Here is a 55,191-nt window from a genome sequence, read left to right as displayed (position 1 = left end):
GGCGGTGAGTACGGTACGACCGCCACCTACATGAGCGAAGTCGCCCTCAAGGGCCAGCGTGGATTCTTCGCCTCCTTCCAGTACGTGACATTGATTGGCGGGCAATTGCTGGCGGTACTGTTGGTCGTCATTTTGCAGCAGTTTCTCACCGAGGATGACCTGCGTGCCTACGGCTGGCGGATTCCATTCGTGGTCGGTGCGATGGCGGCGCTGATTTCGCTGTTCCTGCGGCGTTCGCTGAAAGAAACCACCAGCAAGGAAATGCGTGCAAACAAGGATGCCGGCAGTATCGGTGCGTTGTTTCGCGACCATAAGGCGGCGTTCATCACCGTGCTTGGCTACACCGCCGGTGGCTCGCTGATTTTCTACACCTTCACCACCTACATGCAGAAATACCTGGTGAACACGGCCGGGATGAATGCCAAGACCGCCAGTTACATCATGACCGGTGCGCTCTTTCTTTATATGTGCATGCAGCCGCTGTTCGGCATGCTCGCCGACAAGATCGGCCGGCGTAACTCGATGTTGTGGTTCGGTGCCCTCGGGACCTTGTGCACCGTGCCGATTCTGTTGAGCCTCAAAAGTGTCGGCAGTCCATTCATGGCCTTCGTGCTGATCACCCTGGCCCTGGCCATCGTCAGTTTCTACACCTCGATCAGCGGACTGGTGAAAGCCGAAATGTTCCCGCCGGAGGTGCGTGCACTGGGTGTCGGCCTGGCTTATGCGGTGGCGAACGCGATTTTCGGCGGTTCGGCGGAATACGTTGCCTTGAGCCTCAAGGCCGTGGGCATGGAAAACTCCTTCTACTGGTACGTGACGGTCATGATGGCCGTGGCGTTCCTGTTCAGCCTGCGTCTGCCGAAACAGGCCGCGTACTTGCACCACGACCTTTGATCTTTGCGCGGGCCGCAGCGGCCCGCGCCTCCAGGGACTGTTTATGAACCAGCGACCGGGCAATCAATTGTTCGATGCCTATTTCACTGCCCGCGATATGCGCGATGTGTTCTGCGATCAGGGCAGGGTGCAGGCCATGCTCGATTTCGAGTCGGCACTGGCCCGGGCCGAAGCGCGGGTCGGTCTGATACCGCAAAGTGCAGTGGCGCCGATTGAAGCGGCGTGCCAGGCCGGGCTTTATGACTTCGGCACTCTGGGTGAAGCGATTGCCACCGCCGGCAATTCGGCGATCCCGTTGGTCAAGGCGTTGGGCAGGCATATTGCCGTGAACGATGCACAAGCCGAGCGCTATGTGCATCTGGGCGCCACGAGCCAGGATGTGATGGACAGCGGACTGGTGCTGCAACTGCGCCGGGCCCTGGAACTGATCGAGCAAGATCTGGCGCAACTGGGGCAAGCCCTTGCCGACCAGGCGCAACGTCATGCCGCCACGCCGTTGGCAGGGCGCACCTGGCTGCAACACGCAACGCCGGTCACGCTGGGTATGAAAATCGCCGGTTGGCTGGGGGCGGCGACCCGCAGTCGTCAGCGCCTGCTGGAACTCAGGCCGCGCCTGCTGGTGCTGCAGTTCGGTGGCGCCTCCGGCACGTTGGCGGCCCTGGGTGAGAACGCCATGCCGATTGCCCGGGCGCTGGCCGAAGAACTGCAGTTGAGCCTGCCTGAGCAGCCCTGGCATACCCAGCGCGATCGTGTGGTGGAGTTCGGCTCCGTACTGGGGCTGATCGCCGGCAGCCTTGGCAAACTCGGGCGCGACATCAGCCTCTTGATGCAGACCGAGGCCGCTGAGGTGTTCGAGCCGTCGGCCCCCGGCAAGGGCGGTTCTTCGACCATGCCGCACAAGCGCAACCCGGTGGGCGCGGCCGTGCTGATCGGCGCGGCGACCCGCGTTCCCGGTCTGCTTTCGACACTCTTCAGCGCGATGCCGCAGGAACACGAGCGCAGCCTGGGGTTGTGGCATGCCGAATGGGAAACACTGCCGGAAATTTGCTGCCTGGTGTCCGGCAGCCTGAAACAGGCACTGCTGGTCATTCAGGGGTTGGAAGTGGATGCCGGGCGCATGTCCCGCAACCTTGAATTGACCCAGGGCCTGGTGCTTGCCGAGGCGGTGAGTATTGTCCTGGCGCAGCGGGTCGGGCGTGACACCGCCCATCACCTGTTGGAGCAATGCTGCAAACGCGCGGTGTCCGAACAGCGCCATTTGCGCGCGGTACTCGGTGACGAACCGCAAGTGACTGCCCAACTGAGTCCTGCTGAACTGGATCATCTGCTGAACCCCGCCCATTACCTCGGCCAGGCGACAACCTGGGTCGAGCGAGCGGTGGCCGAACACAACGCATTGACTGTCTGAAGGAGAGAGCCGTGGCTTTCGTACAACTCGCCGATGGCGAACTGCACTACCAAATCGAGGGGCCGGTCGATGCGCCGGTGCTGGTGCTGTCCAACTCGCTGGGCACGGATCTGCACATGTGGGATGCGCAGATGCCGGCGTTCACCAAGCATTTTCGCGTGCTGCGTTTTGACACCCGTGGTCATGGCCAATCCCTGGTGACGCCGGGGCCGTACAGCATCGAGCAACTGGGCCGTGATGTCCTGGCGCTGCTGGATGGCCTGGGCATCGAGCGGGCGCATTTCTGCGGGCTGTCCATGGGCGGCTTGATTGGCCAGTGGCTGGGGATCAATGCCGGCCAGCGCCTGAACAAGCTGATCGTCTGCAACACCGCGGCGAAAATCGGCGATCCGTCGATCTGGAACCCGCGCATCGAAACCGTTCTGCGCGACGGCCCGGCGGCCATGGTCGCCTTGCGCGATGCGTCGATTGCCCGCTGGTTCACCCCGGACTTTTCCGAAGCCAACCCGGCCGCGGCCAAGCAGATTACCGACATGCTGGCGGCCACCTCGCCTGAGGGCTACGCAGCCAATTGCGCGGCCGTTCGCGATGCCGATTTCCGTGATCAGTTGTCCTCGATCAAGGCGCCGCTGCTGGTGGTCGCCGGCACCCAGGATGCGGTCACGCCGCCGTCCGGCGGGCACTTCATTCAAGAGCATGTGGCGGGCGCCGAGTACGCCGAGTTTTATGCCGCGCACCTGTCCAACGTTCAGGCCGGCAGTGCGTTCAGCGAGCGTGTTCTGGCGTTTCTGTTGGCTCGCTGAATAACGAATTCAAGGTGATTTTGTGGACGAGAAACAACGTTACGATGAGGGCATGCAAGTGCGCCGCGCGGTGCTGGGCGATGCCCATGTCGACCGCAGCCTCACGGCCCTGACCGAGTTCAACTCGGAGTTCCAGGAAATGATCACCCGCCACGCCTGGGGTGACATCTGGACCCGCCCGGGCCTGCCACGCCATACCCGCAGCCTGATCACCATCGCCATGCTGATCGGCATGAACCGTGAAGGTGAACTCAAGTTGCACCTGCGTGCCGCCGCCAACAATGGCGTCAGCCGTGGCGAGATCAAGGAAGTGATCATGCAGAGCGCGATCTACTGCGGCATCCCGGCCGCCAACGCGACGTTCCACCTGGCGGAGTCGGTGTGGGATGAGCTGGGGGTTGAATCGCGGGAGTGATCCCGGTGATTTTTGGTGGCTGATCTGGCGCCTTCGCGGGCAAGCCTCGCTCCTACAGGTTTTATGTGTGCCGCATGATTTGGGGCAAGACACAACACCCTGTAGGAGCGAGGCTTGCCCGCGAAGGCGTATCTGAGATTTACAACAAGCTGATCGGGTAGCTGATGATCAGGCGGTTTTCGTCGAACTCGTTGTTGCTGTAGTCACGGCGCATGGTGGAGTTGCGCCATTTCACGTTCAGGTCTTTCAGCGCGCCGCTCTGCACGGTGTAGCCCAGTTCACTCTCGCGACCCCATTCCTTGCCGTCGGTGATGGTGCCGGTGTGTACGTTGTCGCCGCTGATGTAGCGGTTCATCAGGGTCAGGCCCGGTATGCCGAGGGCGACGAAGTTGTAGTCGTGGCGCACTTGCCAGGACTTCTCCCGCGCATTGTCGTAGCTGGAGTTGTAGCTGTCGTTGGCCAGGGTGCCGCCGCTGGTGCCATTGACCCGCATCCAGGCGCTGTCACCGGTGAGTTTTTGCAGACCGATGTAGAAGGTGTTGCCACCGTATTTGGCCGAGAACAGGCCGTACATGGTCTTGTTGTCCAGTTCGCCAGCACGGGCGCTGCCGTCATCCTTGCCGTAGAAGAAACCGAGGTTGGCGCCCAGGGTCCAGTCGCCCAGCGGCTGACTGTGCACCAGGTTGATGAACTGTTGGCTGTAGATGTCCTTGAGTTCGGCGTTCCACACACCAATCTGCGTGCGCTTGTCGTTGAACAGGTACTCGGCGCCCTGGAAGTTGAAACGGTCGGAGGTAAACGCCGCTTTGCCGGTCATCGACATGTCGCTCATGCTGCTGTCGTCGCGGGGGCTGTTCTGGCGGAACTGGCCGCCGTAGAGCGTCAGGCCATCGATTTCCTTCGAGGTGATCTGGCCGCCGCGGAAGGTTTGCGGCAGCGAGCGGCCATCGTCCGAGCGCAGGATCGGCAACACCGGCATCCATTCACCGACCTTCGCTTCGGTTTGCGAAAGTTTGGCCTTGAACGCCACGTTGGTACGGCCGTAGTTGTCTGCCGGGCGGCCATCGTGATCCAGCGGTAGCAGTTGTGTGCCACCGGTGCCTTTACCGCCGTCGAGCTTTACCGAGTACAGCCCCAGCACATCCATGCCGAAGCCGACGGTGCCTTGGGTGAAACCGGACTTGGCGTCGAGGATGAAACTCTGTGTCCATTCCTCGGCCTTGCCCTGTGCCTTGGTCGGGTTGGTGAAGTTGCGGTTGATATAGAAATTGCGCAGGTTCAGGTTGACCTTGGCGCCTTCGACAAAGCCTGATTCCTCGGCTTGTGCCGGCAGAATCGCGCTGGTCAGGGCAACGGCGATCAGGCCGGGAAGGAAATGCTGGGGAGTGGAAGGCGTCATGTGCTCGGGTCTCTCTGATTCTTGGGGATGAAGCCGGGTGATGCCGCAAACGGGAGAGTGCGGACAGGCAGTCGAGTGGTTGGCGATAAAACCTGGGGATCAGCCGGACAGGGCAGGGCGCGGGGGCATGGTGTAGAACCTGTTGTTATTGGTCTTGTGCGCCGAATGGTGAAGTGAATGTACTAGATGGTTCAATCTGTGAATGCGGGTTTTGGGCGATTATCGAACGTAAGATGAACGCTGGTTTTGTGGTGCTTGTTCTGGCCCTTTCGCGGGCAAGCCTCGCTCCTACAGAAAGTGCGAGACCTTTGTAGGAGCGAGGCTTGCCCGCGAAAGGGCCATCGCTGACGGAATAGCTTTCCCGCAGACAACAAAAAGCCCACCAAAAGGTGGGCTTCGTGTGTTCAAGGCGCTATCAGAAATACTTCATCTTCGGCGCTTCTTCTTTCAACGGCTCGTTCTTTGCCGTTTGTTCGTTCCAGCCACCACCGAGTGCCTTGTACAGATTGACCTGGCTGATCAACTGCGCCAGACGGTCGGTGATCAGCGACTGTTGCGAGGCGAACAGTTGGCGCTGGGCATCGAGGAACGTCAGGTTGCTGTCGACGCCAATGCGATAACGACGCTCGGCCAGACGGTAGTAGTCCTGGTTGGCGCTGACCAGATTGCGTTGTGCCTGTACCTGATCGGTATAGGTTCCGCGCGAGGCCAGGCCATCGGCGACTTCCTGGAAGGCCGTTTGAATGGACTTCTCGTAGTTCGCCACGCCAATGTCTTTCTGGATTTTCGAGTAATCCAGGCTGGCGCGCAGGCTGCCGGCGTTGAAGATCGGCAGGTTGATCTGCGGCTGGAACAGCCAGGTGCCCGAACCGCCCTTGAACAGCCCGGACAGGTCCGGGCTCAGGGTGCCGGCATTGGCGGTCAGGCTGATGCTCGGGAAGAACGCAGCCCGTGCCGCACCGATGTTGGCGTTGGCGGCCTTGAGGTTGTATTCGGCCTGAAGGATGTCCGGGCGACGTTGCAGCAGGTCCGACGGCAAGCCGGCCGGTACTTCAGCCAGCAAATCGTCGTTCAGCGGTCTGGCTGCCGGCAAGCCGCTCGGGACGCCAGTGCCGAGCAGCAGCACCAGGCTGTTTTCGTCCTGGGCAACCAGGCGGGTGTAGCGGGCCAGTTGTGCGCGGGCGTTCTCCACCGAGGTACGCGATTGCGCCAGGTCCAGCGCCGAGGCCACGCCGACTTCGTTGCTGCGTGCGGTCAGCTTGTAGCTTTCCTCGAACGCTGCAAGGGTGTCCTGGGTGACCTTCAGCAGTTCCTTGTCGGCCTGCCAGGTCAGGTAGGCGTTGGCCACGCTGGCCACCAGGCTGAGCTGGGTGCTGCGGCGTGCCTCTTCCGTGGCGAAGTACTTCTGCAACGCTTCTTCGTTCAGGCTGCGAATCCGGCCGAACAGGTCGAGTTCATAAGCGTTGACGCCGACGGTGGCCGAGTAGGAACTGGTAATGCCCGACTTGCCGGTCTGCGATGCATCGGCCGGAAGATGCTGACGAGTGCCGGTGCCATTGGCCGAGACGGCCGGGAACAGATCGGCGCGGGAGATGCGGTACTGGGCCGCGAACGCGTCGATGTTCAGGGCCGCGACACGCAGGTCACGGTTGTTTTCCAAAGCCACCTTAATCAGCTGTTGCAGTGCCGGGTCATGGAAAAACTGCCTCCAGCCTTGCTCGGCAGCCGCTTGCGCCGGTGCCTGTTCCGGCGAATACGCCGGCCCTTGCGGGTACTGGCCCGCCACCGGTGCTTCGGGTTGCTGATAGTCAGGTATCAGCGAGCAGCCACCGAGCACAAAGGCGGCGACTGCCAGGGAGAGTAGCGACTTGCTCATTAGCCAGCCTCTTTAGAAGGTTCAATGGCAGCGTCCTGGTCGGCGATTTTGCGCTGGCCCATGGACGATACGGTGACAAAGAACAGCGGGACCCAGAAGATCGCCAGTACGGTGGCGGTGATCATACCGCCAATTACACCGGTACCGATGGCGTGCTGGCTACCGGAACCTGCGCCCGTGGATATCGCCAGTGGTACCACACCAAGGACGAACGCAAGCGAGGTCATGATGATCGGTCGCAGACGCATGCGACAGGCTTCGATCGCCGCATCGCGCAGGCTGCGCCCGTGCTCGTGCAGTTCCTTGGCGAACTCGACGATCAGGATGGCGTTTTTCGCCGCCAGACCGATGGTCGTCAACAGGCCCACCTGGAAATACACGTCGTTGGACAGGCCACGAAGACTGGTCGCCATCAACGCACCAATGATCCCCAGCGGCACCACCAGCATCACCGCAATCGGGATCGACCAGCTTTCATACAGCGCCGCCAGGCACAGGAACACCATTAGCAGCGACAGGGCGTACAGCGCCGGTGCCTGGGAGCCGGACAGACGTTCCTCGTAGGACAGACCGGTCCAGGAAATGCCCACGCCCGCCGGCAGTTTCTTGGCCAGGGCTTCCACCTCGGCCATGGCCTCGCCGGTGGAGTAGCCCGGTGCCGGGGCACCCAGGATTTCCATCGCTTCCACGCCGTTGTAACGGGCCAGCTTCGGCGAGCCGTAAATCCACTCACCCTTGGCGAAGGCCGAGAACGGAACCATGGTGCCTTCGCGGTTGCGCACGTACCACTTCTGCAGATCTTCAGGGCTCATGCGCGCGCCTGGCTTGCCCTGGATGTAGACCTTCTTGACCCGACCACGGTCGATGAAGTCGTTGACATAGCTACTGCCCAGGGCAATCGACAGGGTGTTGTTGATGTCGGCGATGGTGATGCCCAGGGCACTGGCCTTCTCGTCATCGATTTCCAGTTGGTACTGCGGCTCGTCGTTCAGACCGTTCGGACGGACCTGAGCCAGCACCTTGCTTTGCGCGGCCATGCCCAGGAACTGGTTACGGGCTGCCATCAGCTTGTCGTGACCGATACCGGCACGGTCTTGCAGGAACACGTCGAAACCGGTGGCGTTACCCAGTTCCAGTACCGCCGGAGGCGCGAAGGCAAACACCATGGCGTCACGGAAGGTGAAGAAGTGCTGCTGGGCACGGGCTGCGACCTTGAACACGCTGTTGTCGGCGTTACGCTCGTCCCACGGCCTGAGCATGATGAATGCCATACCCGAGCTCTGGCCACGACCGGCGAAGTTGAAGCCGGTCACGGTAAACACCGAGTTCACCGCATCGCCTTCACCGCCGTCCTTGCCCGGACGCAGCAAAAATTCACGCATCTCGTCGACGACCACCTGGGTGCGCTGAGATGTCGAGCCGGCCGGGGTCTGTACCTGGGCGAACAGTACGCCCTGGTCTTCTTCCGGCAGGAACGCCGTCGGAATGCGGGTGAACAGCCAGATCATGCCGACCACGATGATGACGTACGCCAGCAGGTACGGCGCCTTGCGCGCGAGAATGTTGCCCACGCCGCGCTCGTAGTTTTTGACGCCACGGTCGAAGGTGCGGTTGAACCAGCCGAAGAAGCCGCGCTTGGGAGTGCCGTGTTCACCTTTTGGAATGGCCTTGAGCATGGTGGCGCACAGGGCCGGGGTGAAGATCAGGGCTACCAGTACCGACAGGGCCATGGCCGAGACGATGGTGATGGAGAACTGCTTGTAGATCACACCCGTCGAACCGCCGAAGAACGCCATCGGCAGCAGTACCGCCGACAGCACCAGGGCGATACCGACCAGCGCGCCCTGGATCTGCCCCATGGATTTCTTGGTGGCTTCCTTGGGTGACAGGCCTTCTTCGCTCATGACCCGTTCGACGTTTTCCACCACGACGATGGCATCGTCCACCAGCAAGCCGATGGCCAGTACCATGCCGAACATGGTCAGGGTGTTGATGCTGAAACCGGCTGCGGCAAGGATGCCGAACGTACCGAGCAGCACCACCGGCACGGTCATGGTGGTGATGACGGTGGCGCGGAAGTTCTGCAGGAACAGGAACATCACCAGGAACACCAGCACGATCGCCTCGACCAGGGTTTCAACCACACCCTTGATCGACTCGGTCACCACCGGGGTGGTGTCGTACGGGAACACCACTTCCATCCCTTCCGGGAAGAATGGCTTGAGGTTGTCGATGGTCTTGCGCAGCGCCTTGGCGGTGTCCAGGGCGTTGGCGCCTGTGGCCAGTTTCACGGCCAGGCCGGATGCCGGTGCACCGTTGAACTGGGCGTTGATGCTGTAGTTTTCACCGCCCAGACCCACTTCGGCGACATCTCGCAGGCGCACCTGGGAGCCGTCCTTGTTGACCTTGAGCAGGATCTTGTCGAACTGCTCGGCGGTTTGCAGACGGGTCTTGCCGATGATCGTCGCGTTCAGTTGTGTACCCGGCAGGGCAGGCAGGCCGCCGAGCTGACCGGAAGAAACCTGGACGTTCTGCGCCGCCACGGCGGTTTTGACGTCGACCGGGGTCAGGTTGTACTTGTTCAACTTGGCCGGATCGATCCAGATGCGCATCGCATACTGGGAGCCGAACACCTGGAAGTCACCGACACCGGCAGTCCGCGAGATCGGGTCCTGCATGTTCGACACGATGTAGTTGGACAGGTCGTCCTTGGTCATGCTGCCGTCACGCGATACCACGCCGATCACCAGCAGGAAGTTTTTCACTGCCTTGGTCACGCGGATGCCCTGCTGCTGTACTTCTTGCGGCAGCAACGGGGTGGCCAGGTTCAATTTGTTCTGAACCTGAACCTGGGCGGTGTCGGAGTTGGTGCCTTGCTCGAAGGTCGCGGTAATGGTCATGGTGCCGTCGGAGTTACTTTCCGACGAGACATAACGCAGGTTATCGATACCGTTGAGCTGCTGCTCGATCACCTGCACCACCGTGTCCTGCACGGTTTGTGCAGACGCGCCTGGGTAGGTCACCTGAATCGCGATGGCCGGAGGAGCGATGCTCGGGTATTGGTTGATCGGCAGTTTGAGAATCGAGAGTGCGCCGACCAGCATGATCACCAGGGCGATTACCCAGGCGAAAATCGGACGGTCGATAAAAAATTTCGACATGGTTTATTCCCCTTTGCCGCTGGAAGCCTGCTCAGCGGACTTGGCGGGGGCCGGGTTCTTTACTGCAACGTTGGTCGCCTCACTGGCCTTGACTTCGATGCCGGGTTTGACGAATTGCAGTCCTTCGGTGATCAGGCGATCACCAGCCTTCAGGCCGTCTTCGATCAACCATTGGTTGCCGACAGTACGGTTGGCCTTGAGCTGGCGCAGTTCGACCTTGTTGTCGGGACCGACGACCAGTGCGGTCGGCGTGCCCTTGAGGTCGCGGGTCACGCCTTGCTGGGGCGCCAGAATGGCTGCGCTGTTCACACCGGCCTGCAACTGGGCGTGTACGAACATGCCTGGCAAAAGCGTGTGGTCGGGGTTGGGGAACACGGCACGCAGCGTGACGGAACCGGTGGTCTGGTCGACCGAGACTTCAGAGAACTCCAGCTTGCCGTCCAGTTTGTACTGGCTGCCATCTTCCAGCGTCAGTTTGACCGCGGCGGCATTGTCGCCGGCCTTCTGCAAGCGGCCGCTTTCCAGTTCACGGCGCAATTGCAGCAGTTCGACCGAAGACTGGGTGACATCGACGTAGATCGGGTCAAGTTGCTGAATGACGGCCATTGCCTCGGCCTGGCCGTTGCTGACCAATGCGCCTTCAGTGACCGAAGAGCGACCGATGCGGCCGGTCAGCGGCGCATAGACTTTGGTGTAGCGCACATTGATTTGGGCTGTTTGCAGTGCGGCTTCCGACTGCAGGCGATTGGACACGGCGGTGTCGTATTCCTGGCGGCTCACGGCTTGTTCGTCGACCAGTTGCTTGTAGCGGTCGGAAATCGACTTGGTCGAACGCAGATTGGCTTCAGCGCTTTTCAGGGTCGCTTCGTAGACCGACGGATCGATCTGGTACAGCTGCTGGCCGGCTTTGACATCACCGCCTTCCTTGAACAGACGCTTGAGAATGATGCCGTTGACCTGCGGGCGCACTTCAGCAATACGGAACGCGCTGGTACGGCCCGGCAGATCCGAGGTCAGCGTAAACGTTTGCGGCTGCAGGGTGACGACGCCGACCTGAGGCGGTGGGGCGGCCGGTGCCGCTTCTTCCTTTTTGCATCCGCTTAGCAGCGATGCCAGGGCGACGGCGGCGACCAGAGCGGTAACAGCTGGCTTGAATTGCATGAAAATCCTCGGGTCAGGCACGTAGAAAACGCACAAGAAAAGATGGAAGGTTAAAAATAGGGTACAGGGTGGATAAGTAGCTTGCTAATGAATATACTTACGTTCACGGTTGTTTGTAAATACCCTGGCTGCGTATCACTGCCGTTACAGAAGCCGTCGAAAAGCTGAAATTGCAGGCACGGGGACGATACCGAAGAGCGCTCGCCCCACTTTCATTCAGCGAATATCCAGACATCGCTGAAGCATCCTGATCGAGGTTTTACTGCCATGGTTCGTCGTACCAAAGAGGAAGCCCAAGAAACCCGCAGCCAGATACTCGAGGCGGCCGAAAAGGCCTTTTACGAGCGGGGCGTGGCCCGTACGACGCTGGCGGACATTGCGACCCTGGCCGGTGTCACCCGCGGTGCCATCTACTGGCATTTCAGCAACAAGGCGGATCTGCTGCAGGCCATGCTCGATACCTTGCATGAGCCGCTGGATGAAATGGCCAAGGCCAGCGAAAGCGAGGATGAACTCGACCCGCTGGGCTGCATGCGCAAGCTGTTGATCCAACTGTTTCATCAAGTTGCCAAGGACCCGAAAACCCGACGCATCAACGAAATTCTGTTTCATAAGTGCGAATTGACCGATGAAATGTGCGACCTGCGTCAGCAACGGCTGACCGCCAGTCTCGATTGCAATGTGCGAATCGGCCTGGCCCTGAGTAATGCCGTGAAACGGGGCCAGTTGCCGGAAAACCTCGACACTGCCCGCGCCGCCATCAGTTTGCATGCCTACATCGATGGCATCCTGTATCAGTGGCTGCTGGCCCCCGACAGCTTTGAACTGCACGCTGAGGCCGAGCGGTGGGTCGACACCGGGCTGGACTTACTGCGCTTGAGTCCTGGCCTGCGCCATTGAAACAAAATGCGTAATCGGCTTCCCATGTGTCAACCGTTGCAGCCCTGGATGAACAGTTCTTCATGCGCCAAGGGACAGTGGGGAGCTTTTATATACTCACACTCGACGGCTTGACAGGTAGCAAGCTCAGTATTTTGTAGGGAATTTGTGTCGCCCCCTGTAGGAGCGAGCAAGCTCGCGATGGTCGTCAACGATTACCCGGGCTGTCTGGATGCCCGCGTTGCCCGAACGTCCATCGCGAGCTTGCTCGCTCCTGTAGACAACAAAAAGCCCCGGCTCTTTCGAGTCGGGGCTTTTGTGTTTCGAGGGGAAGGCTTACAGCGTCGGATAGTCGATATAGCCGACAGGACCTTTGCCGTAGAACAGTTCCGGACGCGGCTCGTTCAGCGGTGCATCAGCCTTGAGACGGGCCGGCAGGTCCGGGTTGGCGATGAACGGGATGCCGAAGGCCACCGCATCGGCCTTGCCGTCGGCCAGCCAGGCGTTGGCGCTGTCCTTGCTGAAGCGTTCGTTGACGATGTACGGACCGCCGAAGGCTTCCTTGATTTTCGGGCCGAGGCTGTCGTCGGCCTCTTTCTCGCGGGAGCAGATGAACGCAATGCCGCGTTTGCCCAGTTCGCGAGCGACGTAGGTGAAGGTTTCGGCCAGGTTGTCGTCCCCCATGTCATGGGCGTCGGCACGTGGTGCCAGGTGCACACCGACACGGCCGGCGCCCCAGACTTCGATCGCGGCATCGGTGACTTCCAGCAACAGGCGTGCACGGTTTTCCAGGGAGCCGCCATAGTTGTCGGTCCGCTGGTTGGTGCTGCTTTGCAGGAACTGGTCGAGCAGGTAGCCGTTGGCGCCGTGGATTTCCACACCGTCGAAACCGGCCGCCTTGGCGTTCTCGGCACCGACGCGGTAGGCGTCGACAATATCGGCGATTTCAGCCGTTTCCAGAGCACGCGGAGTCGGGAAGTCGGACAGCGGACGAACCAGGCTGACGTGACCTTTGGGCTGGATGGCACTCGGCGCGACCGGCGCTTCTCCATTGAGGTACGAGGGGTGCGATACCCGACCCACGTGCCACAGTTGCAGGAAGATCTTGCCGCCGGCGGCATGGATGGCCTTGGTCACGTTGGTCCAGCCGCGTACCTGGTCGTTGGACCAGATGCCGGGGGTGTCCGGGTAGCCGACGCCCATTGGCGTGACCGAAGTGGCCTCGCTGAGAATCAGGCCCGCCGACGCACGTTGTACGTAGTATTCAGCCATCAGGGCGTTGGGCACGCGACCTTCGTCAGCGCGGCAGCGGGTCAGCGGAGCCATGATGATGCGGTTGGACAGTTCGAGGTCGCCCAGTTTGATCGGATCGAAAATAGTCGTCATGAATTAACTCTCTTTGTGAGATCAGTTAGTTGCCGGTGCCAGTTCGGGATTGCCGCTCTGGCGAAAAGTGATCAGGGTCAGCAGCAGGGCGAGTACCGCCAGCGCGGCTGCCGCGAGGGGGATGCTGGTCAAGCCGAAACCGTGGGTGATGACGCTGCCGCCGACCCAGGCACCCAGGGCGTTGCCGACGTTGAACGCGCCGATGTTGAGGGTGGAAACCAGGTTGGGTGCAGCCTTGCCGTAGGTCACCACGTTGACCTGCAGGGCGGGTACGGCGGCAAAGCATGCGGTGGCCCAGAGGAACAGGGTGATTTCGGTCGGAATCAGCGCAACGCTGGTCCAGGTCAGTACGGTGCTGACCACGGCCATCGAGATAAAGACGCCGATCAAGGTCGCAGCCAGGCCTTTGTCGGCCAGTTTGCCGCCGATGATGTTGCCGACGGTCAGGCCCAGGCCGATGAGCATCAGGGTCCAGGTCACGCCACGGGGCGAGACACCGGTGACTTCGCCCAGCAGAGGCGCGACATAGGTGAACAAGGCGAATACCGAGGCGGCGAACATCACCGTCATGCTCAGGGACAGCCAGATACCGGCGCCTTTGAGGGCGCGCAGTTCGGCGCGCATGTCGAGTTTTTCTTCATCGCGCTTGGCCGGCAGGAAGCGGATCAGGCCGATCAGCGCCACCACGCCAATTATGGTCACCGCCCAGAAGGTCGAGCGCCAGCCGGCTTCCTGACCGAGCGCGGTGCCCAGCGGCACGCCCAGTACGTTGGCCAGAGTCAGACCGGTGAACATCAGGGCCACAGCTGAAGCGCGCTTGTTGGCCGGCACCAGGCCTGCGGCCACGACCGAGCCGATGCCGAAGAAAGCACCATGGCACAGGGCGGTGACCACACGGGCGAACATCAGCACGTTGTAGTCCCCGGCCACTGCGCACAGCAGGTTGCCGACAATGAAGATGCCCATCAACGCGACCAATGCGGCCTTGCGCGGCAGTTTGGCGGTGGCCATTGCCATGAACGGTGCACCGATGGCCACGCCCAGGGCGTAACCGGTCACCAGCCAGCCGGCACCGGGGATCGAGACACCGAGGTCCGCCGCCACGTTGGGCAGCAAGCCCATGATGACGAACTCGGTGGTGCCGATGGCGAAGGCGCTCAAGGCCAGAATAAGTAGCGAGAGAGGCATGGGGTAATTCCTTGTCGGCCGGCTGACGTGAAGGGTCAGAGCTCTTTACTGAAGGTCTTGAGGAACTCCTGAATGGTTTCCTCATTGCGTTTGAAAAAATGCCACTGGCCGACTTTGCGGCTGCTGATCAGGCCGGCGCGTTGCAGGGTCGCCAGGTGTGCGGACACCGTGGACTGCGACAGGCCGCAACGTTGATCGATCTGCCCGGCGCAAACGCCGTGCTCGTTGCTGTGGGACTGGTCGGGAAATTCGACGGTCGGGTCCTTGAGCCAGTGCAGGATTTCTCGCCGTACCGGGTGTGCCAGGGCTTTTATTATTTCGTCGAGGTTGATGGTCATGATGTGGGCTCGTGATGTTTAAAACGCTATATCGCGATGAGGCGAACTTTAAATCGGTATTTCGCGATATACAAATATGATTTGGATCTGATCCGCTCAGATTTCGGTATATCGAGTTATAACGATACGTTAAGTGTAACGATACAAGGCGGCAGTGCTAAGCTGCGCCCATGAACTATCTCGCACATCTTCACCTCGGTGGCCAGCGTCCCGGCCAATTGCTCGGCAGTCTGTATGGCGATTTCGTCAAGGGACGCCTGAGTGGACAGTTCGATCCGGAAATCGAGGCGGCCATCCAACTGCATCGCAGCATCGACATGTTCACCGATCGCCATCCGTTGGTGGACGCGTCGTTGTCACGTTTTTCCCTGACACGAAGGCGCTACGCCGGGATCGTCCTGGACGTGTTTTTCGACCATTGCCTGGCACGGGACTGGGCGTTGTACGCGGACCGGCCGCTTGCGCAGTTCACCTCGGACGTTTACCGGGTGCTGTCTGCCCAGCCGCAACTGCCGGAGCGTCTGGCGAAGATCGCGCCGCACATGGTGGCCAATGACTGGCTGGGCTCGTATCAGGAATTTGAAGTGCTGGAGCAGGTACTGCGGGGGATTTCACGGCGATTGACCCGGCCTGAGGAACTGGCGGCGGCGATGCAGGAGTTACGTGTGCTGTACGAGCCGTTGAGCGAGGATTTTCGCTTGTTCTATCCGCAGTTGCAGGATTTTGCCCAGAACCGGTAACACACATTCTGTAGGAGCGAGCACGCTCGCGATGGAGCCCCGGACGACGCGGGAATCCAGACAGCCCGCGTTATCGTTAACGACCATCGCGAGCCTGCTCGCTCCTACAGGAAATCTGCATTCAGGCGGCGATGGCGGGGCGCATCGGTGCTCGCGCAGGTTCGACGATCGTGCCAAACAATGCCTTGTGCACCGCCTGCTGCGCTTCGAACGCCAGCGCGGCACGTTCGCGTCCCTGGCACGGGATCGGCTTGAGCAGATGAATGTCCACTGTGCCCCGGTCGTTGGCGAACAGGCGCATCAGGTGCGAGAGCAAATCGTCGTCGCCAATGAACGGGGCCAGCGTGCAGGACTCGCCGTCGCGGGCATAACGAATCGCCACCGGTTGCAGTGCGACTTGCGAGTCGATCGCCGCCGACAGCAGGCGGCCGTGGAAGGTGCGCAGCGAGCGGCCATCGGTGGTGGTGCCTTCCGGAAACATCAGCAACGGATACGCCTGCTGCAGATGGCGGGTCATTTGTTTGCGGATCAGTTGGCTGTCGCCCGAACCGCGACGGATGAACAGGCTACCGGCCTTGGCCGCCAGCCAGCCCGCCACCGGCCAGGTACGCACTTCGGCCTTGGACAGGAACGACAACGGCGTGAGCATCCCCAGCAACGGGATGTCTGTCCAGGACACGTGGTTGCTGACCCAGAGCATCGGTGTCTGTGGCAATTGACCGTGCACCTTCACATCGAAAGGCAATGCATTGCTCAGGCGTGCCATGAAAAAGCGCGACCAGCGCTGGCGGCGCGCCATTGAGTGAGACAGTCCCAGGCGCTCGAACACGCCGAACACACTGGCCATGCCCAGGCCGAGTGCGACCACCAGCAGCACCCGCGCGATTCGCGCGTACACCCGCAGCCGACGCATCACACTGCCGCCTTGAAGTGTTTGGCGTAGCGCGGGCACAGCTCGTCGCGCTTGAGCAGGATGAAGACGTCGGCAACCTGGAAGTCTTCGTCCCAGCATGGCTCGCCGCATATCTTCGCCCCCAGGCGCATGTACGCCTTGAGCAGTGGCGGCATTTCGGTAATCACGTTCGAGGGAATATCCAGCGCCGGCAGAGGTTTTTTCGGCTCGGCCCGCAGGTATTCATTGCACAGGTAGCGTTCGCGCAGGCGCTGCATGATCGCGTGGGCCTGAATGCCGCCATCCTGCATCGGGATGCTCGCACAGCCCATCAGGTAGCTGTAACCGCCCTGATTCAGTACTTCGGCCAGTTCGCTCCAGAGTACGGCGATGGTGCCGCCGTTGCGGTAAGCCGGGTCGACGCAGGTGCGGCCGAGTTCCAGGATCGGGCCTTGCAGATGGGACAAACCGTGCAGGCTGAATTCTTCTTCGCTGTAGAACTTGCCCAGGGTGCTGGCGGCGCTGTGGTCCAGCAGGCGGGTGGTCGCCACCAGGCGCCCGGTGTTCAGGTCACGCACGCCGATATGGGTGCAGTGAACATCGTAGTCATCCATGTCCAGACCCAGTTCAGCCCCTTTGAGTTTGGCGTTGAATTCACCGCTAAATACATTGAAGCGCAAGGCCTGGGCTTCCTGCAGCGCCTCGGCGCCAACAAGGCGTTCGGCTTGCAGGCGGCGTTCGTTGCCGGTGTCGCTGATGCGGGCGATCTGAGTCATGGCGATTCTCCGTGCGGGCTGCTCACCCGTCTTTGGGTTACAGCGGATCGACTTTCTTTATGCAGCCTTGTTGTGCAAAGTCAGGCTATGTAGCCCCGGTGTCATCGCCGTTAAGCTTTGGTGATGCTTATATGACAGCCCACAAGGAACCTCTTATGCCCTGGCAGACCCTGTTGAACCGCCGTGAACGCTTGCCTGCCAACCACGATCTGGGTGAGGGATACGCCACGTTGCTGCAGCAGCTGGGTAGCGTGACGCCGTTTGAACTGGCGGTGGCGGGCGGGCGCCTGATGGCGACACCGGGCCTGGCGTTTCTGATGGGCTATCAGGCTGCGTTGCGCATGCTCTGGCCGAGCGCGCCGCTGAGCCTTGGGGCCATGTGCGCGACCGAGCAGCGCAGTCTTCGGGTCGCCGATATGCAGACCCGTCTGCAGGACCTGCGCTTGACCGGACGCAAGGATTTCGTCACGGCCGGCGATGCCGCCGACTGGTTGCTGATTGCCGCCCGCAGTGAACAACAGGGCGAGGCCCCACGCCTGAGCCTGGCGGTGGTCTATGCCGGTGAGCCGGGCGTACGGGTCGAACCTCTGCCTGCCATCGCGCTGATGCCGGACATCAGCCACGGCCGGGTACATCTCGATCAAGCACAGTGTGAGTTGCTGGCCGGCGATGGTTGGGATGCCTACGTCAAGCCGTTCCGTACCCTGGAAGACACCTGTGTGCTCAGCGCCATGACTGCCTGGTTGTACGGCGTCGGGCAGGACAGCAACTGGCCGCAACACCTGCAACTGCGCTTGCTGGCGCTGCTGGCCGGTTGCGCGGAAGTCAGCCGGCAGGCGCCAGGTAGCCCGTCGGGACATGTGCTGCTGGGGGGATTGTTTGCGCAGTTCGAGGCGCTCAAAACTGAGGTGAACCAAGCGCTGGCCGAGGGGCCGTCATTGTGGGCGACGATGTGGCAGCGTGATCAGGCCGTGATGGATCTGGCGGCGATGGCGCGGGCCAAGCGGTTGGCCAAGGCATTGGTGCAGATCTGAAGTGCCCCATCGCGAGCAGGCTCGCTCCCACATGTAAATGCACATCCATTGTGGGAGCGAGCCGGCTCCGGGCGGCGATCCGACGGCAATTTAGCTGGCAACACAAAATCCGGAATTGTCATCAACACCGGCTAGGCTCAGCAGGTTAACTCCCAAGAGCCGCCACCATGTTCAAAGGCTTGTCCCTGATTCTCCTGTCTTTGCTCAGCCTCACTGTTCATGCCGAAACCTGGCCCGCCGAGCAATGGCCGACGGCTCCGACGCCTGCCGGTCCAGCGCTTGCAGCGCTGGAGCAGTATGCCTTCCCGCCCCGCGATGATACGTCCCGCCAGGGTATTCGCACCGACGCCTTGCTGGTGATTCGCGACGGGCAATTGATCTATGAGCGCTACGCCGGCCCGACCACGGCCGATACACCGCACCTGACCTGGTCCATCAGCAAAAGCCTGATGGCCACCGTTCTTGGCGTGGCCTATGGCGAAGGCTTGTTCAGGCTCCAGGACCCGGTACAAAAATTTTACCCGCCACTCAAAAAGCACCCGGACCTGACCATGGCCGACCTGCTGCACTGGGCATCGGGCCTGGACTGGCAGGAGGACTATGAATATGCACCGTTGAAGTCCTCGGTGGTGGCCATGCTCTATACCCGTGGCCACCCGGACATGGCCGCGTTCACCGCAGGTCACGATAGCTACGCCGCACCGGGGCAGGCGTTTCGTTATTCCAGCGGTGACAGCAATCTGTTGTCCGCCGCGTTGAAAACCATGGTCGGTCCGCAGCTCTATGCGGACTATCCCTGGAAGGCGTTGTTCGAGCCATTGGGTATTGGCCATGCGGTATGGGAAACCGACGCCACCGGCACATTCGTTGCCTCGTCCTATGCCTACCTCACGGCACGTGACCTGGCGCGCATCGGTTTGTTGATGGCCCGTGACGGCCGTTGGGGCGACAAGCAGCTGTTGCCCGGGGACTGGGTCGCCTTCAATCGCGAACCGTTCGCGCAGTACCGCGCCAATCAGGATGACGCGGTTCCCGGCGGTCATTGGTGGTTGAACCGGGCGGTCGAGGGCGCGTCACGCCCCTGGCCCGATGCCCCCGCCGACACATTCGCTGCGCTGGGGCACTGGGGGCAAGCGATGTACGTGATCCCAAGCCAGCGCCTGGTGATCGTGCGTTATGCCGATGATCGCGACGGCAGTTACCGGCACAACGAACTGCTCAACCTCGCGCTCAAGGCGTTCGCCGGGGAGGTGCAGCCATGACCGTCTTGTTGCGCCGCCGTCCGATTCGTTCCCTGCTGCTGATCCTGCTGCTGGTGATACTGGGGTGGACCTGGCACGAACGCGTGGCGCTGTGGGCGTTCCCCGACATCATCAGCGCCTACACCGCCAAGGAGTACTGTTCGTGTCGTTATGTGATGCACAACGACGCCGAGTATTGCCATGCCTATGTAAAGCAGTGGCTGCCGGTCAGTGGCTTTACTGAAGACAGCACGGCCAGGCGTATCACCGTCAATGGCATGGGGCGCAGTAATAGCGCCGTATGGATCGGCGAGCACGAGGGCTGTCGTCTGTCTCCGTAACCGGCTCTTGCCGATGAATCAGGCAATGGCCTGAATTGAACTTGTGACGGATCAAGGACTCAAGGCAACAGAAAGTTTGCAAGCTGTGTCAGGCCAGTTAAGGTTCAGCACAGGTTTATCTGCCTTCCATGAGTTTCTATGTCCAAGCGGTCAGTCTGCAAAACCCTTGCTTGCCTGTTGTTGGCCGGTGCTTCGCTGTCGGTTCGTGCCGAATGGTATCTGGACGGCGAATCCTCGCGGCTGTCGTTCGTCAGCACCAAAAATGCCAGTGTTTCCGAGGTGCAGCGCTTTCTTGTATTGCATGGCAAGGTCGATCCCGAAGGGCTGGCGCAGGTAGAAGTCGAGCTTGATTCGATCAGCAGCGGCATCCCTTTGCGCGACGAGCGCATGCGCAAGGAGCTGTTCCAGATCCAGACGTTTCCCCAGGCACTGATCACCACACGCATCGACCTTCGCCCGATCAACGACCTGGCCCCCGGTGCGCAGCTGGAATTACGACTACCGCTGACCGTCGACCTGCATGGCAAACAACAGGTCTACAACGCCGAGCTGCTGGCCACGCGTCTCGATGATCGGCGCTTTCAGGTGGTGACCCTGGAACCGCTGGTGATCAATGCCGAAGACTTCGACCTGGCGCCGGGGCTGGAAGCGCTGCGCAAGGTCGCGGGATTGTCGGCCATCAGCTTGTCGGTGCCGGTGGGTGCGGTACTGATTTTCGCGGCGCGCTGACATGGCCGGCCCGATTTTCCCCTGGCGTGAAGGCAATCACTTTGAACTGCTGATCGATGGTCCGCAGTTTTTTCCGCGCATGCTGGTGGCGATTGCCCGCGCCGAAGAGCAGGTCGAACTGGAACTGTATCTGGTGGAAGCGGGCGCCTGTGCCGAGGCCATGGTGCAGGCGCTGGTCCAGGCCGCCGAGCGCGGAGTGCGGGTGCGTTGCCTGTTCGATGATTACGGCAGCCTCGCCTTTACCCTGGCCCTGCGTCAGCGACTGATGGCCGCCGGGGTGGAGTTGCGCTTCTACAACAGGCTGAGCTGGCGGCGTTGGGTGGGTAACTTTTACCGCGATCACCGCAAGTTGCTGCTGGTGGACCAGAGTCTGGCGGTGGTCGGGGGCACCGGCGTCACCGATGAGTTCTGGACGCCGGGCGAAGACGTGAGCGAATGGCATGAAGTGATGGTGGAAATCACCGGCCCGCTGGTCCTCGACTGGCAACTGCTGTTCGATCGCCAATGGATCGCCAACCGTCATCGTCGTGCATGGAAACCTGCCTCGCATTTCGGTTTGCCGAGGCTGCCCCGTGTACCGTCCAGGGGCGAAGGCATGGGCCGGGTCGCCTATGCCGACGCCCGTCAGCACCGGGACATTCTGCAATCGCTGATTCGCGCCTTGAACAGCGGCCAGCGGCGCATCTGGTTGGCCACACCGTATTTTCTGCCGACCTGGAAGGTCCGCCGTTCGCTGCGCCGTGCCGCCTCGCGGGGCGTGGATGTGCGCCTGCTGTTGACCGGGCCGCGCACCGATCACCCTTCGGTGCGTTATGCCGGACATCGCTATTACCCCAGGTTGCTCAAGGCCGGCGTGCGGATTTTCGAGTACCAGCCGTGCTTCCTGCACTTGAAGATGGTGCTGATCGATGACTGGGTGAGCATCGGTTCATGCAACTTCGATCACTGGAACCTGCGCTTCAACCTCGAGGCCAATCTCGAAGCCCTTGACCCCGGACTGACCCGGGCCGTGGCGGCGAGTTTCGAAACGGACTTTGCCCACAGTCAGCAGGTCAGCCTGGAGGAATGGCAGCGCCGGCCGCTGTGGCGGCGGGTCAAGCAGCGGGTGTGGGGGTGGGTGGACAGGTTGGTGGTGAATCTGCTGGATCGACGCGGATAACCCCGGGCTTTCTGGAAGCCACAAATTACTGTGGGAGCGGGCTTGCCCGCGATGAGGCCATAACATCCAACATCTATGTTGACTGTCAGGCCGCCATCGCGGGCAAGCCCGCTCCCACAGAGTTTTGCAGTGTGTCAGGGATTACAGCAATTCGAAGCTCTGCTGCGTCACGTCCTGAGAATCCAGGCCGATCTGCACGTTGAACTTGCCAGGTTCGGCCGCGTACTTGAGCTGGGCGTTGTAGAACTTCAGGTCGTCCTCGGTGATGGTGAAGTGCAGGACTTTCTGTTCGCCAGCCTTGAGCATCACTTTCTGGAAGTTTTTCAGTTCCTTGATCGGGCGGATCATCGAACCGGCCACGTCCTGGATATACAACTGAACCACGGTTTCGCCGTCACGCTTGCCGGTGTTTTTCACCGTGACGCTGGCATCGAGCTTGCCGGTCTTGTTCAGTGTGGTCGACGACAGCGCCATGTCGCTCAGGCTGAATTCGGTGTAGCTCAGGCCATAGCCGAACGGGAACAGGGGCCCGGTGGTGTCATCGAAGTACTGCGAGGTGTAGTTGCCCGGTTTGCCCGGCGTGAATGGCCGGCCAATGGTCAGGTGGTTGTAGTAGGTCGGAATCTGGCCCACCGAGCGTGGAATGGTGATCGGCAGTTTGCCCGACGGGTTGTAGTCGCCGAACAGCACGTCGGCGATGGCGTTGCCGCCCTCGGTGCCGCTGAACCAGGTTTCCAGGATCGCGTCCGCCTGCTCCTTCTCTTCGAGAATCGTCAGCGGCCGGCCGTTCATCAACACCAGTACCAGCGGTTTGCCGGTGGCCTTGAGAGCACGGATCAGCTCGCGCTGGTTCTCCGGAATGTTCAGGTCGGTACGGCTCGACGACTCGTGGGACATGCCACGGGATTCGCCGACCGCGGCGACGATGACGTCCGAATCCTTGGCCGCTTTCACGGCTTCATCGATCAGCTCGTTGGCCGGACGTGGATCATCCACCACTTCCGGAGCATCGAAGTTGAGGAAGTTCAGGTAATCGAGAATCTTTTTGTCGCTGGTGATGTTGGCGCCACGGGCGTAGACCAGCGTCGATTTGTCACCCAGAGCGTTGCTCATGCCATCGAACAGGGTGACCGATTGCGCCGGGCGACCGGCGGCGGCCCAGCTGCCCATCATGTCGATTGGTGCCTTGGCCAGTGGGCCGACCAGGGCGATTTTCGCGGTTTTCTTCAGTGGCAGTGTTTCGTTGCGGTTTTGCAGCAACACCAGGCTGCGACGGGCCACGTCGCGGGCCTCGGTGCGGTGCAGGCGACTGTCGGCGTAGGTATCGGCCGGGTCATCCTCGGCCTTGCCGATGCGCAGGTACGGATCCTTGAACAGGCCCATGTCGTACTTGGCGTCCAGCACCGCACGCACGGCATTGTCGATGTCGCTCTGCTTGATCTCGCCGGATTTCAACAGCCCGGGCAGCTCCTTGCCGTACAGCGTGTCGTTCATGCTCATGTGGATGCCGGCCTTGATCGCCAGCTTCGCGGCTTCGCGGCCATCGGCTGCCACGCCGTGCTTGATCAGTTCGAAAATCGCGCCGTGATCGCTCACAGCCAGGCCCTTGAAGCCCCATTGCTTGCGCAGCAGGTCGTTCATCAGCCAGGTATTAGCGGTGGCCGGTACGCCGTTGATCGAGTTCAGCGCGACCATCACGCCACCGGCGCCGGCGTCGATCGCCGCACGGTAGGGGGGCAGGTAGTCCTGGTACATCTTGACCGGGCTCATGTCGACCACGTTGTAGTCGCGGCCGCCTTCGACGGCGCCATACAGGGCAAAATGCTTGACGCTGGCCATGATGCTGTCGGCGGCGTTCGCGCCGCTACCCTGGAAGGCCTTGACCATCACCCCGGCGATACGCGACACCAGATAAGTGTCCTCGCCGAACCCTTCGGAGGTGCGTCCCCAGCGCGGGTCGCGGGAGATGTCGACCATGGGCGCGAAGGTGATGTCGAGGCTGTCGGACGCGGCTTCCTTGGCCGCGATGCGCCCGGACAGGCCAATGGCGTCCATGTCCCAGCTCGAGGCCAGGGCCAGCGGGATCGGGAAAATGGTGCGGTGGCCATGGATCACGTCATAGGCGAAGAACATCGGGATCTTCAACCGGCTGCGCATGGCGGCGTCCTGCATCGGACGGTTTTCCGGGCGGGTGATCGAGTTGAACGTACCGCCGATGTTGCCGGCTGCGATTTCCTTGCGGATCAGCTCGCGCGGCATTTCCGGGCCGATGCTGATCAGGCGCAACTGGCCGATTTTTTCTTCGAGGGTCATCTGCTTCATCAGGTTGCTGACGAAGGCTTCCTTGTTTTCCAGAGGTGCGGGCGTCGTGGCGGCCAAGACGTTATGACTGGCCAGGCTGACGAACAGGCCCAGCAAACACAGCTTCTTCATGAATTGTTTTCTCAAGGGCCCAAGCGGCGATGCACACGCCGGCCAGCCAAAATTTAGGGAGCGTCTATTGTTGTTCGGGTGCCGGCTCAAAAAACGAGAGCCAAAAAACGAGTGCCCAATGGCATTCGAACACCGGATGCGTTGTTTTGCGCAGGGCATCTTTTAGCCCATTGACCCGATGCAATCCAGCGGCGCGGCCGATTATGCCCCAAGAGCCGCTCGAGAGGGTTGCCGGTTGTTTTTTCCATGCAAGGTGAAGGGAGTATCACGCTGATGAATGTTCGACAGACCCGCCGGTCGCGGCTGCAGATCGCCACGTTGCTGGTATTGGCCACGCTGCTGACCGCTTGTGGCATCAATAACATCCCGACGCTCGATGAGCAGGCCAAGGCAGCCTGGGGGCAAGTGCAGAACCAGTATCAGCGTCGTGCCGACCTTATTCCCAACCTGGTGGAGACCGTCAAGGGCTACGCCGCCCATGAACAGGAAACGCTCACGGCCGTCATCGAGGCCAGGGCCAAGGCCACCTCGATACAGGTCGACGCTTCCACGCTGGACAACCCCGAGAAGCTCAAGCAGTACCAACAGGCCCAGGATCAACTCAGTGGCGCCCTGAGTCGCTTGATGGTGGTGTCCGAGCGTTACCCGGACCTCAAGGCCAACCAGAACTTCCTCGCCCTGCAATCGCAACTCGAAGGTACCGAGAACCGGATCAGCGTCGCCCGGCGCGACTTCATTCTCGCCGTGCAGAATTACAACACCGAAATCCGCACCTTTCCCGGTCGTCTGTGGCACAGCGTGATGTACAGCAACCTGCCGGTTCGCGAGACCTTCGAGGCCACGCAAGGGGCGGAAAAGGCACCCGAGGTGAAATTCTGAAGCCAGGCGCATGCCCCGGCAGCGCCTGCAGGGGTGACACCTGTGAATGAGGTTGCCAATGCGAGTGTTTAAATCAGCCCTGGTCCTTCTGCTCTGGATGTTGGCGCTGACGGCCCAGGCTGAATTGAAGTTCCCGCCGTTGACCGGGAGGGTCGTGGATAACGCCCAAATGATCGAACCGTCGGTGCGCGAGCAGCTTGCCCAGCAGTTACAGGCCCACGAGAAAGCCACTGGCGAGCAACTGGTGATCGTGACATTACCGGACTTGCAGGGCACCGACATTGCCGACTTCGGCTATCAACTGGGCCGCTACTGGGGCATCGGCCAGAAAGGCAGGAATAACGGTGCGTTGCTGATCATTGCCCGCGATGAGCGCAAACTGCGCATAGAAGTCGGTTATGGGCTGGAAGATCGCCTGACCGATGCCCAGGCGTCGGTGATCATTCACCAGGTGATCACACCGGCGTTCAAGGCCGGCAATTACAGCAAGGGCATCAGCGACGGGGTGTCGGCGATGCTGGTGGTGCTGGGCGGCAATCCCCTGGACGAGCCCTCGACGGTGTTCGAGTCCGGCGGCGATCCGAATGATGATTTCGTCTCGCGGCATCCGGGACTGTTCGTCTTTTTGGTGCTGTTGTTCATCCTGACTGTTTTTGTCTGCCAGATGCTCGGTATCCTTCCCGCCGGCCGCGGCGGATCGGGTGGCTCCCGAGGCGGTTTCGGTGGTGGAGGCTTCGGCGGCGGTGGCGGCTTCAGCGGTGGCGGGGGCAGCTTCGGGGGCGGTGGCTCGTCGGGCGGCTGGTAACGATACGTGCATAAAAACAATCGCGAACGAGCATTTTCAAGACATGGCATTACTGACTGAACACGAACAGCGCAAAGTCGCCGAGGCCATTGCCCGTGTCGAGCGCGACACCGATGCGGAGCTGGTCACCGTGCTGGCGGCACGGGCCGACGACTATGCATACATCCCGCTGCTATGGGCCAGTCTGCTGGCACTGGTGGTTCCAGGCGTCGTGCATTACCTGACGGGCTGGCTGACGATGCACAGCCTGCTGCTGGTGCAATGGATAGTCTTCATCGTCCTGTGCCTGGTGTTTCGCCTGCCGAAAATCACCACCCACTTGATCCCGCGCTCGGTGCGTCACTGGCGCGCTTCAAATCTTGCGCGTCGGCAGTTTCTCGAACAGAACCTGCACCACACCGCAGGCGGTACCGGCATGCTGATCTTCGTATCCGAAGCCGAGCGCTATGTGGAAATTCTGGTTGACGAAGGCATCTCCAGCCGGCTCGACAACAAGAACTGGGACGCGATTGTCGCCGCGTTCACCCAACAGGTACGGCAAGGGCAGACGCTGCAGGGTTTCGTCAATTGTGTCGAGGCGTGCGGCCAATTGCTTAAAGTGCATGTGCCCGTGACGCAAGTGCGCAACGAGCTGCCGAACCGTCTGGTGGTGCTCGGCTAAGTCCTGATCCAGAGCGCTTTTGTGGCTCGCCCGGATACAACTGCCGCGTGTTGTCCGCCATCGGACCGATCTTCAACATCCCCCTCCAACAGCGAACGCTCTGCAACGGGCGTTCCTTCGTGGAGGGAATACTTATGTCAACGCATCAAACGCTAGACGTCTTTGCCGATCCGGTCGCCACTCGCGGTGAAAATCCGCCACCGGCGCAATTGACCGTGAAGGAGAGGCAAGCCTTGTTGTGGTGCTCCAAAGGCAAGACTTCCTGGGAAATCGCCAGGATTCAAAATTGCTCGGAAGCCACGGTCAATTTTCATTTCTCCAATATCCGCCGCAAATTCGCGGTGCGATCACGTTGTGCCGCAGTGCTCAAAGCCATTGAGTCGGGGGTCATCAGCCAGGGTTCGACTGTCGTTCGAGGTGTCCATGACACTGACTGACTCGGCCTACAACGGTATTGGCGGCCTCATGCTGGGGCTGGGGATCGCGACACTGCCTTCGATCGATGGTGAAGCGCTGTTCGGCGCGGCGCTGGGGGCATGGCTGGTGACCACCACCCGCAGCAACTTCAAGGCCTGGCAGAGAATCGGTTCCTGGATGTTGTCGGCAGGCGTGGGTTATCTATTCACCCCCGTCGCACTGGCGATGGTCCCGTTCCTGACCACGGGCGTGACGGCGTTTTTCTGTGCGCTGATTGTCATCCCCATCAGTATCAAGCTCATGCAATGGATTGATGGCGCCGGTCTTGGCGAAATCATTCGCCATTTCAGGGGGCGAGGATGATGGGCAATGAAATGGCGGCGCTGATTCTTGTGACCGGTGTTGCTCATTTACTGAGTGCATTCAGGCTGGCGTGTTATCAGCGTGATGATAAGGATCACCGTTGGCGTGTCGGTCTGTTGACCAGTCTGCTGGGTGGCATGTCATGTATCGCCGGCATGGACGTATTGCTGGCTTTCGAGCCGGTCAGCCTGTGGCACACCGTTACAAGTGTTTTGTCATGTGTGGTCATTATTCGCAGTGGCGGGAAGATCATTGTGTTGTGGAGTGCCTTGAAGCCATGAACGCTGAGTTGCCTGTAACTTCAAGTTTCGCTCGAGTGTTGTAGCGATGAAAGGATGGAGGCCATTTCCGAAAGTTTGAGTTCCAGGTCACGCAGGCGTCGCTTTTCTTCCAGCGTGTTCTGAATGGCGCAGCGATCGGCTTCGTCAAGCAAGCGCCACAACGCGAGAATGGTGTTCTCTTGTTGAGTGTATTGCTCGGTCTCATTGAACGTTTGGTCTGAAGCGGCACGTCGGATAGGACCCTCACCCAGTAGCAACCAGTCCAGGGAGATGCCTCGAGCTTGTGCAATGTCTACGCATAATGAGTATGGCGTGCTGTCGCGACCTTTCCAGCTGCTAAGGGTTTGCGGGCTGATCTGCAACGCTGAAGACAAAGAAGCGTCAGTTTTAGTGCCTGTAATGAGCTTTAAACGAGCCAGGACGTCTTGTGATTTTTTGCTACGCAATTTGAGCCTCTTCCTTTTGACATATGCTTTTTGAGTGCCTAAGTTATGCGTAATGAGTACTTTTTTTCATTTAAGTAATCAATCATCAACTATGAATCAGAAGAATACGATGTCGAAACTTCCTAATGTTATCAGGGTGATTTCCTACGAGCTTGGCTCGTGCCCCTTACGTAAATACCCGTTACACGTCCCTCTGACTGGCGGGGATTTTTCACCGGGCAAAACTGCCGGGCTCAACACTTCAAACAGTATTGCGTTTGATCAAATCCAGTGCCACCCAATGACCGTCGGGATACCAGCATGAGTACTTATAAAATGGTGTGTCCGCACTGTTTGAGCCGGATGCGTATCCGAACCAGCGAGGGGCGGCATATATTTCTACGGGTGGCCTATTTGCAATGTACGTCGGAAGCCTGTGGCTGGTCGGTTCGCGCCGAGTTTGAAATGACCCACGAACTTTCCCCCAGCGGCATGCCCAATCCTGCGGTGCATCTGCCCTGCGCCGGCCCGGATTTGCGCCGCGCCGCCCGACCCGTCGTGGAAAATGCACCCTCGGCGGACACTCGGCAGGAGTCATAGGCATGGCTGAATCCGATGAGAATCCGGCGTTGAACCAGGAGCTGCTGGCCATTGCCCACGCGTTCCTCGCCCGCCATGAAAGTGAGGGGTTGATCGATGATCAGGTCTTGTTCTGTCGTGCGGTGAAGCATCTGGTAAGTGTGGATGTGCCCATGCATCTGGCGGAAAAACTGGTCAGCCATGCTTATGGAATACTCAAGTCCACGAATGATCGCCGACGGCTGGATATCACGGCGAGCTCTGAAACCGTCGCCGTGATCACTGACCCGGCCAATGGTTTTACCTGGGCGGTACCGGTAGGACTGATCGTCAAATACATCATCAATTCGCCGACCAGTCGCCGACTTCGGTTGGTGGAGCCCTGAAGTTTCAACAGGCCTGTTCAGGTCCTGGGCGGCGTGACCAGGACCTGCGAAAAAATAACCCCGTGCCCAAAATTCCCATCCCCCCTAAAATACCCGGCATTCCCCGATACGCATCGCCCGAGGCCGTTTTTTCCATGTCTGTCAACGCCACTCCCGTCAGCCCCGTACCGGATCATCACGCCCGGTTCATCGACTTGCTGCAGACCAGCCTCGATCAAAACGCCTTTATCAAGCTGGTGCTGGCCAAGTACGTCGGTGATGAAACCGACCTGCAGCGGATTATCGTCAAGGCGGTCACTATCAAGGCACAGCCGTGCCTGAGCTTCGTTTACCGCTACAAGACGCGCGATATCACCCGGAACCTGCCGTTGGCAGAAGGTGTGGCGACCATTGCCGGGCTGTTGCCGGCATCGTTCAAGAATGCGCATTTGTTGTCGCTGACCGATGAAGCCCAGCTCGAATACAGCAAAAAGGGCAAGAGTTCTCTGTTTCAGAGCAAACCCCAGCAATTGCGAGAAGCGCCGTCAGCTGAGCACAATCGCGAGAAAAACCGCTTCCTTGATCTCGGTCGGCCCTTTCTGGCCGATCTCGGTGTGACCAACAAGCAGCATGAGCTGATCCCGGCCATGTCGCGCAAATGGAAGCAGATCAACAAATTCATTGAGGTCTTCAGTCATGCGCTGACTTCATCGCCACTGGCACTGGATAAACCGGTACGCGTGGCGGATTTCGGATCGGGCAAGGGCTACCTGACCTTCGCCATTCACGACTACCTGCGCAATACCTTGAAGGCTGAAGGTGAAGTGACCGGCGTCGAGCTTCGTGAAGACATGGTCACCCTGTGTAACGCAGCTGCGGCCAAACTCGAGCATCCGGGACTGGTGTTCAAATGCGGAGACGTGCGCAGCGTGACGCCGAGCGAACTGGACGTGATGATTGCGCTGCACGCCTGCGACATCGCCACCGACTATGCGATTCATACCGGCATTCGTTCCGGCGCATCGATCATCATGTGCTCGCCGTGCTGCCACAAGCAGATTCGCCTGCAGATCCAGAGCCCGGCGCTGCTCAAACCGATGCTGCAGTATGGCTTGCATCTGGGCCAGCAGGCGGAAATGGTCACCGACAGTCTGCGCGCGCTGTTCCTGGAAGCCTGCGGTTATGAAACCAAGGTATTCGAGTTCATCTCACTGGAACACACCAACAAGAACAAGATGATCCTGGCGGTCAAGCGGGCAGTCCCGGAGGATCCGGCCCCGTTGCTGGCCAGGATTCAGGAATTGAAGGATTTCTACCGGATTACCGACCATTGCCTGGAAACGCTGCTGCGGGCCGACGGTTACCTCTGAATTTTATTTTGTAGGAGCCAGGCTTGCCGGCGAAGGCGTTCTCTTGGCCGCCGCTGAACGCAATGTCCCCTTCGCCGGCAAGCCTGGCTCCTACAGCGAAGGCAATTTCATTGCCGCCGCAAGACGCAAGGCCGCCTTCGCCGGCAAGCCGTGCTCCTACAGCGTTACGCCACAACGCCAATTCGCGGGCACCAACATATCCGTAGCCAGGATCATGCAGCGGCCACGCGTGCCGGGCGCACGCTGGTCTTGCGCCCGAGCATCACCGTGACAATCACTCCGGCGGCGAACAGCCAGGTGATCGGCTCGACGTGTTCACCGAAGAACAGCGCTGAAAAGGCGATGGTGAAGAAGATTTGCAGCAACTGGATCTGACTGACCCGGGCAATGCCGCCCATGGCCAGACCGGCATACCAGGCAAAGAAACCGATGAATTGCGAAAACAGCGAGACGTAGCCAAAAGCCCACCAGGTCCTGGCCGAAATCCCGCCTTGATGTTGCAGCGCCAGATAGACCACCGGTCCGATCAGCAGCGGCGTCGACAGTACCAGGGCCCAGCAGATCACCTGCCAGCCACCCATTTCCCGGGCCAGTCGGCCGCCTTCGGCATACCCCAGTCCGCCCACTGCAATGGCTCCGAGCATCAGCAAATCACCGACCTGAATGCTTCCGGCACCGCTGATCAGTGCATAACCGAGCACCAGTGCACTACCCAATGCTGCGCAGGCCCAAAAGGCTTTCGACGGACGCTCATAGGACAGCCACGCGGCGTACAGCGCCACGCACAGCGGTTGCAGACCGTTGACCAGTGCTCCATGTGACGCCGGCAGCGTTTGCATCGCCCAGGCCGAGAGCACCGGGAAGCCAAGAATGACCCCGGCCGCCACCAGCGCCAGGCCTTTGACCTGTTTCCAGCTCGGCCATTTTTCCCGACGCCACAGCAACAGCACGGCCGCCGGCACTGCTGCGAACAGCGCACGACCCAGGCCATTGAGCAGTGGATGGAGTTCCTGCACGACGATCCGCGTGAAGGGCAGGGTGAGGCTGAAGATGACGACGCCGAGCAGGCCCAGGGCCATGCCGGTGTTTTCGCGGGTGGACATGATGGCAACCGGAATGTTGGGGGATGGGAGAAGCCTTCATCTAGCCATAAAACCGGGGTGGGCCACTGTTACAGCTAGGCGCGGAGTTGTCCGTACAGTTTGACGGCCCCTTCGCGGGCAAGCCTCGCTCCTACGGGGGCAATGTGAATTCTGTAGGAGCGAGGCTTGCCCGCGAACAGCGAACGGTCTGTCAGGTAATAGCCGGCTGTTACCTCATTCATCAGATAAGGACTACCTTGAATACTCCTGCATGCCTACGCATTTTCCAGAGGAGTCTTCACCATGGCGGCTAAAAAAATTCTGATGCTGGTCGGCGATTACGTCGAGGATTATGAAGTGATGGTGCCGTTTCAGGCCCTTTCGATGGTCGGACATGTGGTGCACGCGGTATGCCCGGACAAAAGTGCCGGTCAGATCGTACGCACAGCCATCCATGACTTCGAAGGCGACCAGACCTACAGCGAAAAACCTGGTCATCTGTTTGCCTTGAATTTTGATTTTGCCAAGGTCAGCGCCGCCGACTATGACGCCTTGCTGGTGCCCGGTGGTCGTGCACCGGAGTACCTGCGTCTGAACGAAAAAGTCCTGGAGCTGGTTCGTGCTTTCGATCAATCCGGCAAACCGATTGCCGCCGTGTGCCACGGTGCCCAGCTGCTGGCGGCGGCAGGCATTCTGGAAGGGCGTGAGTGCAGCGCTTATCCGGCGTGTGCTCCCGAAGTGCGTCTGGCGGGCGGGACGTACATCGATATTCCGGTGACGGACGGCCATGTTCAAGGCAACCTGGCCACGGCACCTGCCTGGCCGGCCCACCCAAGTTGGCTCGCCGGTTTCCTCGGGCTGTTGGGCACCAAAATCACGCTGTAACGAGGGATCTTTCGATGTGCGAGCTCTACGTCAAGGCCGACCCGATCCTTTATGAATCGCGCTCCCGATCGCTGCGTATCTGCGGGGTCGTGACCACCCTGCGTCTGGAAAACCAGTTCTGGGACATCCTCAGCGAAATCGCCGAAGTCGACGGCATGACGACCAACCAATTGATCGCCAAGCTGTACGAAGAGGTGATGGATTATCGCGGCGAGGCGGTGAATTTCGCCTCGTTTCTGCGGGTGAGCTGCACACGGTATCTGAGTCAGCGGCGGGCGGTGGCGCCGCCGTTGTCGGTGATTCGCTCGGTTGTGAATTAGAAAGTGCGCGTCGCCCCTTTCGCGAGCAGGCTCGCTCCCACATTGGATTGCATTTTCGTGTGGGAGCGAGCCTGCTCGCGAAAGCGTTCTTGAAGGCGACAGAAATATCTCTCTGGTCTTTACTCTGAAGCGCGCTACCTCCCAATCGCCCAGGAGCACGAGCATGTCCGGATGGTACGAAGTGAGTAAAAGCAGCAGCGGTCAATTCAGGTTTGTGCTGAAGGCGGCCAATGCCGAAACCATACTGACCAGTGAGCTGTACACGACCCACTCTGCGGCCGCGAACGGCATCGCGTCCGTCCAGGTCAATAGCCCGCTGGATGAGCGCTACGAACGGAAAGCCACCAAGGATGGGCATCCTTATTTCAATCTCAGAGCGGCTAACCACGAAATTGTCGGCAGCAGTGAGGCTTACTCTTCAGACGTTGCAATGGAAAAAGGCATTGCCAGCGTAAAGGCCAACGGGCCGACCAAAGTGATCAAGGACAAGACCCTGCCGGTGCTGTGAACACAAAACCAACACCGGACCCTGTGGGAGCGGGCTTGTCCGCGAAGGCACCCGCCACTAATCCTCGACCGGAACAGCCAGTTTCGGGTTACCGAGCGCATGCGTCTTCGAATCAAAAAAACGCAATTGGCATCCAGTGTCCTCGAACACCTTGGCGTAATAGCGTTTCTGATGCTGGATAAATGCCTTGCTGCGAGGGTAGATCGAGATGGCCACGACCTTCGGCTTCGCCTGGCGCAAAGCGTGCACGATATGGTTGTCCTGCTCGCCCAGTGCATGCCCGAAAATGCACAAGCCGTCGCCGTGGCTGAGCAGCTGGTCGTAGCAGAACGACAGATAATCCGAGCTGCGAATGGTCTTGAGCTTGTCTTGCGTCGGGCCTTCGTTGACGAACAGCGGCACGTCGTCGAGGGTCCTGATTGTGTTGTTGATGGCGAAATTGCCCAGCAACGTACCCTCGGTTGACATCAGTTTGCGCGCGGTGCCGTCCTGATTGCGCACCAGATGCAGGCCGCCATGCAGGTAGAGCAAGCGAGTCTTGTCGGTATGGGTGGCGCTCAGGTCGAACGCGGGCTCGGTGCCCTGAAACAGATCGGTGATCGCCTCGGGTTGTTGCTCGATGGCCCAGTAACTGAGCAAGTCATAGTTGGTGGTGAACACCGTGCGATAGGTGCCCAGTTCCTGACCGATTGTCGAAAGCGTCGAGGGCTCTACCAGCCGCCATGGAATGTGCACGGCGTGCACGGTGTTGATCAGGGCTTCCTTGATCGCGTAGTAACGATTGCGCGGCGCGGCGGAGCTGACGGCCAGGGCCTTGTTGACCCGGCTGGTGGTCTTCAGGGCGCTGAGCACCTGCTCGAAACTGCGCGTTTGCATCGCATCGAACACGCTCAGCTCGGACGGGCTCAGGGGTTTTTCTTCGACGGTGCGGGCATTTTCGAACAACGAGTCGTAGCCGAAGTCGTCCCACACCGCCCGGCTGGCGCCGTTGCCCACCAGCAGGCCACCGAACGCAGCGCTCGTGCGCAGGGTGTTCCAGTCTTCAAGGTTGGCATCGACATCCTGGATATCGGTCATTGCGATCAAAGTCTCAAAACAAGGGAAGCGAATGGGTGGCGACTTTATCACGGGGGGCATGCAGATTTTCCATCCTGCGTTTCAACCCGCCACGGCCTGAATGAAGAACGTTATGCTGCTGCTTTGCCCGAGACCCACATCGCCGAGCCCTCCATGCTGCAGAAAAGCCTGATCCGCCGCCTCGACCTGATCACCCTGCAACTGTTTGTCGCCGTCCACGAAGAGGGCACGCTGACCCGTGCTGCGTCGCGCGAGGCGATTGCGGTGTCGGCGGCGAGCAAGCGCTTGATGGAGCTGGAGCAAGCGCTGGATATCAGTCTGTTCGTGCGCCAGGCCAAGGGCATGACGCTGACCCCGGCCGGCGAAACCTTGTTGCATCACGCCCGGCAGATGTTGTTCAACGTCGAGAAAATGGGGCTGGAACTGGGCGAACACAGCCATGGCGTGCGCGGTTATGTGCGGATGCTCGCCAACCTGTCGGCGATCATCCAGTTCCTGCCGGAAGATTTGCGGGATTTCTCCGAACGTCATGCGCAGGTCAAGACCGACCTTGAAGAACGCCCCAGCGCCGGGGTGATTCAGGGCGTGCTCGATGGCGTGGCCGACCTCGGGATCTGCTCGGCCGACAGTGACGTCAAAGGCCTGCACAGCGTGTTGTACCGCCAGGACAAACTGGTGGTGTTGATGCCGGCGCACCATGCCCTGGCGAGCCGCTCGAGCCTGGCGTTCGCCGATACCCTGGACAGCGATTACGTCGGGTTGCATGCCGCCAGTTCGATCAACATGCGCACCCATGCCGCGGCGCGGCAGGCTGGAAAGGTGTTGCGGGTTCGCATTCATGTGCCTGGGTTTGATGCCATGTGCCGCATGGTTCAGGCCAACATGGGCATCGGTGTTCTTCCGCAGAAGGCCTATGAGTTGTTTGGCAGGGCATTGGGATTGCACGCGGTGCCGTTGATCGATGACTGGTCGGACCGTGCGTTGATATTGGTGGTACGCGATGAGGCCATGCTGTCGCCGGTGAGCCGGCTGTTGTTTGATCACTTGCGTGGGGGTGACTGAGTTTTTGGGTTGGGTCAGCGGGCCCCATCGCGAGCAGGCTCGCTCCCACAGAGGATGTGTGTGGGCCACAGTTTCAGTGTGGGAGCGAGCCTGCTCGCGATGGCGGACTTGAGGTTGCGTTCGCGTTTCGCGAACGCTCGTTGCCGAGTGAAGGTTGGATTCACAGGACGCCGTTCCTCTAGCCTTGGTACATAGTCCAAGAACAAGAGGTAACCCGCGATGACTGCCCCCTTGAGTGCAATCAAAGTGATCGAGATCGGCACGCTGATCGCCGCGCCGTTTGCCGCGCGCATGCTGGCCGAGTTCGGCGCCGAGGTGATCAAGATCGAAGCCATGGGGCAGGGCGATCCCCTGCGCAAATGGCGCAAGCTGCACGAAGGCACCTCGTTGTGGTGGTACTTGCAGTCGCGCAACAAGAAGTCCCTGGCGCTTAACCTCAAATCCCCCGAAGGCATCGAACTGGTCAAGCAACTGGCGACCAGCGCCGATGTACTGATTGAAAACCTGCGCCCCGGTGCACTGGAAAAACTCGGCCTGGGCTGGGATGTGCTGCACGCCCTCAACCCCAACCTGACGCTGGTGCGGATCTCCGGTTACGGCCAGACCGGTCCCTATCGTGATCGCCCGGGGTTCGGGGCCATCGGCGAAGCCATGGGCGGCATTCGTTACACCACCGGCACCCCCGGTTCGCCGCCTGCGAGGGTTGGGGTCAGCCTGGGCGACTCGCTCGCTTCGCTGCACGCGGTGATCGGCGCGCTGATGTCGCTGCTGCGGGTCAAGACCGGACAGGGTGAAGGGCAAATCGTCGACGTGTCGCTGGCCGAAAGCGTATTCAACGTCATGGAAAGCCTGGTGCCGGAATACGACATGCTCGGCCATGTTCGTGAGCGCAGTGGCGGTGCGTTGCCGGGTATTGCGCCTTCCAACACCTACCTCACAGGCGATGGCGCCTATGTGGTCATTGCCGGTAACAGCGACCCGATCTATCGTCGCCTGATGAACGTGATTGGCCGCACCGATCTGGCCGAAGCGCCCGAGTTCGCCCATAACGATGGGCGTGCGGCCAAGAGCAATCTGCTCGATGCGGCGATTACCCACTGGACCAGCAGCCTGCCGATAGACGATGTGCTGATGGCGCTGGAAGCCGCCGAAGTGCCGGCCGGGCGAATTTACTCGGTGGCCGATATCGTGGCCGATCCGCATTATCGCGCACGGGACATGCTGCTGGACGCCGAGCTCCCCGGCGGCGCCACAGTGAAGATGCCGGGTATCGTGCCGAAACTCTCGCAGACCCCCGGTGGCGTCAACTGGTCGGGCCCCGGACTGGGCCAGCACACCGACGACATCCTCGCGCAACTGGGGCTCACAAAGACGGATATCGAACGCCTGAAGGGCGAAGGGGTGGTGCAATGATCACTGACTATTCCGATCACCTGATCGTTCAGGAAGTCTCCCCGCGCGACGGCTTGCAGATCGAGCCGACCTGGGTTGAAACCGTCGACAAGATCGCGTTGATCGATCAATTGTCCCTGGCCGGGTTCAGCCGCATCGAAGCCGGTTCGTTCGTATCGCCCAAGGCCATACCGGCACTGCGTGATGGCGAGGCAGTGTTCAAGGGTATTGCTCGCCAGCCGGGGGTGATCTATGTCGCGCTGATCCCCAACCTCAAAGGTGCACAGCGGGCGCTGGCGACCCGGGCCGATGAATTGAATCTGGTGATGTCCGCCAGCCAGACTCACAACCTGGCGAACATGCGCATGCGCTGCGAAGACTCGCTGGCCGCGTTTGGCGAGATTGTCCAGTTCGTGCAGGGTATGCCGGTGCGGCTCAATGCCAGTATCGCCACCACCTTCGGTTGCCCGTTCGAGGGCAGGATCGATGAGGACCGGGTGCTGCAGATCGTCGAGGCCTATCAGGAGCTTGGCATTCAGGGCATCACGTTGGCCGACACCACCGGCATGGCCAACCCGCGTCAGGTCGACCGTCTGGTGCGACGGGTCCTTCAGCGGGTATCGCCGGCGGACCTGACCCTGCATTTCCACAACACCCGTGGCCTCGGCCTGTGCAATGTGCTGGCCGCCTACGAGGCCGGTGCCAGGCGCTTCGACGCGGCACTCGGCGGGCTGGGTGGTTGCCCGTTCGCGCCGGGCGCCTCAGGCAACATTTGCACCGAGGATCTGGTCAATCTGTGCGATGAAGTCGGCATTCGCACGGGCATCGATCTGCCCCTGTTGTTGAAACTGTCGCGAGGGCTGCCAGCACTGCTCGGCCATGAAGTGCCTGGCCAACTGGCCAAGGCCGGACGCAACTGCGACCTGCATCCCGTACCGTCCTGACCACGACACCCCTGTAGGAGCGAGCATGCTTGCGATGGTCGTCAACGATTACGCGGGCTGCCTGACGGAACGCGTTGCCCCGACGTGCTTCGCGAGCATGCTCGCTCCTACAGAAAGCCAAAACGCCAAAACGCCAGAAAACGAACATTTACCAGACAACAAAAACAATCGGACACCCTGAAAGGAAGTCCGCCTGGAGATACGCAATGAGCCTTAATGCATTGGAGGCCGGTGCGAACCCGGCTGCAGGTCACGACGAAGAAAAAGCGCTGGTCGGCAAAGTCGCCTGGCGGTTGATGCCGCTGATCATGGTCTGCTACCTGTTCGCGTTTTTCGACCGCATCAACATCAGTTTCGCCAAATTCCAGCTTCAGACCGACCTGAGCCTGAGCGACACCGCCTATGGTCTCGGCGCCGGGTTGTTCGTGGTCGGTTACGTGATTTTTGAAGTACCCAGCAACATGATGCTGTACAAGGTCGGCGCCCGTCGCTGGATCGCCCGGATCATGATGTCCTGGGGACTGGCGACGGCCCTGATGGTCTTCGTCAACAGCGAATGGCAATTCTATGTGCTGCGCTTCGTGATCGGTGCGATGGAAGCGGGTTTTGCCCCCGGTGTGCTGTATTACCTGACGCTGTGGTTTCCGCAGCACTATCGCGGTCGCATTACGTCGATGCTCTTCCTTTCATCGGCGTTCGCAGGTCTGGTGGGCGCTCCGTTCTCCGGTCTGGTATTGCAGCACCTGGACGGTGTGTTGCAAATGCGCGGCTGGCACTGGTTGTTCCTGCTCGGTGGCGTGCCGTGCATCGGTCTCGGTTTGCTGGTGCTGACCTTGCTCAAGGATCGCATCGAAGACGCCCACTGGTTGACGCCATCGGAAAAAACGCTGCTGGCCAGTCGCATCGCCCACCATGAGCCCCACAAGAGCGGCGGTTCACTGCTCGCGGCATTGAAGATTCCGGGTTTTCTGACCCTGGGCCTGATTTATTTCCTGATTCAAGTGGCGTCCTACGGCTTGAATTTCTGGGCACCGCAACTGATTCGCAGTGCCGGTACCGAGAGCCCGGTGATGATCGGTTTGCTGACGGCCATTCCCTACATATGTGGCGCCATCAGCATGGTGGTCATCGGGCGCTGGTCCGATGCCTCGGGCGAACGACGCAAGTTCGTCGCCGGTCTGGTCGCGGTGGGTGCGCTCGGTTTCTTCAGCGCCGGAATCTTCGCCAGCCACACGACTTTCCTGATCGTCGCATTAGGCCTGCTCGGTGCAGGGATCATCGCCTCCATCCCGAGCTTCTGGACCCTGCCACCGAAGTTGCTGGCCGGTGCCGGCGCGGGAGCCGCGGGCGGGATTGCGGTGATCAACACCCTGGGGCAGTTCGGCGGCATCGTCAGCCCGGTGATGGTCGGGCGGATCAAGGACATGACCGGCAGCACCACCCCGGCGTTGTACGTCATCGGTGTCTGTGCGCTGATTGCGGTGGCGCTGCTGTTGTGGGGGTTGCCGCAGAAATTGCGGACGCTGGACAGGTTTTAAGGGTTCGCAGGCAACGCTGGTTCTTGCACGGACCACGCATCCGGGTAAAGGCTGGCGGTGGCTGCGATCACAGCAGTGCAATCTGCGCAGTCAGATGAACCGTTTCGCGAGCAGGCTCGCTCCCACAGAAATTTGAAGTACCCGATTTCATTCAATGTGGGAGCGAGCCTGCTCGCGAGGACGGGCTGAAAATCGCCACTGCGTTGTCGGCTTACCCCTCGACCCGCCATCAACAAAGCGGGTTTCTTCCTTTCGCCGCCAGGCCTCTGGCGGTGCCTTCCCTTGAACCTCGACGCTCGAGGTTGAAGTCTATGCGGCTGGCGGCGAGTCCCCAGTGTCTTTGCTGGGGAATGCACTTCTTCGACGATCAGTCAGTCACCACCCAATAACCTGATATAAACTGGCCACCATTCACCAAACAGTTCAAAAGGACTTTCCGTGACCCCTTCGTTGCTAATGGCCGTTCTCGCTTCAGGCTTTATTTACGGGATCACGCCTGGGCCAGGTGTGTTGGCGGTGTTCGGGATCGGCGCGGCGCATGGACGGCGGGCCGGGGCGGGGTTTCTTTGCGGGCATTTGCTGGGGGATGTGATCTGGTGCAGCACGGCACTGGTGGCGATTGTCGGCGCGCGGGAAATCGGCAGCACTGCGTTTGACGTACTGGGCCTGCTCAGCGGGCTGTATCTGTTCTGGCTCGGTTTTCGTGCGGTTCGTGCGCGTCGCAGCGCCGGAGAATCACCGCAAGGACCGGCGCGTCAGCCGTTCTGGCATGGCATTGTGTTTGGCCTGACCAATCCGAAGGCCTATCCGGTGGCCGTGGCGACCTTCACTGCGCTGTTGTCCAGCCGCGCCGAATTGTTGACCTGGTCGATGCTGCCGTGGCTGATTTTTCTGAGCTTCGTCGGTGGCCTGATCGCCTACGCTATCCTCATCGGCATTGTCGGGGCGCGCCGGGTGCGCACCCTGTATCAGCGCCATGAGTTGGCGATTACCCGGCTGTGCGGGGTGATGTTCATCGGTTTTGCGATCAACGCCCTGACGCACGCGCTGCCGGGGCTGGTGGCGAACAGGGCTTGAAGCTGATTGCAAGGCTGCATCGGCTGGATACACAGGGGCAGGGATGGTTTCTTATTGCTGCATAGTTCGGACACGTGCTCGGCACCATGACCACCAGAAATTCCGCTCCGTTGGCGAGCTACATCGACCTTTTGCTGGATGCCGTTTGTGCGGTCGACAAACAAGGTCGCTTCGTATTTGTCAGTGCGGCCTGCGAGCGAATTTTCGGCTACAGCCCTGACGAACTGATCGGCCAGCAGATGATCGACCTGGTGCATCCGGCCGATCGCCAGCGCACCCTCGACGCTGCGCGAGAAATCATGGGCGGGGAACCCAAGCTGAATTTCGAAAACCGCTACCTGCGCAAGGATGGCCAGGTGGTGCACATCCTCTGGTCGGCGCGCTGGTCGGAAGTCGATCAACTGCGCATCGCCGTGGCCCGTGACATCACCGAGCGCAAGCAGGCTGAGTCTCGGCAGGCGGCGCTCTATGCGATTTCCGAGGCGGCACATGCGGCGGAAGACTTGCTGGCGCTGTTCAAGCGCGTTCATTTGATTATCGGCGAATGGCTGCCTGCGCTGAATTTCTCCGTGGCGTTGTATGACGAACACTGCGCCGAACTGAAGTTTCCGTACCACGTCGACGATCATGAGCCTCAGCCCGAGCAGCCCGGCACGATCACCGGACGCCTGTGTGGCGAGGTGATTCGTACCGGCTTGCCGATCCTGTTGACCCCGGATCAGGAGCAACCGCCGGTCGGTTTCGAGACGCTCGTGGCCGGACAGGAGGCGCCCTGTTGGCTGGGCGTGCCGTTGAACTCGCAGAAGGGCACCATTGGCGCGCTGATCGTTAAAAGCATGCCCGGTGGTGATCGCTACACCGAGCAGGATAAAGAACTGTTGCAGTATGTCTGCGCCCAGGTCGCAACGGCGATCGAACGCAAGCAATTGCACGCGCGCCTGCAACGCATGGCGCAGTACGACCAGTTGACCCAGTTGCCCAACCGTGAACTGCTGCGCGACCGGCTCAAGATTGCACTTGAAGCCGCGCGTGAAGAGGGCGGACGCATGGCATTGCTGTATGTCGACCTCGACCGCTTCAAGGAAGTCAACGACACCCATGGGCATGCGGTGGGTGACATGCTGTTGCAGACAGTTGCCAATCGCCTCAAAGGCTGTGTGCGAGAAACCGATACCGTGGCGCGTATCGGCGGGGACGAATTCGTGGTGTTGCTGCACAGCATCCATGCCTCGGGAGACGCCGACTGCGTGGCCGGGAAAATCCGCCAGGTCCTGGCCCAACCCTTGCGCCTGGATGGGCACAGCCTGAAAATCCAGCCGAGCATCGGTGTGGCGCAGTACCCCGAACATGGCACCGAAGAAAAGCAGCTGTTCAGGCATGCCGATGAAGCGATGTACTCGGCCAAGCGCGAACACCACCTGAGACTCGTCTGAACGTCCGCCACCGTTCGTCGTGGCGAACTCAGGTTTTCTAAACCTTTTGATAGACGCAAATTCAGATTCTATGCGGGCGCAAGCTTGTCGCGATCATTATCAAGAGGAAGAGAATCATGCCTAATTCAAGAAACTCGAACTCGGGAAACTTCGCCAACGATCGAACCAAGGCTTCTGAAGCCGGTCGCAAAGGCGGGAAAACCACCACCACGACCGTGGATAAAGAACCCTCCAAACCCGATATGGGCCGGAAAGGCGGACATAGCGATCAAAAATCTCGCTAACGGTTGCAGGTGGTTTTGATTGAGAAGCGGGGGCGAAAGCTCCCGTTTGAATTTCTGGAGGAGGGCGCGACCATGAACCGGATGGCCACCCGTTTTCGCAACAGCCTTTTTATCACCCTGTTGGGGTTCTGCGCCGGCAGCGCCCTGGCCCAGACGCCTGCCGAATTCATCAACGATGCTTCGGCCCAGGGCATCGCCGAAATCGAAACCAGTCGCCTGGCGCACCAGAAGTCCGAATCCAAAGAGGTCAAGGACTACACCATTGTCGTGATCAACGACCGCACCACTGCCAACCAGCATTTGGCCAGGATTGCCAAGCAACTGGATCTGCCGGTGGCGCCGCGCGAGGAAGTGATGGACAAGGCCAGAGCCTTGATGCCGCAAGTCATGGAGGGCGAGTCCTTCGATGAGGCCTATGCGGCGAATCAGGTGCAAACCACTGAGCAAGCCATTGAGCAACTTCAACAAACCGCGCTGACGACCGACGTGCCGCAGATCAAGGCGTACGCCGAAGAAACCCTGCCCAAACTGCAAAATCACCTGCAAATGGCTAGGGCTTTGCAAGCCAGCCGCTGACTGCCGATCAACATTCGTTCAGATTCTGCTTGCCCTTTTCCTGGACGACCGTGCCGTCCAGGGAAATGGTCAGGCCCTCGCCAAGACTGCGATAGTGCTTTCTCAGCGCTTCCAGCTCCTTCAGGTCCAGCGCTTCAAGTCCCAGCATCGCGTTCTGTGCTTCCTTTGTCACACGCAGCAACTCATCAACCTTCAAATGCAGAATATCCGTGTCGCGGTTCTGCGTGTTCTGGATCAGGAACACCATCAGGAACGTGATGATGGTGGTCGAGGTGTTGATGATCAGTTGCCAGGTGTCATTGAAGCCGAAAATCGGCCCACTCAAGCCCCACAGAAAAATCAGAAGGATCGCCACCAGGAATGTCTTCGGGCTACCGGCCCAAAGAGCGAGTTTCTGCGCGATTTTTGCGAATTTCATGGCCATTTTCCTTATCAGAGGGCGCCTGAAATTCAGACAGTGGCGGCGCTCTGAAAATTCGGCCCGGGCTTTGGTATGTCGTAAAAGGTGGTTTTGCGGGAGCACTACCCCTGGCCATCGCGGTATCGTAGTGAACAGGTTGTCGGCTTTGGCCCGAACAACGCACCGACAGGAGAACGCAATGAGTTGGTCCGCCAGACAATACGTCGCTTTTGAAGATGAACGCACCCGCCCCGCCCGTGACTTGCTGGCGGCCATTCCCGCTGCCGACGTGCGCACCGCCATCGACATCGGTTGTGGCCCCGGCAACTCTACCGAGTTGCTGGTGGAGCGCTTTACCGGCGCCACGGTGCGAGGGCTGGACAGCTCCACTGACATGATCGACGCCGCACGCAAGCGTTTGCCGCAGGTGCAGTTCGATATTGCCGATATCGACACCTGGAGCGACAACGGGCCCTTCGATTTGATTTTTGCCAATGCGGTATTGCAGTGGGTGCCTGATCACGCAGCGTTGCTGCCTTCGCTGGTGAGCAAACTGGCGCCCGGTGGCAGCCTGGCGATCCAGATGCCGGATAACCTCAACCAACCTTCCCACCGCTTGATGCGTGAAGTCGCGGCACAAGGGCCCTGGGCCGCCAGACTTTTGGGAGCCGCTACTCAGCGCACGGAAATGGCCGATGCCGGCACCTATTACTCGATGCTCAAGCCCCACTGTCGCCGCGTCGACGTGTGGCGCACCACCTATCATCATCCGCTGGCCGGTGGCGCCTCTGCGGTGGTCGAGTGGTTCAAGGGCAGCGGTTTGCGGCCCTTTCTCCAACCGCTGGATGAGGCGGAGCGTGCGCAGTATTTGAAGCAGTATCAAGCGGCCATCGAACAGGCCTATCCGGCGTTGGCCGATGGATCGGTACTGCTGCCGTTCCCGCGCCTGTTTCTGGTGGCCACTCGCTGAAATGAAAAAGGGATAGCTGTCACTTCTATCCCTTTTTTCGAATGCCGGGAACAATCACCGGGATTTGCTTTTCCTCGAACGTCTGGTACTCAGGTATTCAAAAACAAATGAAGAAAAGCCGAACAACCCGATCATTGAAATGATCAGTATCCCCAACTCTGAACTGTCCATATCGACCTCCTGGCGAACGGTGAGATGGCACAATAGGGCATCTGTCGTCAGGCTCAACGCAGGACTACGGCTTCTTTACCGGCGTTTGCGGTTCTATACGCAAACAATACGAGCTGCAACAGCAGGCGCTTAGCGTTGTACGCCAACCAGCATCAACATCGGCCGTTCTCGCTCCTCGGCCAGCGCAGGTTGCGCCGCGACCTCGGCATCGGACGGGCCCCATTCGTTGACGTGCCGGATGTCGAAGCCGGCTTCAATGAGCAGGTTGAGCAAGGTGCCAACTGTGCGGTGCTGTTTGACCACACCGTCCGCCAGCCAGTTGGTTACGCGTTCACCCTCCATTTGGTAGCAATCGACTGGCCAGCGCTTGCGACCTTTGATATCGATGATCCAGCCGGGATTGCGCGGCGCCATGAAGATCGGGTGTTCGATGGAAAACACGAAGCGCGCGCCAGGCTTCAGGGCGGCATGGAGGTTGGCGAACAGGCCCGGCAAATCCTTGATGTAATGCAACGCAAGAGAGCTGTAGGCAAGATCGAAACTGTTTGCCGGCAAATCGATGTGTTCCAGGTCGGCGTGCTCGTAACGGATGTTGGCGGCGCGGGTCGTGTTGCGCGCCCGCTCAAGCATTTTCTGCGAAACGTCCAGGCCAAGCAGGCTGGCGGCGCCTTGCTCACTGGCCCAACGGCAAAACCAGCCGTAACCGCAACCGAGGTCCACCACCTTCAAGCCCTGCATCGGTGGCAACATCGATTTCAGCGCAGGCCATTCCGGCGCGGCATCCAGGCCGCCTATCGAGCGGGCCATCTGGCTGTAGCCCAGGAAAAATCCGGGGTCGTCGTAGATGTTTTGAGTCATGTCAGGGTGCTCTGTCGAGTCATTTCATTGGCAACGCCAGACGTCGCCGTTTGGGTTCCCTCGAAAATGAAAGCGCGTGTTCGTCCACGGCTGCGCGGTGCAGAGGGTGATTGGAAACCCTAATGGTTCGGGCGGGGAAGGGAAACACGTCGAGCGTTGTGGATTTGTAAACGCGCCCCTGTGGGAGCGAGCCAGCTCGCGACGGTGGCTGAACAGATGACGACAGTGTCCGCCATTCAACTGACATTCATGTGCCACACGTAACAGGCTAATTCTCTTCCACAAAAAACCGGCCATTCAGGCCGGTTCATACACCGCAGTGGCCAGGTTCAGCCCTGCAAAACCTTCAGGGCCGCCGAAGCCAGAAAGCCGGAGCGGCTTTTCTCCTCCGGATGATGCAGAACGTACTCATCAATCCGATTGAGCAGGTAGCCAGGCAACGTGATGTTCAGTTTCTGAGCCTTGCCCAGGTATTTTGTAACGTCGATGTCCACCAGCGCCCAGGCACAACCCGCGTATTTCGGGTTGGCGGCGTGCAAGGTCACTTTATTGGCGGGCGGAATGGGTGAGCCGTCTTCGGCCAGAATTTCGAAATGGCCTTCAATGGCTTCCCGCGCCATGGCCATGGCATCGTCCAGGTCTTCCCCGGCGGAGAAGCATCCTGGAATGTCCGGTACTTCCACTCCCCAGGCGTGCTCTTCGTCGCCCATTGAAATCGCAATCGGGTAAAGCATGTTCAGTGTCCTCCAGGGACTCGGCGCATCGGGCTCGCTAGAGCAGCGCCTGTTGCAAAATACTGATGGCCGTTTTCTTGAGCAGGTCCTTTTTCGGATGAGGGACCGTCACCAGCCCCGGCTTCACCGGATGCTTGAAGTGATGATGACTCCCTCGGATTCGTACCAGATACCATCCATCCGCAACGAGCTGGCTTATCAAAAATCGGCTATTCACATCACCTCCCTGTGGTGTGCTTGTGGTTACTATACCTACTGATTTTTTGTTATCAACACTATAACCACCAAAACGTTCCAGTTTTTGGTGACTTCAGGCGACAGGGAGAGTCTAGGAGGGCGATGAAGTGATGGCTCAGGCGAGGCTGCAATGAAGCTTTCTTGTGTATTGCGAGAATTTTCAGGAGGTGTAAGAACTTCCAGATCCAGCCAAATTCCGGGCACAAAAAAACCGGCCATCAAGGCCGGTTTTTTCTTTGGCTGCATCCCCCGTCAAAATGACGTGAGACAAGAATCGATTGGAGCGGGTGAAGGGAATCGAACCCTTATTGGACAAAAGGGCAGGCGAAGTGTGTAAGTGTGTAAGTGTGTGTGGCCCCACACGAATTGCCTGGCTACCGTTTACGGCATGGTGGATCTCCATCGGCCTTTACTCACCTAGTGAGTACCGATTGAGATCTTCCCCACAAAAATTGCTATAGCAAGGGGGCAGTTCACTAGGCTGCCGCCCGATACCGACTCATCAGGTCTTAGCCGACTTCTATCAATCTCGAATGCTCATTCACTCCAATACCGCGCAGAAGGCCCCTGCAAAGGCTGCAAAGATTGATCAACTATTGTCCTGCAGCTCACGAATTGGAATGCCAGCATCGAACACGGTTTACGTTTTGATTGGCAACAGTCAACGTCGGTGTATGGGGTTATCTACAATGCTGTGGGTCTTCTGATCCGTTGCCTTCAAATGCACTCATCTTGTCCTTAAATCCGACTTCGACGATTTGCACCAAAATTAGCTCCAATTTTTGTTTACCTGTCACCATCGATCACGCTAATTTGCGGTTGGGATGGCACGGTGCCGCTATTGCGTGTCTCCAGATTCACCTTGCATACGCTTGTCTCTGACCAGCTGTTACCTACCCTGACTCGGGACGGGATCATCAAATGTGTGTTCAACCGCATGAGGACTCTGCGGTTTCTGCTCTGTGGGAAGTGTTATGGACGGCGTCAGCTTCAAGCAGGTCGATCAGTATGCCCTGTGTTGTGTCGAGAATTTTTCTGATGAGCTCAAGCAGGCGCTGAGGGATAACCTCACGCGGATCTGTCATGGCGCTGACCAAGCCAGCAAGGACAGGGCGATCTACAAATACCCTGCAACGATCAAGCATTTCTGGGAAGAGCGCTATTCCCAGAAAGCTTGGGAAACCCGGATCGGCATGCTGGGAGAGCTCCTTTCCCATGTCATTATCCTGAAGCTGTTCCCTGATTTCGACGTCGTCTCACCATTCTTCAATATGGAAGAAAAGAGCATCCGCAAGGGATTCGACCTTCTGCTGTATGAGACCTCGAAAAACAACGTCTGGATCACCGAGGTCAAGTCAGGTGGTAAAGGGAAGGACAAGACCTCATGTTCGGCCACCAGCGCGCTGCTACGCCTGGCAAGGGATGATCTCAAGAGGCGTTTGGCGGAGCCGGAGCTCAACCACTGGCTCAATGCGATCAATGCTGCTCGCAATGCCATCCACAACAAGGCCAAGTACCGAGACTCTGTTATCGAGATCTTGGAGCTTGAAGGTGACTTGGCCGAAGGAAATGGCGCCACAGCCTCGGACAACAATGTGTTTCTTATAGCCGCCCTGTTCAGTGATGTTTCCCAATCAATCGCCGAGCAGACTGTGTCCAAATTCACCACTAAGCTGGTGGAGGACTCGGTGTTCAAGACGGTGTGGGTGTTGTCCCTTCACAAAGGAACCATGGAAAAGCTGGAAGCGTTTTTGAAAACGGAAGCGGGGCACTAGCATGGAAGAGCTGACTATCAGGAAACTGGCCAATACCAAATTCAAAGGTCTGTATTTTCAGCTTCTCAAAGGAGATGAACTGGAGAACTCGGAGATCGTCAAGCTTCTGGCCATCGCGGTGCTGCTCCTGAATCACAAAACGCCCGAGATCCGACGTCTGGGCTACCGCATCATCCTGTTCTACGGGAACGCATCTGGCCAATATCAGGCGCTCTACGATGTAGCGCTCAACAGCGGACTGCACCCCATCTCTGCTGTGATCAGCAGCCATTTTTCCCAAGATGATCCTCGGAGCGAATCGTTCATCCGGAACATCGTGGGCAGCTACGTCGACACCTTTCGCGACCAGGGCATTGTGCTGACTGAGCAACAGGACGCCCTGCGGACATTCGTTCAATCGGAGTACCGTAAGTCCTCCGTCGTGGTCGCTCCGACCTCCTACGGCAAGTCTGAACTCATCATCCAGTCGGTGAGGGAGAATCCGGAGAAGCGAGTGCTGATCCTCGTGCCGTCGAAGGCACTCTTGGCTCAGACAAAAAAGCGTTTGATCTACGCGGACATCGAAGGGCTGGGTAAGGTGGTGACCCACCCCGAAATGTTCTCAGTGGAGCGGAACAACAGAGCGTTTGTCTTGACCCAGGAACGGCTCAATAGGCTCCTAAACGAGAACGTCGGCCTGACCTTCGATATGGTCTTCGTGGACGAAGCACATAACCTGCTGCAGAGCGACCGGAGGAGTGAGTTGCTCGCGGCCATGCTGTGCATCTTGGGTGCTCGGAATCCCGAGACGTCCTTCAAATTCCTGACGCCTTTCCTGTGCGATGAGCTCAGTGTCCGGGTGCGGTTTCTTGACATGACCCCCACGGGGTTCAAGATCGACGAGTACATCAAATCTGAGCGCTTCTACATCAGGGATTTCAGGGGCGGGAGGGGCGAGACAAAGCTCAAGCTCTACGACCATTTCCTCAATGACTTGATGGAATTCGACAGGAAGTACGCCAACTGCTTCGAGCTAATCAAGGGCGAGGCGCTGTCCAAGAACATCGTCTACGGCAACAAGAAGAAAAGCATCGAGTCATTCGCTGTCGAATTGGCCGCAGTGCTGCCATCTGTGAAATGCCCGCTCATCCAGACAGCGTGCGACGAGTTGGAGGAGATTTTTGACCGGCGTTACAAGCTTATTGATTGCTTGCGTAAAGGGGTCATGTACCACCACGGCTCGATTCCCGACACTATTCGTCTGTACCTGGAAAACCTCTTCAGCAGCTCCAAGAAAATGAAATTCCTAGTCTGTAATTCAACCCTATTGGAGGGGGTGAACCTGCCGATCGAGCGGCTTTTTGTCTTCGACTTTACCAAAGGGCGAAGCTACTTGACCTCTTCCCAGTTCAAGAATTTGGTGGGACGTGTTAACCGGTTCAGTGAAGTGTTTGCGCCAGGGGCAGAGGCTGCATTGAAGAAGCTAGAGTCCAGTATTTATCTCTTGGGGGTGGATGGCTACACCAGCAAGCGAGCTGATCTGGAGGCCTACTACCAGAAGGCTGTCAACGTTTCTAAGGTCGACAAGGACACCGTCAGCAACGTACTGCTTGAGGCCACCAACATCGTTGAGGGTAAGGTGTCTGAACTGTATGAAGACGCCGTTGCTCGGCTCGAAAACCTGCACCCTGGTGTTGTTCGTGATCGCGAGTGCAGGTACGTCCAGACAGCGGTGGGCAAGCTTCTCATCGCGAATAGCGTCAGTGAAATTGACGTGTTCTCGGAAGAGGAGGCCATTGATGCCAAGATCCAACGAAGCATTGAGGTAAATGGGCAGATCAATACCGTTGACAGGCTGATGCTTGCGATCGCGAGATCCTTTATTGACCACTTCGACGAGAACCGCGAGTACAGTGACCTACTGCGTCTCAAGGAAGAGGCTGCACGGAAATTCTACGCCATGCTGCTGGATTGGAAGCTGAATAAATACAGCGTGAAGCAGACCATCCGGTTGACGCTCAGGTACTGGACGAAGCTGGTGGAAAATAGCGGTAACGATTACGTGTTCGTGGGCCGCTGGGGAGACACGACTTACCGTGAGAGCAAGCACGAGAGCTGGGTCAGGATCTCCAAAAAGGATGACGCCGAGCGAATCAACCTAGCCATTGTCCGTCTCAAGGATGAGGACGATTTCTTCGACAACAAAATCTTCAAATTTGTCGAGGTTTTGAACGGCGTAGGTGCACTCGATCCTGGGTTCTACAAACTCATCAAGTACGGTACGGCGGATGACACCAAGATCAAGCTGATCCGTGATGGGTACAGCCATGGCCTAGTGGATCTGATGCTGGAGAAGTACCCCGAAACGGTACGGGCGACAATCAGCGGCGAGATCGAAGTGAGCCCACGTCTGGTCAACAAAATGGTCGAGAATAGTGAGAGCGATCTGCTGATTTTTGAGGCCAAGATGAACCTCAAGCCAGTCTGATCAGCGCTCTTGGTCATCGCATGGTAGGTTGTTCGCAGACGCTTGCCAGGCGTTATCCGCTTGGGTTAATTGAAGTTTTGCCGCCGTGTCTGACATTGAGGGAATTATGGGCAACACGAAAGACATTGAAACCAAGAGCCTCTTGGACATGAGCCAGGAGGAGCTTGAGTCTGCCTACACGCTTGAGGAACTGTCATCTGAGCTAAAGGCTCTGCTTCCTGACGACGTCAGCTTTGATGGCGTCAAGACGTGGGATGAGTTCGAACGCATGCGGGGTATGTTTCGCTTTTTAATGAACTACAAAACTCGACTGAAAGAGGAATACTTCTTATCTGAAGAGGCGAAAGCGATCTACGAACTTACTGAGTTTGATGGCGAGCAGCAGCAGGAGAAGCTTGGTATAACGCAGGCGCACTACAAGGATCTAAAAAAGGCTAAAAGCTGGCGGTCAAAATATACCTTTATCTATCCGGATAAATGCAGTCATGTTAATGCCACCCAAGCTTCTGCTGTGGTGAACGGGTTGTATGAAAGGATGATCAAGAATGGACGATGATAAGCAACTTCGTCCCTTATTTGGCGAATTCAATAGTTTGAATTTCGACTTGAAGAACCTTCCTAGCCATGTAAACCAAAGGCACGCCAGGCGTACCTACAACGCCTGGCAATCCGGGACATTGGTCGATGGTACAGGAGCAGTTTGGATCAACGCCGAGCAACTGGCTGCTATTTGGCGTACTGACAAGGCAACAGCTGATTATTTTGTTGATGGCATCCTAAAGAAGGATAAGGCTAATTTTGGTGATGGCCTTTGCGTTAAATATTCTGCGGTGATTTATAGGTTGAACGAGCTCATACTCGGCCCAATAGATCATAAGCGCAGAGAGTATCTGCGTGTGTCAGATCAAATGGGACGGAGCGCTCGGGATTCCGATCCTGCTGAAGTCATAAGGATGAGGCACTCGGAATTGATTTCCGATACGGTGAGGGAGCTCAAGAAAAAACGCATGTCGGTATATGGCATTATGTGTGATGAGCTTACACGCCAGCCTCTTGGCTTTCGGACTGCTGAATTCCACCATATACGACGTCAATCAATTTCAGTTGATCTGATCAGTATGGTCTGGAATGGTTTGATAGTCGATCGTAGTACTCACGATATAATCACCCAGCGTGGTATCTGTGATGAGCACCAGCTGTTGGCGCTCTGCCACGCCATGGAATGGGATACCGCGTGGTTTGATACGTACCTCCAAGAGCTACAGAACGCGGGTCTTTAGCCTCTGTGGTCGGTAGATCGGTACCGCTGCTCACAGGCTCCCGTGAATGCTGCAAGAGGCGTTGGGGAGAGAGCATGCCCGCGCAAATCCGGCGTTGGAATCTCAGGGCGTGACGGTCTGGTTGCTCCCTGAACGTACCGGTTTCCTCGCTACGACTCGTCAGCACTCATTCCGGATAGGGAACGAACCGAAGGAACTGTGACACGGTGTAATCGTGGCGTGTGCTCAAGATCCTGCTCAGGCCATCTAGGATTCGCATCCTGGATGACCTGGATGCCCAATGAGTCCTTCTTAAGTCAGGCCTGATCTTTGCGTTTACTGCGCAGACGGGCCACACGGGCTTACAGACCTGGTGAGTCACTGGAAGGAACGATCTGGGTAAGGACGAGTTGCATGCCTAATCTTCGTCGATGTCACTGAACGTAGAGCGCTGCCCCCTGCTGGATGGTGCTTCAGCCGTGGGCATGTCAAAGAACACGCTCGTGCCCTGATCTTCCGATTGCCTGTGCTCGCATGCAGAAATTGCGACACGGGCATCGTATGAAAGCTGTCGCAGATGTTGCTTCAGGTCTTCGTCATTGATGGCCAATACTTCGGCGTTTTTTATGAACGATGTGACCTTCAAAAACTGATCCTCGATATCGAAATCAAGATCCACATCCTCCTCAATATCTGTGATCTCCTGGGAGATGTGATTATTGAGGATATCAAGAATCTTCACGGTTAAAGTGATCAGCTCATGGGGCCTGAACAGGCTCAGAATCTCTTCGCTGGGGAAAAACGAAATATCCCAGTCTTTGAGCGCGGCCCTCTCCAGGTCAACGCAGCTCCGACTTCTTACGTCCTCAGGGAGGAGTAACATCGAATGCGCCTGGGCAAACGTACGATACTCGGCCCGCCATGCGATTTTGTGCCAAAGCCCAGAGCGACCTCTGCGGCGCAGCAGCTCTGGTTCCAACTCTATAAGCCGCTTCAGAAAGGGCAGAGGGGCACGTCTGCTAAGGAAGGAAAACAAGTTTTCGTTTTCGTTGGGTTCGTTTGGAATTTCCAACAATCGCTCAGCCAAAGTTTCAAAATGCGCTGTACGGATTAACACGGCGTCTTTCACGCTCGGCGCTCCATCGCAGACGGCTTCAGTCAGAATCGTCCCTGTTTTTGCACCTTTGAGGTAGAAGCCCACCAAGTCTGGACGAGCACTGAGAATGCTGCTGATGGCGTCTGCGAAAGTCGGGTGAATGAAAGACCAGTAGATCTCGTGGTTTTCCTCTTTTTGCGTCAGGAAGGAATCTTTCAGTTGAAGGAACGCCTGGGAGATGAGCGCTTCCGAGGTACCAAATTTATCCGCAACCATTTGGATGCCTTCAAGCTCGCCTTGAACTGGCAGGCGCGACCGTGAAAGAAACACGATGGTCATGGCTGCTAATTGGGGAGTGGCTAACTCATTGATCGTGTCTTTCAAAAAATCCTGTGGATGATTGATGAAGCGGATAAGGTCATCTGGAAGTTTTTTGATTGCGGATGTGTAGGTGGGATCGCCAAGGCGTCGTGCGATTTCAGGTAGCAGGTTTAGGTCTTCTGAAATGCCGGTTAAGTGAGGTTTAACCCGACTTTTCCAGTCGTGAGGCTGCACACCAGCTTTGATGTGGTTGTACAGAATCTGCTCACGCTCACTCGCAAGCAGCTGACCTACCTGAACGGTCGCTTTCCCGCTAGCAAGCAGTTGGTGGTTACGAGTTCCGAGACGAAGCTTGGCTTCATTCCAGATGTGCGTCCGGGAGGTGAGTATGAAATAGCAGCCCTGCTCCAATGCAGTCTTCATCTTGGGAAGGAATTCAATCCAGGAATCTACGTAATCTTCCCTCATCTGGTTTGGGCCAAATGCATCGTCCACCCAAAACAGTCTCTTGGGCTCATTAGGGTTCCAATGCGTTTTTATTTCCAATGGGCCGTCACACTTAAAGCACTCCAACTGATCAGTGTCTGCTGCCATCGTTGCGAGGATAGCCGCGAGCATCGACTTACCAGCTGCCGGTGCTCCTAGAAGCAATACGAGTCGATGTTCTCCGAGCACCTTGACCGCTGCTCTGTGTGCGTCTGTGGGAACGTAGATTCGGAGGGAGGGAAGAAGATGTCCCAGCAGCGCACGGGTCTGTGTCGCACATCGTTCGTCAATGATTGATGACAGATCTCCGAGACCATAGACCCTGGGTACCAAGGCTCTCAAGCGGGCACTGGCACGAATCTCGGTCGTCAGCCATTCCTTACCAAACACATGGGGGGATTGAACACCGTGAGCTTTCAGTAGATCTCGTATGTTGGCTGCTACAGGGGCATCCACTCCCATGTTTGTGATCAGGTAATAGCTAGTCGCGCGACCGTCTTGAACCAAAGACGCCACGCTTTCTAGCTCAGAGCATATATCGCTGACTTTCAGGCGGCGCTCAGGCTTGCCACTGAATTTGCATTGGACGGTCGCCTCTTGGGACAGTCCAGTTTCATCCTCCAGCAGGAACACTGCATCTTGGCCGCCATCTTGAGCTTCTCGATAGGTTGAAACCGCCCGATGAAGGGATTCACTGCATACTTGAGCGCAGAGATCCTGAAACGCTTTCCAACCCAGCGTGTGCAGAGCAAAGTCTGGCTGGTAAGCAGCTTGTGCGGAAGAAGGCAGGTTCATGATGGGGCAGTCCTTGAGCGTTCGAGCAGAGGCCATGCTCGTCAACGAAGTATTGCACTTGTTGGCAGTCTTGAGGTGCAGCCGTATTGCAGCGTTCCGTATCGCAAATAAGGCTGCCGGTAAGTTCCAGGTTGCCGCGACCTATTTTACTGACTCGTCGATTGCTCGGAGACCTTTCACGCAGAATTTAGTCTATGTCGTGATCACGTGTCGTCGCGACCGACGTGCCGGGAATTCCAACCCCTATTTTGAGATGCAAGGATCTGGAAATCAGGGAAACATTTGGGGGGCAGATTTCTTGTTCACCGAAAAAGGAGTTACCCGTCTTGAATCTTGTGAAAGTCAGACTCAAAAAGCTGTTCAGCTATACCCAGACTGCCTTGGCCAAACGCGTCGTAGCTTGCCTGGTTTTCCCCGTAGTACTGCATCAACTCACGGAGAAGTCGCATGACGTTTTCAAGGCGACTTTTAATCTGGTGCACATCATGGGTTTCTGGCAGTCCTTACCCTATGTTGTGGTCTGTGCACTGGTAATAGCCATCACTCGATGGGCAGTGATTATTGGCCATCGGTTGCGAAGCGCCTACAAGTTGGTGTGAGCATTGCACTCACCGGTGGCTGGTGCTCTTTTAAGCCAGAAGAGGGAGTAAGCGCCATCGTCACTATGCGAGCGCTGGCTTCAGCAAGGATGCTGAAAGCTGACGTCAGACGTTTTGACGTACGGTTCTCAACAGCTTAAGCGCTATGACGGAATATTCGTACTGAACTGATAGGGCAAGGTTGATCAGTTAGGCGGGTTCAATTTTGGGCAAAGTGGATGGCAGGGATGGGTGGTCTTTCAGTTGCGGGCAGACGATTGACTTCCGGTCAACACTGGACGTGTTGACGGCCTGCCCAGCATTTGGATTTTCCAACGAATCAGTTTTTGTCCGTTTTTTTCAGATGCCTGGTAACAGTCGATTTTGCAATCTTTAGACGCCGAGCAACCTCAGCTTGCGTAAGCCCCTCATCCATCAATTTGATGATCTTGAATTTCAGTTCAGCCG

At 58.7% G+C, this 55,191-nt stretch carries 58 protein-coding genes (1 of these 58 only partly in view); 38 read left to right on the top strand and 20 right to left on the bottom strand.

The genetic code is table 11. The annotated features are described in order from the left end of the window. The 4 genes in view from ACQKP2_RS11070 to pcaC are tightly spaced (at most 43 nt apart) and all read left to right on the top strand, a layout consistent with a single transcriptional unit that may run on beyond the window. On the top strand, positions 1–894 hold the 3' portion of the coding sequence (locus ACQKP2_RS11070) for an MFS family transporter (protein WP_427576333.1). 411 nt of this gene lie to the left of the window's left edge; 894 of the gene's 1,305 nt are visible here — the last part of the coding sequence; its start codon lies off the left edge, out of view; its stop codon occupies positions 892–894. 43 nt (positions 895–937) lie between these two features. Continuing rightward, a complete protein-coding gene (locus ACQKP2_RS11065) occupies positions 938–2,302 on the top strand; it encodes a 3-carboxy-cis,cis-muconate cycloisomerase (RefSeq protein WP_427576331.1) in 1,365 nt (454 codons plus the stop codon). An 11-nt stretch (positions 2,303–2,313) separates the two neighbouring features. Further along, positions 2,314–3,105, top strand: coding sequence for a 3-oxoadipate enol-lactonase (pcaD, locus tag ACQKP2_RS11060; protein ID WP_427576329.1), 792 nt, complete (start codon positions 2,314–2,316; stop codon positions 3,103–3,105). A gap of 22 nt (positions 3,106–3,127) precedes the next feature. Further along, positions 3,128–3,520 (top strand): 4-carboxymuconolactone decarboxylase, encoded by a 393-nt coding sequence (pcaC, locus tag ACQKP2_RS11055; RefSeq protein WP_427576327.1) that lies wholly within the window; start codon positions 3,128–3,130, stop codon positions 3,518–3,520. Between the two features lie 139 nt (positions 3,521–3,659). Here the strand turns inward: pcaC and ACQKP2_RS11050 are convergent, their stop codons facing one another. The 4 genes from ACQKP2_RS11050 to emhA all read right to left on the bottom strand — a co-directional run bounded on the left by ACQKP2_RS11050 (position 3,660) and on the right by emhA (position 11,117). Further along, positions 3,660–4,919, bottom strand: coding sequence for an OprD family porin (locus ACQKP2_RS11050; RefSeq protein WP_427576326.1), 1,260 nt, complete (start codon positions 4,917–4,919; stop codon positions 3,660–3,662). A gap of 415 nt (positions 4,920–5,334) precedes the next feature. Further along, the gene (gene emhC / locus ACQKP2_RS11045) at positions 5,335–6,795 is read right to left on the bottom strand and encodes an efflux RND transporter outer membrane subunit EmhC (RefSeq protein WP_427576324.1); all 1,461 of its coding nucleotides are present in this window, start codon (positions 6,793–6,795) and stop codon (positions 5,335–5,337) included. After that, complete coding sequence (emhB, locus tag ACQKP2_RS11040; RefSeq protein WP_427576322.1) at positions 6,795–9,956, bottom strand: efflux RND transporter permease subunit EmhB; 3,162 nt, start codon at positions 9,954–9,956, stop codon at positions 6,795–6,797. Before emhB ends, emhC begins: the two co-directional genes overlap by 1 nt. A 3-nt stretch (positions 9,957–9,959) precedes the next feature. After that, complete coding sequence (gene emhA / locus ACQKP2_RS11035; RefSeq protein WP_427576321.1) at positions 9,960–11,117, bottom strand: efflux RND transporter periplasmic adaptor subunit EmhA; 1,158 nt, start codon at positions 11,115–11,117, stop codon at positions 9,960–9,962. A gap of 267 nt (positions 11,118–11,384) precedes the next feature. On the opposite strand from emhA, the gene emhR reads away from it, so the two are divergent. After that, entirely contained in the window at positions 11,385–12,017 is a 633-nt protein-coding gene (gene emhR, locus ACQKP2_RS11030) for an efflux system transcriptional repressor EmhR (RefSeq protein WP_427576319.1), read from the top strand. A 315-nt stretch (positions 12,018–12,332) separates the two neighbouring features. Here emhR and ACQKP2_RS11025 read toward each other — a convergent pair whose 3' ends face one another. From ACQKP2_RS11025 to ACQKP2_RS11015, 3 genes are read right to left on the bottom strand one after another with little or no spacing between them, the layout of a single operon-like run. After that, entirely contained in the window at positions 12,333–13,382 is a 1,050-nt protein-coding gene (locus ACQKP2_RS11025) for an alkene reductase (RefSeq protein WP_427576317.1), read from the bottom strand. Between the two features lie 21 nt (positions 13,383–13,403). Next, positions 13,404–14,570: an MFS transporter gene (locus ACQKP2_RS11020; protein ID WP_427576316.1), complete on the bottom strand. Its 1,167-nt coding sequence runs from the start codon at positions 14,568–14,570 to the stop codon at positions 13,404–13,406. 35 nt (positions 14,571–14,605) lie between these two features. Then, entirely contained in the window at positions 14,606–14,908 is a 303-nt protein-coding gene (locus ACQKP2_RS11015; protein WP_007983055.1) for an ArsR/SmtB family transcription factor, read from the bottom strand. 170 nt (positions 14,909–15,078) lie between these two features. Here ACQKP2_RS11015 and ACQKP2_RS11010 point away from each other — a divergent pair, with 170 nt between their 5' ends. Further along, positions 15,079–15,648 (top strand): ACP phosphodiesterase, encoded by a 570-nt coding sequence (locus ACQKP2_RS11010; protein WP_427576314.1) that lies wholly within the window; start codon positions 15,079–15,081, stop codon positions 15,646–15,648. A 121-nt stretch (positions 15,649–15,769) separates the two neighbouring features. On the opposite strand, the gene ACQKP2_RS11005 is transcribed toward ACQKP2_RS11010, so the two are convergent. Next, positions 15,770–16,561 (bottom strand): lysophospholipid acyltransferase family protein, encoded by a 792-nt coding sequence (locus ACQKP2_RS11005; protein WP_427576312.1) that lies wholly within the window; start codon positions 16,559–16,561, stop codon positions 15,770–15,772. Then, on the bottom strand, positions 16,561–17,316 hold the full coding sequence (gene olsB / locus ACQKP2_RS11000) for an L-ornithine N(alpha)-acyltransferase (RefSeq protein WP_427576310.1): 756 nt from the start codon (positions 17,314–17,316) through the stop codon (positions 16,561–16,563). The genes ACQKP2_RS11005 and olsB overlap by 1 nt, the downstream gene beginning before the upstream one ends. A gap of 155 nt (positions 17,317–17,471) precedes the next feature. Between olsB and ACQKP2_RS10995 the strand changes: the two genes are divergently transcribed. From ACQKP2_RS10995 to ACQKP2_RS10975, 5 genes are all read left to right on the top strand, one after another. After that, entirely contained in the window at positions 17,472–18,350 is an 879-nt protein-coding gene (locus ACQKP2_RS10995; RefSeq protein WP_427576308.1) for an acyl-CoA dehydrogenase family protein, read from the top strand. 167 nt (positions 18,351–18,517) lie between these two features. Continuing rightward, positions 18,518–19,612, top strand: a complete 1,095-nt coding sequence (locus ACQKP2_RS10990) for a serine hydrolase domain-containing protein (RefSeq protein ID WP_427576307.1) — start codon at positions 18,518–18,520, stop codon at positions 19,610–19,612. Next, positions 19,609–19,932 carry an amidase gene (locus ACQKP2_RS10985; protein WP_427576305.1) on the top strand — a complete coding sequence of 108 codons (324 nt, stop codon included), beginning with the start codon at positions 19,609–19,611 and terminating at the stop codon, positions 19,930–19,932. The genes ACQKP2_RS10990 and ACQKP2_RS10985 overlap by 4 nt, the downstream gene beginning before the upstream one ends. A 138-nt stretch (positions 19,933–20,070) precedes the next feature. Continuing rightward, a complete protein-coding gene (locus ACQKP2_RS10980; protein ID WP_427576303.1) occupies positions 20,071–20,661 on the top strand; it encodes a YceI family protein in 591 nt (196 codons plus the stop codon). A 1-nt stretch (position 20,662) separates the two neighbouring features. Further along, positions 20,663–21,820: a phospholipase D-like domain-containing protein gene (locus tag ACQKP2_RS10975; protein ID WP_427576302.1), complete on the top strand. Its 1,158-nt coding sequence runs from the start codon at positions 20,663–20,665 to the stop codon at positions 21,818–21,820. 141 nt (positions 21,821–21,961) lie between these two features. Here ACQKP2_RS10975 and bglX read toward each other — a convergent pair whose 3' ends face one another. Beyond that, positions 21,962–24,253, bottom strand: coding sequence for a beta-glucosidase BglX (gene bglX, locus ACQKP2_RS10970; protein ID WP_427576300.1), 2,292 nt, complete (start codon positions 24,251–24,253; stop codon positions 21,962–21,964). Positions 24,254–24,526: 273 nt separating this feature from the next. On the opposite strand from bglX, the gene ACQKP2_RS10965 reads away from it, so the two are divergent. The 6 genes from ACQKP2_RS10965 (at position 24,527) to ACQKP2_RS10940 (ending at position 27,659) form a co-directional block, all read left to right on the top strand. Then, positions 24,527–25,132: a LemA family protein gene (locus ACQKP2_RS10965; RefSeq protein ID WP_427576298.1), complete on the top strand. Its 606-nt coding sequence runs from the start codon at positions 24,527–24,529 to the stop codon at positions 25,130–25,132. A 58-nt stretch (positions 25,133–25,190) separates the two neighbouring features. Next, the gene (locus tag ACQKP2_RS10960; protein ID WP_427576296.1) at positions 25,191–25,937 is read left to right on the top strand and encodes a TPM domain-containing protein; all 747 of its coding nucleotides are present in this window, start codon (positions 25,191–25,193) and stop codon (positions 25,935–25,937) included. Positions 25,938–25,980: 43 nt separating this feature from the next. After that, positions 25,981–26,598 (top strand): TPM domain-containing protein, encoded by a 618-nt coding sequence (locus ACQKP2_RS10955; protein ID WP_427576294.1) that lies wholly within the window; start codon positions 25,981–25,983, stop codon positions 26,596–26,598. Positions 26,599–26,732: 134 nt separating this feature from the next. Further along, on the top strand, positions 26,733–27,035 hold the full coding sequence (locus tag ACQKP2_RS10950) for a helix-turn-helix domain-containing protein (RefSeq protein WP_427576292.1): 303 nt from the start codon (positions 26,733–26,735) through the stop codon (positions 27,033–27,035). Next, a complete protein-coding gene (locus ACQKP2_RS10945; protein ID WP_427576291.1) occupies positions 27,022–27,378 on the top strand; it encodes a putative holin in 357 nt (118 codons plus the stop codon). Before ACQKP2_RS10950 ends, ACQKP2_RS10945 begins: the two co-directional genes overlap by 14 nt. Beyond that, on the top strand, positions 27,375–27,659 hold the full coding sequence (locus tag ACQKP2_RS10940) for a phage holin family protein (RefSeq protein WP_427576290.1): 285 nt from the start codon (positions 27,375–27,377) through the stop codon (positions 27,657–27,659). Before ACQKP2_RS10945 ends, ACQKP2_RS10940 begins: the two co-directional genes overlap by 4 nt. Before the next feature lie 20 nt (positions 27,660–27,679). On the opposite strand, the gene ACQKP2_RS10935 is transcribed toward ACQKP2_RS10940, so the two are convergent. Next, positions 27,680–28,105 carry a helix-turn-helix domain-containing protein gene (locus tag ACQKP2_RS10935; protein ID WP_427576288.1) on the bottom strand — a complete coding sequence of 142 codons (426 nt, stop codon included), beginning with the start codon at positions 28,103–28,105 and terminating at the stop codon, positions 27,680–27,682. Positions 28,106–28,405: 300 nt separating this feature from the next. Between ACQKP2_RS10935 and ACQKP2_RS10930 the strand changes: the two genes are divergently transcribed. The 3 genes from ACQKP2_RS10930 to ACQKP2_RS10920 all read left to right on the top strand — a co-directional run bounded on the left by ACQKP2_RS10930 (position 28,406) and on the right by ACQKP2_RS10920 (position 30,398). After that, complete coding sequence (locus ACQKP2_RS10930; protein WP_427576286.1) at positions 28,406–28,684, top strand: ogr/Delta-like zinc finger family protein; 279 nt, start codon at positions 28,406–28,408, stop codon at positions 28,682–28,684. A 2-nt stretch (positions 28,685–28,686) separates the two neighbouring features. Beyond that, complete coding sequence (locus ACQKP2_RS10925) at positions 28,687–29,049, top strand: hypothetical protein (protein WP_427576285.1); 363 nt, start codon at positions 28,687–28,689, stop codon at positions 29,047–29,049. 134 nt (positions 29,050–29,183) lie between these two features. Beyond that, positions 29,184–30,398, top strand: coding sequence for a class I SAM-dependent methyltransferase (locus tag ACQKP2_RS10920; RefSeq protein WP_427576283.1), 1,215 nt, complete (start codon positions 29,184–29,186; stop codon positions 30,396–30,398). Between the two features lie 212 nt (positions 30,399–30,610). Here the strand turns inward: ACQKP2_RS10920 and ACQKP2_RS10915 are convergent, their stop codons facing one another. Further along, positions 30,611–31,501 (bottom strand): DMT family transporter, encoded by an 891-nt coding sequence (locus ACQKP2_RS10915; protein ID WP_427576281.1) that lies wholly within the window; start codon positions 31,499–31,501, stop codon positions 30,611–30,613. A gap of 282 nt (positions 31,502–31,783) precedes the next feature. Here ACQKP2_RS10915 and ACQKP2_RS10910 point away from each other — a divergent pair, with 282 nt between their 5' ends. The 3 genes from ACQKP2_RS10910 to ACQKP2_RS10900 all read left to right on the top strand — a co-directional run bounded on the left by ACQKP2_RS10910 (position 31,784) and on the right by ACQKP2_RS10900 (position 33,193). Continuing rightward, positions 31,784–32,365 carry a DJ-1/PfpI family protein gene (locus ACQKP2_RS10910; RefSeq protein WP_427576279.1) on the top strand — a complete coding sequence of 194 codons (582 nt, stop codon included), beginning with the start codon at positions 31,784–31,786 and terminating at the stop codon, positions 32,363–32,365. Positions 32,366–32,379: 14 nt separating this feature from the next. After that, complete coding sequence (locus ACQKP2_RS10905) at positions 32,380–32,685, top strand: ribbon-helix-helix domain-containing protein (RefSeq protein WP_427576277.1); 306 nt, start codon at positions 32,380–32,382, stop codon at positions 32,683–32,685. Positions 32,686–32,848: 163 nt separating this feature from the next. Further along, positions 32,849–33,193 carry a YegP family protein gene (locus ACQKP2_RS10900; RefSeq protein ID WP_427576275.1) on the top strand — a complete coding sequence of 115 codons (345 nt, stop codon included), beginning with the start codon at positions 32,849–32,851 and terminating at the stop codon, positions 33,191–33,193. Between the two features lie 57 nt (positions 33,194–33,250). Here the strand turns inward: ACQKP2_RS10900 and ACQKP2_RS10895 are convergent, their stop codons facing one another. After that, complete coding sequence (locus ACQKP2_RS10895) at positions 33,251–34,270, bottom strand: DUF4917 family protein (protein ID WP_427576274.1); 1,020 nt, start codon at positions 34,268–34,270, stop codon at positions 33,251–33,253. Positions 34,271–34,423: 153 nt separating this feature from the next. Here ACQKP2_RS10895 and ACQKP2_RS10890 point away from each other — a divergent pair, with 153 nt between their 5' ends. From ACQKP2_RS10890 to ACQKP2_RS10850, 9 genes are all read left to right on the top strand, one after another. Next, entirely contained in the window at positions 34,424–35,332 is a 909-nt protein-coding gene (locus ACQKP2_RS10890; RefSeq protein WP_427576273.1) for a LysR family transcriptional regulator, read from the top strand. 219 nt (positions 35,333–35,551) lie between these two features. After that, a complete protein-coding gene (locus ACQKP2_RS10885) occupies positions 35,552–36,745 on the top strand; it encodes a CaiB/BaiF CoA transferase family protein (protein WP_427576272.1) in 1,194 nt (397 codons plus the stop codon). Next, positions 36,742–37,668: a hydroxymethylglutaryl-CoA lyase gene (locus ACQKP2_RS10880; protein ID WP_427576271.1), complete on the top strand. Its 927-nt coding sequence runs from the start codon at positions 36,742–36,744 to the stop codon at positions 37,666–37,668. Before ACQKP2_RS10885 ends, ACQKP2_RS10880 begins: the two co-directional genes overlap by 4 nt. A 25-nt stretch (positions 37,669–37,693) precedes the next feature. Then, positions 37,694–37,849 (top strand): hypothetical protein, encoded by a 156-nt coding sequence (locus tag ACQKP2_RS10875; protein ID WP_427576270.1) that lies wholly within the window; start codon positions 37,694–37,696, stop codon positions 37,847–37,849. 25 nt (positions 37,850–37,874) lie between these two features. Next, complete coding sequence (locus tag ACQKP2_RS10870; RefSeq protein WP_427576269.1) at positions 37,875–39,206, top strand: MFS transporter; 1,332 nt, start codon at positions 37,875–37,877, stop codon at positions 39,204–39,206. Positions 39,207–39,644: 438 nt separating this feature from the next. Continuing rightward, positions 39,645–40,283 (top strand): LysE family translocator, encoded by a 639-nt coding sequence (locus ACQKP2_RS10865; RefSeq protein ID WP_427576268.1) that lies wholly within the window; start codon positions 39,645–39,647, stop codon positions 40,281–40,283. A gap of 86 nt (positions 40,284–40,369) precedes the next feature. Then, entirely contained in the window at positions 40,370–41,716 is a 1,347-nt protein-coding gene (locus ACQKP2_RS10860; RefSeq protein WP_427576267.1) for a diguanylate cyclase domain-containing protein, read from the top strand. Between the two features lie 116 nt (positions 41,717–41,832). Beyond that, positions 41,833–42,000, top strand: a complete 168-nt coding sequence (locus tag ACQKP2_RS10855; protein WP_427576266.1) for a KGG domain-containing protein — start codon at positions 41,833–41,835, stop codon at positions 41,998–42,000. A 72-nt stretch (positions 42,001–42,072) separates the two neighbouring features. Continuing rightward, positions 42,073–42,576 (top strand): DUF4142 domain-containing protein, encoded by a 504-nt coding sequence (locus tag ACQKP2_RS10850; RefSeq protein ID WP_427576265.1) that lies wholly within the window; start codon positions 42,073–42,075, stop codon positions 42,574–42,576. A 7-nt stretch (positions 42,577–42,583) separates the two neighbouring features. Here ACQKP2_RS10850 and ACQKP2_RS10845 read toward each other — a convergent pair whose 3' ends face one another. Then, on the bottom strand, positions 42,584–42,994 hold the full coding sequence (locus ACQKP2_RS10845) for a low affinity iron permease family protein (protein ID WP_427576264.1): 411 nt from the start codon (positions 42,992–42,994) through the stop codon (positions 42,584–42,586). Positions 42,995–43,175: 181 nt separating this feature from the next. Between ACQKP2_RS10845 and tam the strand changes: the two genes are divergently transcribed. After that, on the top strand, positions 43,176–43,946 hold the full coding sequence (gene tam, locus ACQKP2_RS10840; protein ID WP_427576263.1) for a trans-aconitate 2-methyltransferase: 771 nt from the start codon (positions 43,176–43,178) through the stop codon (positions 43,944–43,946). Between the two features lie 300 nt (positions 43,947–44,246). Here the strand turns inward: tam and ACQKP2_RS10835 are convergent, their stop codons facing one another. The 4 genes from ACQKP2_RS10835 to ACQKP2_RS10820 form a co-directional block, all read right to left on the bottom strand. Continuing rightward, positions 44,247–44,975, bottom strand: coding sequence for a class I SAM-dependent methyltransferase (locus tag ACQKP2_RS10835; RefSeq protein ID WP_427576262.1), 729 nt, complete (start codon positions 44,973–44,975; stop codon positions 44,247–44,249). Between the two features lie 329 nt (positions 44,976–45,304). Beyond that, on the bottom strand, positions 45,305–45,709 hold the full coding sequence (locus ACQKP2_RS10830) for a type II toxin-antitoxin system HicB family antitoxin (RefSeq protein WP_427576261.1): 405 nt from the start codon (positions 45,707–45,709) through the stop codon (positions 45,305–45,307). Between the two features lie 37 nt (positions 45,710–45,746). Then, complete coding sequence (locus ACQKP2_RS10825; protein WP_427576260.1) at positions 45,747–45,926, bottom strand: type II toxin-antitoxin system HicA family toxin; 180 nt, start codon at positions 45,924–45,926, stop codon at positions 45,747–45,749. A 35-nt stretch (positions 45,927–45,961) separates the two neighbouring features. Continuing rightward, positions 45,962–46,192, bottom strand: coding sequence for a hypothetical protein (locus ACQKP2_RS10820; protein WP_427576259.1), 231 nt, complete (start codon positions 46,190–46,192; stop codon positions 45,962–45,964). Between the two features lie 728 nt (positions 46,193–46,920). On the opposite strand from ACQKP2_RS10820, the gene ACQKP2_RS10815 reads away from it, so the two are divergent. From ACQKP2_RS10815 to ACQKP2_RS10800, 4 genes are all read left to right on the top strand, one after another. Further along, positions 46,921–47,721 (top strand): hypothetical protein, encoded by an 801-nt coding sequence (locus ACQKP2_RS10815; protein WP_427576258.1) that lies wholly within the window; start codon positions 46,921–46,923, stop codon positions 47,719–47,721. A 1-nt stretch (position 47,722) separates the two neighbouring features. Further along, positions 47,723–50,188 (top strand): DEAD/DEAH box helicase, encoded by a 2,466-nt coding sequence (locus ACQKP2_RS10810; RefSeq protein WP_427576257.1) that lies wholly within the window; start codon positions 47,723–47,725, stop codon positions 50,186–50,188. Positions 50,189–50,294: 106 nt separating this feature from the next. Next, positions 50,295–50,744, top strand: coding sequence for a hypothetical protein (locus ACQKP2_RS10805; protein ID WP_427576256.1), 450 nt, complete (start codon positions 50,295–50,297; stop codon positions 50,742–50,744). After that, on the top strand, positions 50,734–51,468 hold the full coding sequence (locus tag ACQKP2_RS10800) for a hypothetical protein (protein WP_427576255.1): 735 nt from the start codon (positions 50,734–50,736) through the stop codon (positions 51,466–51,468). Before ACQKP2_RS10805 ends, ACQKP2_RS10800 begins: the two co-directional genes overlap by 11 nt. A 397-nt stretch (positions 51,469–51,865) precedes the next feature. On the opposite strand, the gene ACQKP2_RS10795 is transcribed toward ACQKP2_RS10800, so the two are convergent. Then, a complete protein-coding gene (locus ACQKP2_RS10795; RefSeq protein ID WP_427576254.1) occupies positions 51,866–54,145 on the bottom strand; it encodes a restriction endonuclease in 2,280 nt (759 codons plus the stop codon). A gap of 326 nt (positions 54,146–54,471) precedes the next feature. On the opposite strand from ACQKP2_RS10795, the gene ACQKP2_RS10790 reads away from it, so the two are divergent. Further along, entirely contained in the window at positions 54,472–54,744 is a 273-nt protein-coding gene (locus tag ACQKP2_RS10790) for a hypothetical protein (RefSeq protein WP_427576253.1), read from the top strand. 319 nt (positions 54,745–55,063) lie between these two features. Here ACQKP2_RS10790 and ACQKP2_RS10785 read toward each other — a convergent pair whose 3' ends face one another. Then, positions 55,064–55,171, bottom strand: a complete 108-nt coding sequence (locus ACQKP2_RS10785) for a winged helix-turn-helix transcriptional regulator (protein WP_427576365.1) — start codon at positions 55,169–55,171, stop codon at positions 55,064–55,066. Between the last annotated feature and the right edge of the window lie 20 nt (positions 55,172–55,191).

Source organism: Pseudomonas sp. NPDC089569, assembly GCF_050280625.1.
Lineage (GTDB): Bacteria > Pseudomonadota > Gammaproteobacteria > Pseudomonadales > Pseudomonadaceae > Aquipseudomonas.
This window is presented reverse-complemented; position numbering and strand designations above follow the sequence as displayed.

Coding starts and splice junctions, on each gene's coding strand:
- ACQKP2_RS10850 (WP_427576265.1), top strand. CDS start 42,073: ATGAACCGGATGGCCACCCGTTTTCGCAACAGCCTTTTTATCACCCTG.
- ACQKP2_RS10830 (WP_427576261.1), bottom strand. CDS start 45,709: ATGCTTTACCCGATTGCGATTTCAATGGGCGACGAAGAGCACGCCTGG.
- ACQKP2_RS10870 (WP_427576269.1), top strand. CDS start 37,875: ATGAGCCTTAATGCATTGGAGGCCGGTGCGAACCCGGCTGCAGGTCAC.
- ACQKP2_RS10805 (WP_427576256.1), top strand. CDS start 50,295: ATGGGCAACACGAAAGACATTGAAACCAAGAGCCTCTTGGACATGAGC.
- ACQKP2_RS10795 (WP_427576254.1), bottom strand. CDS start 54,145: ATGAACCTGCCTTCTTCCGCACAAGCTGCTTACCAGCCAGACTTTGCT.
- ACQKP2_RS10975 (WP_427576302.1), top strand. CDS start 20,663: ATGGCCGGCCCGATTTTCCCCTGGCGTGAAGGCAATCACTTTGAACTG.
- ACQKP2_RS10915 (WP_427576281.1), bottom strand. CDS start 31,501: ATGTCCACCCGCGAAAACACCGGCATGGCCCTGGGCCTGCTCGGCGTC.
- ACQKP2_RS10885 (WP_427576272.1), top strand. CDS start 35,552: ATGACTGCCCCCTTGAGTGCAATCAAAGTGATCGAGATCGGCACGCTG.
- ACQKP2_RS10905 (WP_427576277.1), top strand. CDS start 32,380: ATGTGCGAGCTCTACGTCAAGGCCGACCCGATCCTTTATGAATCGCGC.
- ACQKP2_RS11010 (WP_427576314.1), top strand. CDS start 15,079: ATGAACTATCTCGCACATCTTCACCTCGGTGGCCAGCGTCCCGGCCAA.
- ACQKP2_RS10960 (WP_427576296.1), top strand. CDS start 25,191: ATGCGAGTGTTTAAATCAGCCCTGGTCCTTCTGCTCTGGATGTTGGCG.
- ACQKP2_RS10955 (WP_427576294.1), top strand. CDS start 25,981: ATGGCATTACTGACTGAACACGAACAGCGCAAAGTCGCCGAGGCCATT.
- emhC (WP_427576324.1), bottom strand. CDS start 6,795: ATGAGCAAGTCGCTACTCTCCCTGGCAGTCGCCGCCTTTGTGCTCGGT.
- tam (WP_427576263.1), top strand. CDS start 43,176: ATGAGTTGGTCCGCCAGACAATACGTCGCTTTTGAAGATGAACGCACC.
- ACQKP2_RS10835 (WP_427576262.1), bottom strand. CDS start 44,975: ATGACTCAAAACATCTACGACGACCCCGGATTTTTCCTGGGCTACAGC.
- ACQKP2_RS11065 (WP_427576331.1), top strand. CDS start 938: ATGAACCAGCGACCGGGCAATCAATTGTTCGATGCCTATTTCACTGCC.
- ACQKP2_RS10980 (WP_427576303.1), top strand. CDS start 20,071: ATGTCCAAGCGGTCAGTCTGCAAAACCCTTGCTTGCCTGTTGTTGGCC.
- ACQKP2_RS11025 (WP_427576317.1), bottom strand. CDS start 13,382: ATGACGACTATTTTCGATCCGATCAAACTGGGCGACCTCGAACTGTCC.
- ACQKP2_RS11015 (WP_007983055.1), bottom strand. CDS start 14,908: ATGACCATCAACCTCGACGAAATAATAAAAGCCCTGGCACACCCGGTA.
- ACQKP2_RS11005 (WP_427576312.1), bottom strand. CDS start 16,561: ATGCGTCGGCTGCGGGTGTACGCGCGAATCGCGCGGGTGCTGCTGGTG.
- ACQKP2_RS11020 (WP_427576316.1), bottom strand. CDS start 14,570: ATGCCTCTCTCGCTACTTATTCTGGCCTTGAGCGCCTTCGCCATCGGC.
- ACQKP2_RS10800 (WP_427576255.1), top strand. CDS start 50,734: ATGGACGATGATAAGCAACTTCGTCCCTTATTTGGCGAATTCAATAGT.
- ACQKP2_RS10945 (WP_427576291.1), top strand. CDS start 27,022: ATGACACTGACTGACTCGGCCTACAACGGTATTGGCGGCCTCATGCTG.
- ACQKP2_RS10950 (WP_427576292.1), top strand. CDS start 26,733: ATGTCAACGCATCAAACGCTAGACGTCTTTGCCGATCCGGTCGCCACT.
- ACQKP2_RS10820 (WP_427576259.1), bottom strand. CDS start 46,192: ATGCAGCCAAAGAAAAAACCGGCCTTGATGGCCGGTTTTTTTGTGCCC.
- ACQKP2_RS10810 (WP_427576257.1), top strand. CDS start 47,723: ATGGAAGAGCTGACTATCAGGAAACTGGCCAATACCAAATTCAAAGGT.
- ACQKP2_RS10845 (WP_427576264.1), bottom strand. CDS start 42,994: ATGAAATTCGCAAAAATCGCGCAGAAACTCGCTCTTTGGGCCGGTAGC.
- ACQKP2_RS10855 (WP_427576266.1), top strand. CDS start 41,833: ATGCCTAATTCAAGAAACTCGAACTCGGGAAACTTCGCCAACGATCGA.
- ACQKP2_RS10990 (WP_427576307.1), top strand. CDS start 18,518: ATGTTCAAAGGCTTGTCCCTGATTCTCCTGTCTTTGCTCAGCCTCACT.
- ACQKP2_RS10995 (WP_427576308.1), top strand. CDS start 17,472: ATGCCCTGGCAGACCCTGTTGAACCGCCGTGAACGCTTGCCTGCCAAC.
- emhA (WP_427576321.1), bottom strand. CDS start 11,117: ATGCAATTCAAGCCAGCTGTTACCGCTCTGGTCGCCGCCGTCGCCCTG.
- ACQKP2_RS10940 (WP_427576290.1), top strand. CDS start 27,375: ATGATGGGCAATGAAATGGCGGCGCTGATTCTTGTGACCGGTGTTGCT.
- ACQKP2_RS10880 (WP_427576271.1), top strand. CDS start 36,742: ATGATCACTGACTATTCCGATCACCTGATCGTTCAGGAAGTCTCCCCG.
- ACQKP2_RS10930 (WP_427576286.1), top strand. CDS start 28,406: ATGAGTACTTATAAAATGGTGTGTCCGCACTGTTTGAGCCGGATGCGT.
- emhB (WP_427576322.1), bottom strand. CDS start 9,956: ATGTCGAAATTTTTTATCGACCGTCCGATTTTCGCCTGGGTAATCGCC.
- emhR (WP_427576319.1), top strand. CDS start 11,385: ATGGTTCGTCGTACCAAAGAGGAAGCCCAAGAAACCCGCAGCCAGATA.
- ACQKP2_RS10985 (WP_427576305.1), top strand. CDS start 19,609: ATGACCGTCTTGTTGCGCCGCCGTCCGATTCGTTCCCTGCTGCTGATC.
- ACQKP2_RS10925 (WP_427576285.1), top strand. CDS start 28,687: ATGGCTGAATCCGATGAGAATCCGGCGTTGAACCAGGAGCTGCTGGCC.
- bglX (WP_427576300.1), bottom strand. CDS start 24,253: ATGAAGAAGCTGTGTTTGCTGGGCCTGTTCGTCAGCCTGGCCAGTCAT.
- ACQKP2_RS10815 (WP_427576258.1), top strand. CDS start 46,921: ATGGACGGCGTCAGCTTCAAGCAGGTCGATCAGTATGCCCTGTGTTGT.
- ACQKP2_RS10890 (WP_427576273.1), top strand. CDS start 34,424: ATGCTGCAGAAAAGCCTGATCCGCCGCCTCGACCTGATCACCCTGCAA.
- ACQKP2_RS10875 (WP_427576270.1), top strand. CDS start 37,694: ATGCTTGCGATGGTCGTCAACGATTACGCGGGCTGCCTGACGGAACGC.
- olsB (WP_427576310.1), bottom strand. CDS start 17,316: ATGACTCAGATCGCCCGCATCAGCGACACCGGCAACGAACGCCGCCTG.
- ACQKP2_RS10920 (WP_427576283.1), top strand. CDS start 29,184: ATGTCTGTCAACGCCACTCCCGTCAGCCCCGTACCGGATCATCACGCC.
- ACQKP2_RS10910 (WP_427576279.1), top strand. CDS start 31,784: ATGGCGGCTAAAAAAATTCTGATGCTGGTCGGCGATTACGTCGAGGAT.
- ACQKP2_RS10965 (WP_427576298.1), top strand. CDS start 24,527: ATGAATGTTCGACAGACCCGCCGGTCGCGGCTGCAGATCGCCACGTTG.
- ACQKP2_RS10860 (WP_427576267.1), top strand. CDS start 40,370: ATGACCACCAGAAATTCCGCTCCGTTGGCGAGCTACATCGACCTTTTG.
- ACQKP2_RS10900 (WP_427576275.1), top strand. CDS start 32,849: ATGTCCGGATGGTACGAAGTGAGTAAAAGCAGCAGCGGTCAATTCAGG.
- ACQKP2_RS11050 (WP_427576326.1), bottom strand. CDS start 4,919: ATGACGCCTTCCACTCCCCAGCATTTCCTTCCCGGCCTGATCGCCGTT.
- ACQKP2_RS10895 (WP_427576274.1), bottom strand. CDS start 34,270: ATGACCGATATCCAGGATGTCGATGCCAACCTTGAAGACTGGAACACC.